The 57671-nt window shown below is 69.2% G+C and carries 43 protein-coding genes, 6 tRNA genes, 1 other RNA gene and 1 pseudogene (1 of these 51 running past the window's edge); 36 read left to right on the forward strand and 15 right to left on the reverse strand.

Annotated features, from left to right (window positions below; genetic code table 11):
* The 4 genes and pseudogenes from DAT35_RS33810 to DAT35_RS33825 all read left to right on the forward strand — a co-directional run.
* A pseudogene (locus tag DAT35_RS33810) lies at positions 1-1072 on the forward strand (hypothetical protein); the annotation flags it as partial.
* Positions 1069-2409 (forward strand): hypothetical protein, encoded by a 1341-nt coding sequence (locus tag DAT35_RS33815; RefSeq protein WP_108072973.1) that lies wholly within the window; start codon positions 1069-1071, stop codon positions 2407-2409. The pseudogene DAT35_RS33810 and the gene DAT35_RS33815, both read left to right, overlap by 4 nt.
* Positions 2410-2598: 189 nt before the next feature.
* Positions 2599-3306 carry an outer membrane beta-barrel protein gene (locus tag DAT35_RS33820; RefSeq protein WP_158502018.1) on the forward strand — a complete coding sequence of 236 codons (708 nt, stop codon included), beginning with the start codon at positions 2599-2601 and terminating at the stop codon, positions 3304-3306.
* Between the two features lie 110 nt (positions 3307-3416).
* Complete coding sequence (locus DAT35_RS33825; protein ID WP_108072978.1) at positions 3417-6611, forward strand: tetratricopeptide repeat protein; 3195 nt, start codon at positions 3417-3419, stop codon at positions 6609-6611.
* 17 nt (positions 6612-6628) lie between these two features.
* Here DAT35_RS33825 and DAT35_RS33830 read toward each other — a convergent pair whose 3' ends face one another.
* From DAT35_RS33830 to DAT35_RS33840, 3 genes are read right to left on the reverse strand one after another with little or no spacing between them, the layout of a single operon-like run.
* A complete protein-coding gene (locus DAT35_RS33830) occupies positions 6629-7573 on the reverse strand; it encodes a polysaccharide deacetylase family protein (protein WP_108072979.1) in 945 nt (314 codons plus the stop codon).
* Between the two features lie 10 nt (positions 7574-7583).
* Positions 7584-8294 carry a glycosyltransferase family 2 protein gene (locus DAT35_RS33835; protein ID WP_108072981.1) on the reverse strand — a complete coding sequence of 237 codons (711 nt, stop codon included), beginning with the start codon at positions 8292-8294 and terminating at the stop codon, positions 7584-7586.
* A 54-nt stretch (positions 8295-8348) separates the two neighbouring features.
* Positions 8349-9662, reverse strand: coding sequence for an NAD(P)/FAD-dependent oxidoreductase (locus DAT35_RS33840; RefSeq protein ID WP_108072983.1), 1314 nt, complete (start codon positions 9660-9662; stop codon positions 8349-8351).
* A 218-nt stretch (positions 9663-9880) separates the two neighbouring features.
* On the opposite strand from DAT35_RS33840, the gene DAT35_RS33845 reads away from it, so the two are divergent.
* From DAT35_RS33845 to ffs, 9 genes are all read left to right on the forward strand, one after another.
* Positions 9881-14194, forward strand: coding sequence for a tetratricopeptide repeat protein (locus DAT35_RS33845; protein ID WP_108072985.1), 4314 nt, complete (start codon positions 9881-9883; stop codon positions 14192-14194).
* Positions 14195-14285: 91 nt separating this feature from the next.
* Positions 14286-15566 carry a serine--tRNA ligase gene (gene serS, locus DAT35_RS33850; protein WP_108072987.1) on the forward strand — a complete coding sequence of 427 codons (1281 nt, stop codon included), beginning with the start codon at positions 14286-14288 and terminating at the stop codon, positions 15564-15566.
* Between the two features lie 111 nt (positions 15567-15677).
* A tRNA-Ser gene (locus DAT35_RS33855) sits at positions 15678-15764 on the forward strand.
* A gap of 42 nt (positions 15765-15806) precedes the next feature.
* A tRNA-Ser gene (locus DAT35_RS33860) sits at positions 15807-15896 on the forward strand.
* 85 nt (positions 15897-15981) lie between these two features.
* A tRNA-Arg gene (locus DAT35_RS33865) sits at positions 15982-16058 on the forward strand.
* 21 nt (positions 16059-16079) lie between these two features.
* Positions 16080-16547 (forward strand): tRNA adenosine(34) deaminase TadA, encoded by a 468-nt coding sequence (tadA, locus tag DAT35_RS33870; protein ID WP_108072989.1) that lies wholly within the window; start codon positions 16080-16082, stop codon positions 16545-16547.
* A 5-nt stretch (positions 16548-16552) separates the two neighbouring features.
* A tRNA-Ser gene (locus tag DAT35_RS33875) sits at positions 16553-16639 on the forward strand.
* Positions 16640-16652: 13 nt separating this feature from the next.
* Positions 16653-16739, forward strand: a tRNA-Ser gene (locus DAT35_RS33880).
* Positions 16740-16764: 25 nt separating this feature from the next.
* An RNA gene (ffs, locus tag DAT35_RS33885) (signal recognition particle sRNA small type) lies at positions 16765-16853 on the forward strand.
* A gap of 49 nt (positions 16854-16902) precedes the next feature.
* Here the strand turns inward: ffs and DAT35_RS33890 are convergent.
* Entirely contained in the window at positions 16903-18348 is a 1446-nt protein-coding gene (locus tag DAT35_RS33890; RefSeq protein WP_108072991.1) for a mannosyltransferase, read from the reverse strand.
* 239 nt (positions 18349-18587) lie between these two features.
* Between DAT35_RS33890 and dnaX the strand changes: the two genes are divergently transcribed.
* From dnaX to recR, 4 genes are all read left to right on the forward strand, one after another.
* Positions 18588-19805, forward strand: coding sequence for a DNA polymerase III subunit gamma/tau (gene dnaX / locus DAT35_RS33895; protein WP_108072993.1), 1218 nt, complete (start codon positions 18588-18590; stop codon positions 19803-19805).
* A gap of 214 nt (positions 19806-20019) precedes the next feature.
* Positions 20020-20838 carry a DNA polymerase III subunit gamma/tau gene (locus tag DAT35_RS33900; protein ID WP_108072995.1) on the forward strand — a complete coding sequence of 273 codons (819 nt, stop codon included), beginning with the start codon at positions 20020-20022 and terminating at the stop codon, positions 20836-20838.
* Positions 20839-20924: 86 nt separating this feature from the next.
* The gene (locus DAT35_RS33905; RefSeq protein ID WP_108072997.1) at positions 20925-21242 is read left to right on the forward strand and encodes a YbaB/EbfC family nucleoid-associated protein; all 318 of its coding nucleotides are present in this window, start codon (positions 20925-20927) and stop codon (positions 21240-21242) included.
* A 6-nt stretch (positions 21243-21248) separates the two neighbouring features.
* Entirely contained in the window at positions 21249-21842 is a 594-nt protein-coding gene (recR, locus tag DAT35_RS33910) for a recombination mediator RecR (RefSeq protein ID WP_108072999.1), read from the forward strand.
* Between the two features lie 9 nt (positions 21843-21851).
* Here recR and DAT35_RS33915 read toward each other — a convergent pair whose 3' ends face one another.
* From DAT35_RS33915 to DAT35_RS33925, 3 genes are read right to left on the reverse strand one after another with little or no spacing between them, the layout of a single operon-like run.
* On the reverse strand, positions 21852-23627 hold the full coding sequence (locus DAT35_RS33915) for a protein kinase (protein ID WP_108073001.1): 1776 nt from the start codon (positions 23625-23627) through the stop codon (positions 21852-21854).
* A gap of 7 nt (positions 23628-23634) precedes the next feature.
* Entirely contained in the window at positions 23635-25605 is a 1971-nt protein-coding gene (locus DAT35_RS33920; protein WP_108073003.1) for a FecR domain-containing protein, read from the reverse strand.
* Entirely contained in the window at positions 25602-27065 is a 1464-nt protein-coding gene (locus DAT35_RS33925; protein WP_233261883.1) for a collagen binding domain-containing protein, read from the reverse strand. The genes DAT35_RS33920 and DAT35_RS33925 overlap by 4 nt, the downstream gene beginning before the upstream one ends.
* Positions 27066-27458: 393 nt before the next feature.
* Here DAT35_RS33925 and mglB point away from each other — a divergent pair, with 393 nt between their 5' ends.
* The 4 genes from mglB to DAT35_RS33945 are packed head-to-tail and all read left to right on the forward strand — an operon-like array spanning position 27459 to position 31689.
* A complete protein-coding gene (gene mglB, locus DAT35_RS33930; protein WP_002626753.1) occupies positions 27459-27938 on the forward strand; it encodes a gliding-motility regulator GTPase-activating protein MglB in 480 nt (159 codons plus the stop codon).
* An 11-nt stretch (positions 27939-27949) separates the two neighbouring features.
* Complete coding sequence (mglA, locus tag DAT35_RS33935; protein WP_108073007.1) at positions 27950-28537, forward strand: gliding-motility regulator Ras-like GTPase MglA; 588 nt, start codon at positions 27950-27952, stop codon at positions 28535-28537.
* Positions 28538-28541: 4 nt separating this feature from the next.
* The gene (locus tag DAT35_RS33940) at positions 28542-29312 is read left to right on the forward strand and encodes a dihydrolipoamide acetyltransferase (protein ID WP_108073009.1); all 771 of its coding nucleotides are present in this window, start codon (positions 28542-28544) and stop codon (positions 29310-29312) included.
* A 10-nt stretch (positions 29313-29322) separates the two neighbouring features.
* Positions 29323-31689, forward strand: coding sequence for a tetratricopeptide repeat protein (locus tag DAT35_RS33945; protein ID WP_108073011.1), 2367 nt, complete (start codon positions 29323-29325; stop codon positions 31687-31689).
* On the opposite strand, the gene DAT35_RS33950 is transcribed toward DAT35_RS33945, so the two are convergent.
* Positions 31686-32354, reverse strand: coding sequence for an O-methyltransferase (locus tag DAT35_RS33950; RefSeq protein WP_233261884.1), 669 nt, complete (start codon positions 32352-32354; stop codon positions 31686-31688). The two genes, DAT35_RS33945 and DAT35_RS33950, sit on opposite strands and share 4 nt — an antisense overlap.
* A 283-nt stretch (positions 32355-32637) precedes the next feature.
* Here DAT35_RS33950 and DAT35_RS33955 point away from each other — a divergent pair, with 283 nt between their 5' ends.
* The 8 genes from DAT35_RS33955 (at position 32638) to DAT35_RS33990 (ending at position 42146) form a co-directional block, all read left to right on the forward strand.
* Positions 32638-35943: a tetratricopeptide repeat protein gene (locus DAT35_RS33955; protein WP_108073015.1), complete on the forward strand. Its 3306-nt coding sequence runs from the start codon at positions 32638-32640 to the stop codon at positions 35941-35943.
* The gene (locus DAT35_RS33960; RefSeq protein ID WP_108073017.1) at positions 35940-37361 is read left to right on the forward strand and encodes a lipopolysaccharide assembly protein LapB; all 1422 of its coding nucleotides are present in this window, start codon (positions 35940-35942) and stop codon (positions 37359-37361) included. Before DAT35_RS33955 ends, DAT35_RS33960 begins: the two co-directional genes overlap by 4 nt.
* Positions 37362-37369: 8 nt before the next feature.
* Positions 37370-37633 carry a hypothetical protein gene (locus DAT35_RS33965; protein ID WP_108073020.1) on the forward strand — a complete coding sequence of 88 codons (264 nt, stop codon included), beginning with the start codon at positions 37370-37372 and terminating at the stop codon, positions 37631-37633.
* Between the two features lie 26 nt (positions 37634-37659).
* A complete protein-coding gene (locus DAT35_RS33970; protein WP_108073024.1) occupies positions 37660-39015 on the forward strand; it encodes an AgmX/PglI C-terminal domain-containing protein in 1356 nt (451 codons plus the stop codon).
* A 39-nt stretch (positions 39016-39054) separates the two neighbouring features.
* Positions 39055-39504 carry a cyclic nucleotide-binding domain-containing protein gene (locus tag DAT35_RS33975; RefSeq protein ID WP_108073027.1) on the forward strand — a complete coding sequence of 150 codons (450 nt, stop codon included), beginning with the start codon at positions 39055-39057 and terminating at the stop codon, positions 39502-39504.
* 75 nt (positions 39505-39579) lie between these two features.
* Positions 39580-40143: a hypothetical protein gene (locus DAT35_RS33980; protein ID WP_108073031.1), complete on the forward strand. Its 564-nt coding sequence runs from the start codon at positions 39580-39582 to the stop codon at positions 40141-40143.
* A gap of 121 nt (positions 40144-40264) precedes the next feature.
* Positions 40265-41521, forward strand: coding sequence for a hypothetical protein (locus DAT35_RS33985; RefSeq protein ID WP_108073035.1), 1257 nt, complete (start codon positions 40265-40267; stop codon positions 41519-41521).
* A 13-nt stretch (positions 41522-41534) separates the two neighbouring features.
* A complete protein-coding gene (locus DAT35_RS33990; protein WP_108073039.1) occupies positions 41535-42146 on the forward strand; it encodes a polysaccharide biosynthesis/export family protein in 612 nt (203 codons plus the stop codon).
* Here the strand turns inward: DAT35_RS33990 and DAT35_RS33995 are convergent.
* The 6 genes from DAT35_RS33995 to DAT35_RS34020 all read right to left on the reverse strand — a co-directional run bounded on the left by DAT35_RS33995 (position 42143) and on the right by DAT35_RS34020 (position 48336).
* Positions 42143-42967, reverse strand: coding sequence for an inositol monophosphatase family protein (locus tag DAT35_RS33995; RefSeq protein ID WP_108073041.1), 825 nt, complete (start codon positions 42965-42967; stop codon positions 42143-42145). The two genes, DAT35_RS33990 and DAT35_RS33995, sit on opposite strands and share 4 nt — an antisense overlap.
* Positions 42968-42986: 19 nt before the next feature.
* Entirely contained in the window at positions 42987-43532 is a 546-nt protein-coding gene (locus DAT35_RS34000) for a TlpA disulfide reductase family protein (protein WP_108073044.1), read from the reverse strand.
* 3 nt (positions 43533-43535) lie between these two features.
* Positions 43536-45002 carry a UDP-N-acetylmuramate:L-alanyl-gamma-D-glutamyl-meso-diaminopimelate ligase gene (gene mpl, locus DAT35_RS34005; RefSeq protein ID WP_108073047.1) on the reverse strand — a complete coding sequence of 489 codons (1467 nt, stop codon included), beginning with the start codon at positions 45000-45002 and terminating at the stop codon, positions 43536-43538.
* A complete protein-coding gene (locus DAT35_RS34010) occupies positions 44995-46170 on the reverse strand; it encodes a serine hydrolase (RefSeq protein ID WP_108073050.1) in 1176 nt (391 codons plus the stop codon). The genes mpl and DAT35_RS34010 overlap by 8 nt, the downstream gene beginning before the upstream one ends.
* On the reverse strand, positions 46167-47078 hold the full coding sequence (locus DAT35_RS34015; protein WP_108073053.1) for an LD-carboxypeptidase: 912 nt from the start codon (positions 47076-47078) through the stop codon (positions 46167-46169). The genes DAT35_RS34010 and DAT35_RS34015 overlap by 4 nt, the downstream gene beginning before the upstream one ends.
* A gap of 118 nt (positions 47079-47196) precedes the next feature.
* Complete coding sequence (locus DAT35_RS34020) at positions 47197-48336, reverse strand: RsmB/NOP family class I SAM-dependent RNA methyltransferase (RefSeq protein WP_233261885.1); 1140 nt, start codon at positions 48334-48336, stop codon at positions 47197-47199.
* A gap of 198 nt (positions 48337-48534) precedes the next feature.
* On the opposite strand from DAT35_RS34020, the gene DAT35_RS34025 reads away from it, so the two are divergent.
* The 6 genes from DAT35_RS34025 to DAT35_RS34050 all read left to right on the forward strand — a co-directional run bounded on the left by DAT35_RS34025 (position 48535) and on the right by DAT35_RS34050 (position 55937).
* Positions 48535-48607: transfer RNA gene (locus DAT35_RS34025), tRNA-Asn, on the forward strand.
* Positions 48608-48734: 127 nt separating this feature from the next.
* Entirely contained in the window at positions 48735-49085 is a 351-nt protein-coding gene (locus tag DAT35_RS34030) for a hypothetical protein (protein ID WP_108073057.1), read from the forward strand.
* 374 nt (positions 49086-49459) lie between these two features.
* Positions 49460-50743, forward strand: a complete 1284-nt coding sequence (locus DAT35_RS34035) for a hypothetical protein (RefSeq protein WP_146210007.1) — start codon at positions 49460-49462, stop codon at positions 50741-50743.
* Positions 50740-52623, forward strand: coding sequence for a hypothetical protein (locus DAT35_RS34040; protein WP_108073061.1), 1884 nt, complete (start codon positions 50740-50742; stop codon positions 52621-52623). The genes DAT35_RS34035 and DAT35_RS34040 overlap by 4 nt, the downstream gene beginning before the upstream one ends.
* On the forward strand, positions 52620-55343 hold the full coding sequence (locus tag DAT35_RS34045; RefSeq protein ID WP_108073063.1) for a helicase-related protein: 2724 nt from the start codon (positions 52620-52622) through the stop codon (positions 55341-55343). The genes DAT35_RS34040 and DAT35_RS34045 overlap by 4 nt, the downstream gene beginning before the upstream one ends.
* Before the next feature lie 48 nt (positions 55344-55391).
* Positions 55392-55937: a hypothetical protein gene (locus tag DAT35_RS34050; RefSeq protein WP_108073064.1), complete on the forward strand. Its 546-nt coding sequence runs from the start codon at positions 55392-55394 to the stop codon at positions 55935-55937.
* A gap of 233 nt (positions 55938-56170) precedes the next feature.
* On the opposite strand, the gene DAT35_RS34055 is transcribed toward DAT35_RS34050, so the two are convergent.
* Positions 56171-56644, reverse strand: a complete 474-nt coding sequence (locus tag DAT35_RS34055; protein ID WP_108073066.1) for an SMI1/KNR4 family protein — start codon at positions 56642-56644, stop codon at positions 56171-56173.
* A 513-nt stretch (positions 56645-57157) separates the two neighbouring features.
* Between DAT35_RS34055 and DAT35_RS34065 the strand changes: the two genes are divergently transcribed.
* Positions 57158-57671 carry the 5' end (the start) of a hypothetical protein gene (locus DAT35_RS34065; RefSeq protein WP_146210008.1) on the forward strand. 1250 nt of this gene lie beyond the right edge of the window, so the window shows 514 of its 1764 coding nt (coding positions 1-514); it begins with the start codon at positions 57158-57160; its stop codon lies off the right edge, out of view.

A 57671-nucleotide genomic window follows, 5' to 3' on the forward strand; every position in this document is an offset into this window, starting at 1 on the left:
GGAGACGGCGCGGCAGTTCAATGGGGCGATGAGCCTGGAGGGCCTGCGGGAGTTGGTGCGGGAGGTTCGGGCGAGCCGGGAGGCAGGCCGCTTCGTCGCCGTGGGCGGGGCGGACGCCGCGTTGGCGTTGCATGAGACTGGGGGGGATGTGGCCAGGGCTCGGCCGCTCATGTCCAGGGCGAAGCCCGGGGCTACGGGCTCCCCGCCCGAGAAGGCTGGCGCAGGGGCCGGTGCCGGGGAGGCCGCACGCCCCTCCGCTACGAAGGCCGGTGCCGCGGAGCGCCAGGGCACCCTGGCCTCGCTCGTGGATAAGGAGATCGGCCGCACCCTGGATGTTGTGGAGGCGAAGCTCGCAGCCGCGGAGCTCGAGGCCACGGGCCCGCGCCTGCCCAAGGACGTGAGCGTGCTGGAGAAGCACCGCCCCTCCCTCGACGCCCCGCCGCCCGAGGCCAGGGGCAACCCTCGCTGGCGCGAGTACGTCGACTTCTACAACAGGCGCTTCATCGAGGTGGAGAAGGGCACGGCCGCCGAAGGCCCCCTCAAGTGGGAGCCCTATGAGCGAATGCGCGCGTGGTTTGCCCGGGGGATGGCCTTCGAGCGCGACATGGTGAATCTGCTAAAGGCTGACGCGGAGAAGCCTCGGGCCCAGCGCAAATTCCTCCGGGACTTCGACAAGCCCCGCATTGAAACGCAAGTGGGCGTGAGGAAGCCGGGTCCCGGTTTGCGCTACGCGGACGTGCTCGTGATTGAAGAGGGTGAGCTCGGCGGACGGCCCCGTCGCGTGGAGACGTTCAGCTTCAAGAGCCGCGACCTCTCGGGGCTGAAGTACGAAGCGTTGGAAGCGCAGATGATTGAGGACGCGAGCGAGGCCCTACAGAAATACGGCGAGAGGCTGGACATCCGCCGTGACTCCCTCCAACGTCTTTTCGGCGAGGCTGGCGAGGTGCAGGTTTCGAGGGTCCGCCTCATCTACGAGGGGGGTGACCTCAAGCCCACGAATCCAGACTTCTTGAAGAGCGCCGTGAGCGAAACCAAGGAAAAGGTTCCGGGAGTGGAGGTGCTGTTTCAATGAAGGTGCTGAGCGTGCATGATTTGAAGCCGGAGGACAGCCTCCTGCTAACCTTCGACGGTGCTTTCAGTCCACAAGCGGCACTGGAGCGCGAGATGGAGCCCTTTCTCCAAGCGCTCGAAGAGTACGCCGACGGGTGGATGCCGGATGTCGTCAACGGCAAGCGGCAACGCAAATACGCCCGCCCCGCCATCTGGAAGGCACTGGAGGAGCGGCTGGATGGGAACAGAACGGCCCTTGGGCTCTATCGAACGAAGTGGCCCGCGCTGGATAGTCGCCTCAGGTTATGGCTTCCACCGCGGCAACCCGAACTGGGCATCATCCTCCAGGTAAAGCCGCTCTCCTTCTTCGCGGAGGCGGAGCGCTGCCGCCGATTCGTGGAACTGGTGCGCGCCTGGGCCTCTCGGTACCCGGTTACCTATGCCATGGCCCACAGTACCGACGACAGAGCACTGGCGGGCGCTCCCAATTTCGGCCGTGATGATGAAGCCTTGTACAGAGATGGGTTCGACAAAATCTACGAGGTATTCTGGCTCAACGTCTTCGGCCCCAAGCTGGTGGAAACCGTGGGCCGCGAGCGCATGCTGTCCACGCCGGCTCACCGGGTGGAGGAGCTGCCCAACGGCTCCGTCCTCCTGGTGACGTGGCCCACCGTGGCGGATTTCGCCAGCAATGAGGCACGGCTCGCGCAGGCCCGCGCCCATGCCCACCTCCGGCCGGACCTCGACTTCGACACCGTGCTGCGCACCTTGCATGAGCGCAGCGCCATGCTCGCCCCCGTGGAGCCACACTTCCACCCGGACATGGCCTCGCTCCTCTCGCGTGTGGTGGACCGAGTCGCCAGTCACGAGCGACAGCGCAGAATCGCCTCTCTCAACGTGTGGCAGCCACCCGAGCCCGAGGAATGGCGTCCTGCCCACTCCGCGCTGCCTCCGGATGTGGACAACCCGGCTCGCACTCTCGCCTATTACAGCACCCTCGCCGAGCACCTCGTGGCGCTGCTGCACTCGGAGGTGCCCTCCGTTTTCGCTGCAACGCCAGAGTCGCTCACCGACGCCGACTTCTACTTCTGGCGCGAGGAATTCCCGACGAGCCGCCTGAGGGAAGCCATCGACGAGCACGCGGTGCCCGCCATTGGCGCGTACCTGGGCGAGGTGCTGGTGCGCAACCTGGGCGGCAAGTGGATTCCGCGCCAGCGGCTCGAGGAGACACAGGTGCTGGTGGGCAACCGCGTGTGGTTGCCGTTTGTCCGGGCCCGCCACTACATGCGCTCGCGACAGGCGCTGCTGGACTACTCCCTCACCCACCTCTTCCGCGTGGCTCAACGGCACCGGGGCTGAAAGCCTGGCGAGGGCGGACATGCAGCCCAGCCCCACCCCGGCCGCCTGAAGACTCCAGGGCAGGCAGGCGCCACGCTCCTCCCGCTAGCGCGGATGCGGCGTCCGGGCGCCAACCACCCTCCCGTCCTCGGGCCCCAATGGGTGCACCTCCCCCCGGTGCCTACCCTGGGGTCCAAGGAGGGGATGGTGATGCGATTCATTTGTGCGATGGCCGTCGGCCTGGGGGTGCTCGCGAGCGCCGGGCCCGCCCTGGCGGCCGAGCCGGAAACACGGACGTCCTTCGACGAATACATGGCCACGGGCGTGCCCCGTGTCGCGTTCAACGCGGGAGGAGGAGCAGCCATCCCCATCTCGGATGCGGGGGGCCGCTTCAAGGATGGCGGTGGCGCCCAGATGGGGGTGACGTACAAATTCACGAAGCAACTGGGCCTTCAGGCCGAGTACTCCTACACCCGCTACGGTATCCAGTCCGACGTGCTGGAATCCCAGGGCGTCCAGGGCGACCACATCCTGCAGTATGGGGACCTCAACGCCGTCTACGACGTGCTTCCCGCGCGACCCCTCAGCGTCTACGTCCTGGGCGGGCCCGGCGTCTATTTCCGGAGCGTGAAGATCTCCGAGTTCGTGGGCACGGGCTTCGCCCCGTACTGCGACCCGTGGCTGTTCTTCTGTTTCAACACCCCCGTCTCCGTCGAGCAGGTGATTGGCTCGCGGAGCAGGACGGACTTCGGACTGAACGCCGGAGTAGGCGTCAGCCTGAAGCTCTTCGGCGGTCCCATGAAGCTCTACCTGGAGGGCCGCTATCACTACGTCTTCGGCGGTAGCATCGACACGCCGAGCGGACCCCGCAAGGCCACCGGCCAGTACCTGCCCATCGTGCTCGGCTTCCGTCTCTGAGTCCAAGCGCGGCCCCGGCACGCACGGGGCCGCGCCTCGGTGCTAGAGTCCCCTCCTCCAAGGTAGGACTGTCCCGTCGGCGACGGCGCAGCATCAGGGGAGGCACGCACATGAAGGACGTGGAGCCGCGGGCGAAAGGAGACTCGGGCACCGGCGCCACGGAGGAGGAACACACCCTCGTGCGGAACCAGGCCTCCGTGCCGCCCGGGTCCGGCCCGGGCTTCGATCCCCTCGGGGACGCCGCCACCCAGGTCCGCAGCCTCGTCTCGCCCCTGCCCTCGCGCGACCCGCTCACCTCCGCGCCCCGCCTGTACGGGCCGGTGTCCACGGTGCCCGGGCAGATGCTGGTGGGCCGCTACACGGTGCTCAACCCGCTCGGCCGCGGTGGCATGGGCGAGGTCGTGGCCGCGTACGACTCGCGGCTGGACCGGCGCGTGGCCCTCAAGCTGCTGCGCCAGGAGTGGGACTCCAGCCAGTCGCAGCACGACATGGAGGCGCGCATGTTGCGCGAGGCCCAGGCCATGGCCCGCCTCTCGCACCCCAACGTGGTGGCCATCTATGACGTCGGCACGCTCGAGGGAGGCGCCATCTTCATCGCCATGGAGATGGTGGAGGGGCTGACGCTGCGGCGCTGGTGCGAGCAGGCCCCGCGCACCTGGCGGGAGATATTGACGGTGTTCCTGGCGGCCGGGCGCGGGTTGGCGGCCGCGCACGAGGCGGGGCTCGTCCACCGCGACTTCAAGCCCGAGAACGTCCTGGTGGGCAAGGACGGGCGGGTGCGGGTGACGGACTTCGGCCTGGCACGAGCGGAGTCCTCCTCCACCCCGCCCGGGCCCGCCACCACCCCCGTGCCGCTGCCGCCGGGCGCCCTGGACAGTCCCCTCACGTTGCAGGGCACGCTGCTGGGCACGCCCCGCTACATGGCCCCCGAGCTGCTGCGCGCCGGGTCCGCCGATGCGCGCAGCGACCTGTTCGCCTTCTGCGTGGCCCTCTACGAAGCGCTCTACCGGCAACACCCGTTCTCGGGTGCCACGCAGGCCGAGTCCGCCAAGGCGCAGCTCGAGGGACGGGTGAAGCCCCCTCCCGCCGACACGCAAGTGCCCGAGTGGCTGGCGCACACGCTGCTCGAGGGCCTGCGGGCGGACCCCGCGCAGCGTCCCGCCTCCATGGAGAAGCTGGTCGCGGCGCTGGCGGACGATCCCGAGGCGCGGCGCCGGGTGCGCAGGCGCGCGGGGGCCCTGACGGCACTGGTGGCGGGTCTGGCGGGATTGACCCTCTGGAGCTGGTTCCAGCTCCACCACCAGGAGCCGGGGTGCGCGCACCTGGAGCGCAGGCTCACCGGCACGTGGGACGAGGCAGTGAAGACCCAGATGAAGCAGGCCTTCCTGGGAACCAAGCTGCCGTACGCAGAGGACACCTTCACGCACGCCTCCAAGCTGCTCGACGGCTACGCGGAGACGTGGGTGCGGATGCGAACCGAGGCGTGCGAGGCCGCCCAGAACCAGGACTCCTCGCCCCAGGAGCCCACGGTGCTGCAGGTGTACTGCCTGGAGCGGCGGCGCGGCCAGATGCGAGCACTGACGGAGCTGTTCGCCCGCGGACCCGACCGGGACAACGTGTCGAAGGCGGTGCAGGCGGTGCAGTCACTGCCCCCCCTGGACGCCTGCGCGGATGCCAGGGCGCTGAAGGAGACGGTGCCCCTCCCGAAGGATCCGGCGGTGCGCGCCGAGGTGCAGGCCCTGCTGGCGGAGGTGGATCGGCTGGAGCCCTTGCGGGAAGCCGGCAAGTATCGCGAGGGGCTGTCGTCCGGAGAGAAGCTGCTGCCGCGGGTGGAGAAGGTGGGCCACGAACCCCTCCTGGCGCAGGCCCTGTACCAGGTCGCCTACCTGAAGGACTCGGTCGGCGACTACGCGGGCGCCGAGGCCATGGTGCGTCAGGCCATCCCCATGGCGGCGCGGAGCAAGGACCTGGTGCTGGTCGCCCGGACGTGGATGCTGCTGTTCCGGGAGGTGGGGTGGCGGCAGGCGCGCTACCCGGAGGCCATGGGCCTGCTGCTGACCCTGGAGTCCGCCGCGGAGCTCGCGGATGACGACGCGATTCGCGCGGATGCCCTCAATGACCAGGCCATCGCGTTCCAGGAGACGGGAAAGTACGCGGAGGCCCTCGCGCGGCACGAGCGCGCGCTGAAGCTCCGGCAGAAGGCCCTGGGCCTCGAGCACTGGAAGGTGTCGTCCTCGCTCAACAACATGGGGACCGTCTTCGGAGCGCTGGGGAAGAACCAGGAGGCTCGGGACGCGTATGAGCGCGCCCTGACCATCCGGCGCAAGTCGCTGGGACCCAACCATCCCCTCGTCGCCCTCTCCTACAGCAACCTGGGCACCGCGGCCTACGCGATGGGCAAGTACGACGAAGCCCGGGATCGGTTCGAGAACGCGCTGGCCATCCGCAAGAATGCCCTGGGGCTCGAGCATCCCGATGTCGCCAGCTCACGCACCAACCTGGGAACGGCTTTCGAGGCGCTGGGCCGAAGCGATGAGGCCCTGGCGCAGTACGAGCAGGCGCTGGCCATCCGGGAGAAGCTCCTGGAGCCCAACCATCCCGACATCGCCAGCACGCTCAACAACCTGGGCAGTACGCTCCGGGGACTGGGCCGGTACCCGGAGGCACGGGCGCGGCTCGAGCGCGCACTGGCGATCCAGGAGAAGGCGCTGGGGCCCGAGCATCCAGACGTGGCCAGCACACTCACCGACCTGGGCCATGTGCTCCGGGCCATGAAGAAGTACGAGGAGGCGCGCTCGCGGTACGTGCGCGCGCTGGCCATCCAGGAGAAGGAGCTGGGACCCGAGCACCCCGATATCGCCGTCTCGCTCAATGGCCTGGGCAACGTGCTCCGGGACCTGGGGAAGTACGAAGAGGCGCGGGAGCGGCACGAGCGGGCGTTGGCCCTGCGCGAGAAGGCCCTGGGGCCCACGCACCTCTTCGTGGCGGAGTCGCTCGACAGCCTGGGCCGGACGCTGGTGCGCTTGAAGCGATGGGACGAGGCCCGACACGACCTCGAGCGGGCGCTGGCGCTCTGGGAGAAGGAGTCGAAACCCGCGCCCCGGGGCTACGCCGAGGGGCTGCTGGGAATGGGAGAGCTGCTGCTGGCCCGGGGCCGCGCGGCCGAGGCCGTGCCTCAGCTCGAGCGGGCCCTGGAGTTGGCCCCGGAGGATCTGCGCGCCGAGGTGAGGCCCGTGCTGGAGAAAGCACGAGCGGCAAGCACCTCGAACGCAAGCGCCAGGACCGCCCTGGCGCCCGTGCCCTGAAGAAGGGCATCCCTCCCCTACACGGTGACGGAGAGGTGGGACGCCGCGTCCCTGAGCGTCACCACGTCATGGTCGGACTTCAGCCAGCCGAAGAGGAGCCTCAGCCGCTCCAGCTTGCGGGCCACGGGCACCCGCAGGTCCCTCTGCTGACGCACCAGCTCGGGGGGGATGCCATCCTCCGCGCCCAGCACGTCCAGCGCGTGCAGCTCGAGGTTGAAGAACGCCTCTCCCTTGAGCGCGCGGTACGCGGCCCGGATGGCCGGCAGTGGCAGCGTGGTGACGAAGGTGCCGATGAACGGGAAGCGCACCCCGGGAGTCACCGCCATGGGCAGCTCCAGCACGGCCCCCGCTCCCCGGCGGTAGGGTTGTGCCGGGTCCGGTCGGTACGGGGTGCGCGGCGCGAGCAGCACCCGGGGGGAGTCCAGCACCGCTCTCGAGGGACGTCCCACCAGGGCCAGCGCCCCCATGACCGTCGCCTTCGCCGTGTAGTACGGGGCCGCGGGGAACGCGGACGAGCCGTAGCGATAGCCACGCTCCACGGTCGCCGCGTACAGGGCCGCGTTGAGCGTGTAGCCCGGCGCGCGGAAGCCCACCGGGCGCACGCCCGTGGCCGCCTCGAGCACCTCGTCCGCGCGCCGCAGGTCCTCGCGGATGCTCTCGGGCGGGCGCCGCGTCAGCGCGTAGTCGTGCGAGAAGCTGTGACTCGCCACCTCCACGCCCGCCTCGTGTGCCGAGCGCAGCGCCGCCGCGGCCCGTGCGTCCGCCACCACGTCCTCGCCGATGGCGAAGAACGTTCCCGGCACGCCCACCGAGGACAGCAGCTCCCTGAGCCGGGGCACCGCCGTGGTGTAGACGAGCCCCCGCGCCCGCGCGTCCAGCAGCGACTCGGGCAGCCCGTGGATGCGGCAGTAGTGCGGCAGCGAGTCCAGGTCGACGGAGATGGATGCGAGCCGCCGCGCCACCCTCGCCTCCTCAGGTGCCCCGGATGCGGATGACGTAGACCAGCTTGCCCACGTTCTTGAGCACGTTGGGCACGCGCTTGAAGAGGTGGATGGAGGGCTGGCGCTTCTCGTGGAGCTTGATGGGGATTTCCACCACCCGCAGCCCCTCGCGCCAGGCGCGGATGACGAACTCGCTGGCGAACACGTCCATGTCCACCACGCACTTGGCCACCACCGGCAGCAGCGCCTCGCGCCGGAAGGCCTTCAGCCCGTGCGTGTCCGTGCCCTGGAAGCCCAGCGTCACCCGCAGTAGCTTGTTGTGCACCCGCGTGGCCGCGCGCCGCACGAGCGGCCGCTGATCACTCGCGCCCTTGGCCGCCTTCGAGCCCACCACCATGTCCGCCCCGCCCTTCTCCAGCACCGGCAGCGCGGCGTCGTAGAAGCTCAGGTCGCACAGGTCGATCTCGTCGCAGAAGACGTAGGTGCCGAGGGCCTTCTCGATGCCCGCCTTCAGCGCCGCGCCATAATTGGGCCGCTCCGAGTGGAACCAGCGCAGGCGCGGGTTCTTCGAGCACATCTCCTCGAGAATCTGCGGCGTGGAGTCACGCGAGCCATTCTCCGCGAAGATGATCTCGTAGTCCCACCCGCGCGCATCCAACCCCTGGGTGAGCTCCGCCGCGGCGGAGGCGACGATGGAGGCCTCGTTGTAGACGGGGATGACGATGGAGAGGTACGGGGCCATGGACGAACGTGCGACCTAGCATGCCCCCGCGGGCCCCGTCGACGGTCAATCACATCACCCGTTCAACCGGCGCGCGCACGCACGTCCGGCGAGGATGGCGTCCTCCATGGACGAGTACTCCCACTGTCCGTAGCGGCCCGCGGTGAGGATGCCCGCGTGCTCCAGGAAGCGGAGGATCTCCGTCTTGGCCGGCCCGTACGCATCGTCATAGAGGACGTAGGCGTGGGGAATCTCTCGGGCCCGGGCGAAGAGGAGGTCCTCCGCCGAGTGCACCATCTGCGAGCGCACCAGGTCCTCCACCGCATATGCCTCGGCCTGGGCCGTGGAGAGCTCGCCGTGGTGGCTGTACTCCACGTAGAAGGTGGCGGTGTCCGGAGGGGCCAGCGGTGCGTATACCGCCGAGGGCGAGCCGATGCGGTACGTCTTGAACTCGGGCTCGGGCAGATAGATCCAATGCCAGGGTTGCCGGTTCTTCCCGCGGGCGGCCACGCACACATACGTCACGGTGGTGGCGCGCAGACGGCCGGCGGCGGCCAGCACCTCGTCGGGCACCCCGGAAGCACCCCGGGCCACCAGCCGCACCAGCCCCGGCAGCGAGATGGACGACACGAGCTGCGAGTAGCCGAGCGTGCGCCCGTCCGACAGCGTCACCCGCCGGGCCTTCCAGTCGATGGCGGTGGGCTCGGTGTTGACGCTCAGCTCCCCACCTCGCAGGTGGGCCAGCATGGCGCGGGCGAGGCTCTCGATACCGCCCTCGCGCGGGTAGAGGAAGGAGGCGTTGTAGCCCAGCGCATCGCTCCCCACCCCCAGGGCCCCGTCCACCACCTCCTTCAGCGTCGGCCGAGGCACGAAGCGCCCCACCCAGGCGGCGGACAGCTCGGACGGGTCCACCGTCCACAGCTTCTTGTTGTAGGGGAGCATGAAGTTCTTCGCGAACCCCTCCCCCATGTAGCGCAGGATGAACTCGGTGAAGTTGCGAGGCTCGCGCTCGCGCAGTTCCCGGCCCTTCTCCCCGTAGATGGCCTCCACGTACCCGAGCAGGTTCTCCGCCACCACCTCGGGCGGCAGCCCGTGCGTGTTCACCTGGTAGGGAAAGCGCGTGAAGACGCCCCGCGAGTAGATGCCCGCCTTGCGCTGGATGGAGACCATCTGGCCCGGCAGCCAGCGGGTGTTCACCAGTTCCCGGATCTCCGGGTCTCTCAGGTGGAGCCAGTGGCCGGTGGGGTCGAAGTAGCACCCGTCGATGACCTCGGTCTTGATGAGACCGCCCACCCGCTCGGACTTCTCGATGAGGCGCCAGGGGCGCTGGAGGAAGTGAGCGGCGGAGAGCCCGGCGAGGCCCGCGCCAAGAATGACGATGGGTTCCATGGGAGACCCGGGTCTACCACCTCTGGCGCTACGTCTGGCAACAGGAGCGTTGCCGCCGTCCACCAGGAAGCGTTTCCCCGCCCGCCTGCCCTGCCGCCGGGGTGGTGTCCACTACGGGCGTCGCGTTCTTTGCCGCCTGGAAAATGCCTCTGATAACCTGCGCCGGCCGCGGGTCAGTGCGGCCGTTCGCGTCCGATGGCCCCCGCTGAAGGAAACCCATGAAAGTCTCCTGCCCGTCTTGCCAGACGAACTACAACATCGATGACAAGCGGATTCCCCCGGGGGGCGCGAAGCTCAAGTGCGCACGGTGCCAGAACACCTTCCCCATCAAGCCTGGCGATGCGGTGAGCGCGCCCGCTCCCGCCGCCGTGCCGCTGCCGGGCGCCGTCGCGTCGCAGGCCGCGACCGTCGCCGTGCCGCTGCCCGGCGCTACCGCGCCCCGGGCGGATCCGTACGCGGCCTACGATGACTTCCAGCGGCCCGCGGAGTCCGAGACCACGCGCGTCGTCAGCATGCCCGTGCCGACCGCGGCCTTCCGCGACGGCCCTACGGCCACCTCGGAGGCCATTCCGCTGCCCGGCGCCGCGCCCACCGCGGGCTACCCGTCGGATGACTTCGGGGGGTCCGCGTACGATGGAGGAGTGGCCCCGACGGGAGAGGCCATCCCGCTGCCCGGAGCGAGCGACCCGTACGCGGGCAGTGCCTACCCGGAGAGCGCCGGGGGCTCCGCTGGCTATACGGACACCGCGGGCGACTTCGACTACGCCGCGAATCCGTACGCCGCCCCCCAGGCGGACGCCGTCGCCCTGCCGCCTCCTGCCGCGAGCGACCCGTACGCCGCGGATCCCTATGCGGCGGACCCGTACGCCTCGGACCCGTACGCCGCCGCGCCGCAGGCGGATGCCATCGCCCTGCCGCCTCCTCCCTCCGCCGAGGAGCCGTATCCCTACGCCGACGCGCCGCAGGCGGGTGCCATCGCCCTGCCGCCTCCTCCCGCGGACAACCCGTACGCCTCGGACTCCGGCTTCGGGGACGATGTCGCGTTCGGCTCGCAGCCGCAGCACACGGCCGAGGTGGATACCTTCGGCCTGCCTCCCGAGCCCGCCGCGGACCCGTACGCCGTCGCCCCCGGAGCCGAGGATCCCTTCGGCCTGCCCCCCGCGCCGGCCGAGGATCCGTTCGCCGCTTCGCCCGGGTCGGACGATCCCTTCGCCCTGCCGCCGCCTCCCGCCGCGCCCGAAGCCGACCCGTTCGGCCTGCCCCCCGAGCCCGCCGCGGATCCCTACGCCGCCGCGCCCGAGGCCGATGATCCCTTCGCCCTGCCGCCTCCGCCGGCCGGTGGCTCGGGGTTCGATTTCTCCGAGCCTCCGCCCGCCGCGCCCTCCACGGTGGATGTCGGCCTCGACTTCTCCGAGCCGCCGCCCGCCGCGCCGCCCTCCCCGGGTGGCTTCGACGACGTGGACTTCGGCAGCCCCGCGCCCGCCGGGGCCACGGCGTCCATCCCCGACGCGCTCGAGTTCGATCCTTCCGCTCCTATCCAGGCCGGGGGCGATGACCTCGAGGCGGACCTCTCCGCGCCACTGCCGCCGCCGCCCGGTGCGGGCACGGCCGACGGCCTGGAGATGCTGAGCTTCATCGACGACGCGGCCAAGAACAACGGGGCCAACAACAAGCCCAAGTCCAACGCCCGCCGCTTCCACGTGCGCCGCCGCTCGGGCAAGGTCTTCGGCCCGTTCGAGGAGGGCGTCGTCGTCAAGATGCTCGAGGACGGCCAGCTGCTGGGCAACGAGGACGTCTCCACCGACGGAGACTCCTGGACGCCCATCGGCACGGTGCCCACCTTCGCCGCGGCCATCCAGAAGCTGATGGAGGGGCCGGGCACGCCCGCCGTTCCCGCCGCCGCGCCGCCCATCCCCTCCGCCGAGCCCGGCTCCAAGGCCGGCCAGCCCGCCAACACCGCCGCCAACATGGAGCGGTTGAACCAGCTCTACGGCGGCCGCATGGCCCAGGTCTCCGTGGTGGACACCACCTCGCGCCTGGAGCTCGTCCTCGCCCAGGTCAAGAAGCGCCTGCCGCTGGTCATCGCCGCCTCGGCGGCGCTGCTGGTGCTCATCGTGGGCTTCAGCTTCGGCGCCACGCGCTATGGCATCTTCGGGATGAAGAAGTTCTGGCCCGCCCAGGTCAAGCCCGGCTCCCAGCCCTACGCGGACGTGGAGGCCGCGCGCAAGGCGCTGCTCCAGGACTCCTTCCAGGGCTACAAGCAGGCCCGCACGCTGGCGGACAAGGTGCTCGCGGCGGATGAGTACCCCGAGGTGCGCGCCATCTTCTGCCAGGCCGTCTTCTACCTCCAGCGCCGCTACTCGACCGCCGATGGCGCCGACCTGGGCCGCTGCCGCTCCGAAGAGGAGGCGGCGAGCCTGGAGCTGCTGGGCGAGAAGAACGTCGAGTACGTCAAGTACCTCGCGGGCAACGCCCTCACCTCGCGCGACCCGGACACGGCCATCCGGCTGCTGCAGGACGCCTGGAGCCGCGAGTCCAACCAGGGTGACATCGAGCTGGCGCTCCTGCTCTCCGAGGCCCAGACCCTCAAGAAGGACAGCGCGCAGGCCATCGACACGCTCAACCGGGTGCTGCAGAAGCAGCCCGAGCTGGCCAAGGCGCACCACGCCCTGGGCAACATCTACCAGGGCAGCGGCAAGGCGGACGAGGCCGCCAAGGCCTACGAGGCCGCGCTCAAGGCGGATGCCACCCACATCAGCTCCGCAGTGGAGCTGGCCGCGGTGGAGCTGCTGCTGCGCAAGGACGCACAGAAGGGCCTCGAGGCCGCCGAGCGCGCGCTCGACGAGAAGCTCCAGCCGCAGATGGGCTGGGCGGATCTGTCGCGCGCCCGCACCCTCAAGGGCATCGCCCTCTTCCAGCTCGGCAAGCTCCAGGACGCCGAGAAGGAGCTGCGGGCCGCGCTGGAGAAGGACCCCAACTCGGTCCTCGTCAAGAGCTACCTGGCGCGCGTGCTGAACGGCCTGCGTCAGTTCAAGGACGCCCTGCCCTTCTACGAGGCGGTGACCAAGGCCGACCCGAAGAACGGCGACGCCACGGACGGCTACATCACCACGCTGGTGATGCTCGGCATGATGGAGGAGGCGCAACGGCAGGTGGAGGACGCCGCCAAGCGTTTCCCGAACAACGCCCGCATCGAGTACCACTACGGCCGCCTCGAGGAGACGCACGACAGCAACACCGCCGCGGAGCAGCACTACGCGAGCGCCATCAAGGCCGACGCCCAGTTCATCGACGCCCAGATCGCCCTCGGCCGCCTCCACCTGCGCCTGCGCCACACCGACCAGGCCCGGGAACAGTTCGAGGCAGCCGCGGCCAAGGCCCCTGACACCGCCCAGGTCCTGGCCGGTCAGGGCGAGCTCGCGCTCGCCTCGGATGACACCGCCCGGGCCCAGGAGTCCTTCGAGCGCGCCGTCGGATTGGACCCCACGCTCAGCCATGCCCACTTCGGGCTGTCCCAGCTGGCGCTGCTTGCCGGCGATCTGGAGAAGGCCCTGAAGGAGGCCGACACCGCGCTGGAGCTGGAGCCGTACACGCTCAAGGGCGCCCGTCTGCATCGCGGCACGGTGCTGTGGCGCCAGGGCAAGCTGGACGAGGCCATCACCGAGCTGCAGCAGGCCAAGAAGCAGGAGCCGCGCGCGGCGGGCATCCCCATCGCCCTGGGCGCCGTCTTCCTCGACAAGGCCCAGGCCTCCCGCGAGGCCAAGAAGGACACCGAGGCCACCAACAGTCTCAAGGAGGCCGAGGTCAACCTGATGCTGGCGCTCAAGAGCGAGCCCTCCAACCCCGAGGCCAACTTCTACATGGCCCAGGCCAAGGCGGCCCAGGCCAAGGCGAAGGGCAAGGACGGCCAGGGCGAATACACCCAGGCCATCGAGAGCATGAGGACCGCGGTGGAGCGTGCCCCCGCTTCCAAGCGCGCCAGCTACCACTATGCCTTCGGTCAGCTCTACCGGGATGCCAAGCTGCTGCCCGAGGCCATCGAGCAGTGGCAGGAGGCCGTGAAGCTCGAGCCGAAGATGGCCACGGCCCATGTGGCCCTGGGGCAGGCCCACCAGGAGCGCAACGAGATCGACGAGGCCATCACGGCCTTCCAGGCGGCGCTCAAGGTGGATCCCAAGAACACGCAGGCGATGGCGGCCATCGGTGACGCCCACTTCACCGCCACGCGCTGGCGCGAGGCCGTCCGCGCCTATGAGCAGGCCCTCAAGGCGGACCCCAACCTCACCGCCGTCTACTACAAGCTGGGCCGCGCCTGGAGCGAGCAGAACCAGTACGCCAAGGCCATCGAGTGGTTCCAGAAGGCCACCGTCGCCACGCCCGACAACGCCGATGCCTGGCACGACCTGGGCTACGCCTACAAGGAGAAGGGCAAGAAGAAGGAGGCCGTCAAGGCCTTCCAGGAGTACCTCACGCGCCGGCCCGAGGCGGAGAATCGCAAGGAGATCGAGGACGAGATCAGCTTCCTCGAGTAGGCACTTGCCCCCACCCGGGCGTCCGTTTCCGAGCGCCCGGGTGCGACATGCCTTGCCCGGCTCGCGCGGGGTGACTAGAACCCGCCCCGCCATGTTGGATCTCAAGCACGTCGCGCAGAACTTCGATGCGGTGGTCGCCCGGCTGCAGTCCCGGGGCGGCAGCCTGGACCTCGGCCCCTTCAAGAGCCTCGTGTCGGAACGGCGCGATCTCTACGTGGCGATGGAGTCGCTCGCCGCGCGCCGCAACTCGGCCAACGAGGAGATGAAGCGCAAGGCCAAGGAGGACCCCGCGGCGCTCGAGTCGCTGCGCGGGGAGATGCGCACCGTCTCGCAGACCATCAAGGAGAAGGAGGCGCGCCTCAAGGAGGTGGAGGAGGAGCTCAACCGCATCCTGCTCCTCATCCCCAACGTCCCCCACGAGTCCGTGCCCGTGGGCGCCAGCGCCGACGACAACGTCCAGGTGCGCACCTGGGGTGAGAAGCCCAACCTGCCCTTCACGCCCAAGCAGCACTTCGAGCTCGGCGAGAAGCTGGGGATGCTGGACTTCGAGCGCGCCGCGAAGGTGTCCGGCTCGCGCTTCACCTTCTACAAGGGAGCGCTCGCTCGGCTGGAACGCGCCCTGGTGACCTTCATGATCGACGTGCACTCCCAGAAGGGGTACGTCGAGCTGCTGCCCCCCTACCTGGTGCTCCGCGAGGCGATGGTGGGCACCGGCCAGCTGCCCAAGTTCGAGGACGACGCCTTCAAGACGTTGGGCGAGCCCGAGCGCTTCCTCATCCCCACGGCCGAGGTGCCCGTCACCAACTACCACGCGGATGAAATCCTCGAGGGCGACACGCTGCCGCGCCACTACTGTGCCTTCAGCCCGAGCTTCCGGGCCGAGGCGGGCGCGGCGGGCCGTGACACCCGCGGCCTCATCCGTCAGCACCAGTTCCACAAGGTGGAGCTGGTGAAGTTCGCCACCCCGGACAATAGCCTCGACGAGCTGGAGAAGATGACGGATGACGCCTGCGACATCCTCCGGCGCCTGGGCCTGCACCACCGGGTGATGCTGCTGTGCACCGGAGACATGGGCTTCGCCTCCCGGAAGACCTACGACATCGAGGTCTGGCTGCCCGGCCAGGGGGCATACCGGGAGATCTCCTCCTGCTCGGACTGCGGCGACTTCCAGGCCCGGCGGGCGAAGATTCGCTTCCGGGCCCAGAAGGGGGACAAGCCCCAGCTCCTCCACACGCTCAACGGCAGTGGCCTGGCCGTGGGACGGACGACCATCGCCATCCTGGAGAACTACCAGCGCGAGGACGGAAGCGTTGTTGTGCCCGAGGCGTTGGTGCCCTACATGGGAGGCCTCAAGGAACTCCGGCCGATGTAGTCAGCGGCACGCAGTCAGCTTCCGGGGCCCCACAACGTTGTTGCAATGGGCCCCGGATGTTGTAGAAGGGCGGCCCACGCAGTTCGGTGGTCCGCGCGGCTTCAAGCAGTTGGAGGAGTGGCCGAGCGGCTGAAGGCAGCGGTCTTGAAAACCGCAGGTGGCGAAAGCCTCCCGTAGGTTCGAATCCTACCTCCTCCGTTTTGTTCTTGTTGTTCGCGGTTCTTTGACAGTAAAGGCAGTGGAGAGATGGCCGAGAGGCTGAAGGCACAGGTTTGCTAAACCTGCATACTCGAAAGGGTATCGAGGGTTCGAATCCCTCTCTCTCCGCCACTCATCTTGGTTGTGGAAGCGCGAAAGAAAGTAGTTGTGGTAGAGAGGCAGTGGTTGTAGTAGAGCGGTGCAAAGGAAACGGCAAGCTCCCTTAGCTCAGCTGGATAGAGCGTCGGACTACGAATCCGAAGGCCGGAGGTTCGAATCCTCCAGGGAGCGCCAACCTTTCACCCGTCTCTCCTCATGAGTCTGGACGAAGCTTTCATGCAGCAGGCGCTCGCGCTCGCGCGGGAAGCCGCTGGACTCGGAGAAGTTCCTGTCGGTGCGGTAGCCGTCCACGATGGCAAAGTCATCGGAGCCGGTTTCAATCGACGGGAAATCGACCGGAACCCTCTCGCCCACGCGGAGATCTTCGCGCTGGACGCAGCATCCAAGGCGCTGGGAGCGTGGCGGCTCACGGGTGTCACCCTGTACGTGACGCTGGAGCCGTGCGCGATGTGCGCTGGAGCATTGGTCCAGTCCCGGGTGACCCGACTCGTCTTCGGAACAACGGATCCGAAAGCGGGAGCTGTCGGTTCGCTCTACAACCTCGCCGAAGAGCCCCGGCACAATCACCGGCTCCAGGTCACGAGTGGTGTGTTGGCGGACGAGAGCCGCCAGATGTTGAAGGATTTCTTCGAGCGACTGCGCGAGAAGAAACGCGACAAGTGAATATTGGAGAGCTGGCCGAGTGGTCGAAGGCACCTGACTCGAAATCAGGCATACCGGGAACGGTATCGTAGGTTCGAATCCTACGCTCTCCGCAGAGTGTCTCATGGAGAGGTGGCCGAGCGGTTGAAGGCGCACGCCTGGAACGCGTGTATATCTGAAAGGGTATCGTGGGTTCGAATCCCACCCTCTCCGTAGTTGTTTTCAGTATTGAAGAGCTTGTGGTCGGGACAACGTGGGGACGTGAACCCCGCCAGGTCCGGAAGGAAGCAACGGTAGCGCACCTCCGCGTGTGTCCCGGCCGTTCTTGTGAAGGAGCCGAATCCTGAAGAAGGATTCGGCTCCTTCTTTTTTGCGCTCAATCGCGAGCGAGCACGGTCTCCCGGCCGATCTGCCGCACCACCCGGAAGCCTGCCGCCCGGAGCTCGTCGAGCGCCCGGCCCTCGAAGGTCACGGCGCGGTTGATGCGCGCGTCTCGCATGGCCCCCTGGAAGTTGGCGTCCTGGGGCCAGTCACAGGTGGCCCAGGGGATGTTCTTGCCGATGTAGAAGTAGCCTCCGGCACCCCACAGGCCCTCGTTGACGATGAGCAGCCCGTGAGCGTTGTCATCCCGGGTGGCCTCGACGATGGCGCGGAACTGGTCGTCCCGCAGGTCCACCGGAGGGTAGTAGTGCCCGGTCAGCAGCGTGGAGGCCAGAACCAGAGCCCCCAACCCCACTCGCAGGGGGGGATGCGCGCGACCCAGGATGAAGGCGGTCATCACCGGAGCCGCGGCCAGGACCAGGAGCACCAGCCCCGGGTAGAGGAAGCGCTCCTCCTTGTGGGCGGTGGCGGTGATGACGAGGAGGTAGGCACCCCCACAGAAGAGCGGCAACGAGATGGAGAGCCGCCGGCGCAGGGAGCTCAACCCCAGCGGACACGCCGCCCAGACCCAGACGGGCAGTCCGGTGAGGAAGGGCCATTGGTAGAAGCTCGGGGGTGCGGCTCCGAAGTGCTTCGCGGCCTGCCCGGAGAGGATGTTGAAGTCCACGTAGGCGATGAAGGAGTGGAAGGGTCTGCCCCACGTCGCCCAATCGAGCGCCCCCAGGCCCAGCGCGACTCCCAGACCCCCGAGGCAGGCGAAGGCGAGCACCCGCCACCGCCGCATTGCCACCAACCAGACGAGCGCCGCCAGCACCATCACCGCCGAGCCGTAGCGCGCCACCACCGCCAGTCCCAGCGCCAGCCCTCCCACCAGGCCCGCGCGCTCCAGACGCTCGGTACGATCCAGCGCCTCCATGGCCACCACCAGGAAGGCGGCGGAGAGGGACTCGCTCAACGTCCGCCCCGCGAAGATGAGCACCGGCCCGTAGAGGCCCACGGTCAGCGCCGAGAGAAGGCCCCCCACCGGCCCGGCACGCCGCTCGGCGAAGCGGTACACGGCCCACAACATCCACCCGTGCAGTGCCGCCTGGGGTACGGCGAGCAACGCCCGGTACGCCACCGGATGAGCGAGACCCAGCACGTCCGCCAGCCGCAGCACCCACGCGGCCAGTCCGGGCAGGGCCCAGTTGCGCAGGCCCGCGCGCCACTCCCAGGCCAGCACTCCATAGCCATGAGCACGAAACCAGGCCGGCTCGAGCAGTTGGTACACCTCGTCCGGGTGAATGCGCCCGAGTTGAGTCACCGCGATGAGTGCGGGCAGCAACCCCACCCCGCCCAGCAGCAGGACGTACGGCCATCGCCGGCTCACCGCGGCGGGTGGTGCCTCGGAGCCAGAGGCGAAGATGGGCGGAGGAACGGGAATGGGCGCGGGAGCGGTCATCGGAAGTCGGAAGGGACTCGCGACTCTCTCTGTCCTCTTATGGAAGCGCAAGGCGTGGGGCACCTGTTCGCCCGCCCGAGATCCGGTCAGCATCTACCTGCGGCCCCAACACGCGGAGTAAAGCACCCGACCCCGGGAGTCCCGTTCCTGGACTCTCAGGGGCTGACTCCAAAAGTAGAGCGACCGGTGCATGGAACTGGTGCGCCCGCGCGTTCTACATGGTTAGATTCCGGACCCCCATGAGCTACCTCGTCCTCGCCCGTAAATGGCGCCCGCAGACCTTCGACGACATGACCGGCCAGGAGCACGTGGTCCGGACGGTCGCCAACGCCATCAAGATGAACCGGGTGGCACACGCCTACCTGTTCTGCGGCCCTCGAGGCGTGGGCAAGACGACCGCCGCCCGCCTGCTCGCCAAGGCGCTCAACTGCGAGAAGGGGCCCACCTCCAGCCCCTGCGGCGTCTGCCAGGCCTGTACGGAGATCGCCGCGGGTACGTCCGTGGACGTGGCGGAGATCGACGGTGCCTCCAACAACGGCGTGGAGAACGTCCGGGAGATCCGTGAGAACGCCAAGTACCTGCCGCAGCGGGACCGGCACAAGATCTACATCATCGACGAGGTCCACATGCTCTCGGGAGCGGCGTTCAACGCGCTCCTGAAGACGCTGGAGGAGCCGCCCGGACACGTGAAGTTCATCTTCGCGACCACCGAGGCGCACAAGCTCCCGGACACCATCCTCTCGCGCTGCCAGCGCCACAACTTCCGGCGGATCTCCGCCAAGGTGATGCTCGAGCGGCTCAAGTACATCTGCGAGCAGGAGAAGGTGGCCATCTCGGAGACCGCGCTCTCCATGGTGGTGCGCCAGTCCGAGGGCGGCATGCGCGACGCGCTCAGCCTCCTGGATCAGATCTTCTCCGCCTGCGGCTCCGAGCCCACCGACGAGGCCGTGGCCGACGCACTGGGCGCCATCGATCGCACGCTGGTACAGGACTTCGCCGAGGCGCTGGTGCGCAAGGACGCGAAGCGTGTGCTGGAACGCGTGGAGGAGGTCTTCAACCGCGGCACGGATCTCAAGCGGCTGACGGAAGAGCTGGCCCTGCAGCTGCGCCATCTCTTCGTGGCCAAGACACTGGGCGAAGCCCCCCCGGAACTCGCCGAGTCCGAGCGCAATGCCCTCACCGCCCTGGCGAAGGACGCGGACTCCGCTCAAATCTCGCGACTCTTCGACATCGTCCACGGGTGCGTGTGGGACGTGTCGCGTGCCGCTCAGCCCCGGCTCGCGCTGGAGATGGCGTTGCTCAAGGCCATCCAGCTCTCGCCCGTCGGCACCATCCCGGAGCTCCTCGCCCGGGTGGACCGCCTCGCCGCCGGACTCGGCGGCTCCGACGACGCTCGCAAGGTAGCTGCTGGAGTGCCCGGAGGTCGCTCCAGCCCCGCCAACTTTCGCTCCCACTGAGCGTCCCCCAGAACCCGCCCGCCCCCCTGCGGCGCCTCGCGCGCCCGAGCCCGCCGTCTCTCCCGCGGCGGCTCCGGCCCCGTCACGCCCATGGGATGCCCGGAGCCCTGGTCCGGCGGCCCCCTCCCCGGCTCCTGCTCCGCGTGCCCCGGCCCCCGCACCGTCAGCCGCGCCCGCTCGGCCCAACGCGGCCCCGGCCTCGGCTCCGTGGGGCATGTCCCAGGGAGGCCCCGCCCCCACCCCGCGCCCGCCCGAAGCTCCCGCTCCCGCGCAGCCCGTGGTGCGCGTGACGAACGTGCGCCTGCCCGCGCAGCCTCCGGAGCCCCCTCCTCCCGTCGACGACGAGCGCTACTTCCCCGAGGAGGGTCCCGCGGACGGCTGTGCCTCGGGCGAATGTCTGCCCGACGCGCCGCCCGTCCCTCTCGCCGAGCCGGAGCCGGAGCCGGACTCCGTTCGGCCCTTCGACGTCCACCACGCCTCGGGCGCCGCTGCATCCATGGCCTCCATGGCCCCCTCGGGCCGTGACAACCCCCGGCGGTCCCTCCAGGACCGGTGGCGCGCGACGGTGGATACCGTGCGCGGGGCCTCGGGACGGCATGCCAAGTCGCTCGCCTGTGGCCGCCTGCTGTGGATCCGCGAGGGAGAGGTGGCGCTCGCCTACCCTCCGAGCCAGGGCTTCCACAAGACCACGGTGTCTGGCGGCACCGGGCGCACCATCGTCGAGAAGGCCCTCTCCGAGCACTTCGGCCGTCCCACGAAGCTCGTGGTGCAGGACTGTGCCGAGGGCGACAAGGCAGCGGATGGCGCCAGGCCCGCCGACGCCATGGGCACGGGCCTCATCAGCATCGCCGAACAGGACGCCCAGGAGCGTGCCGCGTACGAGAAGAGCACCGAGGGCCGGGTCCGCTCCCACCCCGCGCTCCGCTCCACCCTCAAGTTCCTGGGGGGCGAGATCGAACACATCCAGGTCTACGACCAGCCCGCGCGCCCGGTGGCCGCTCCGGCGAACGACACTCCCGACGAGAGCCCCTGACAACGGGCTCGCCCGACGCTAGGGTGCGCGCTTCGACTCAGCCGAGCGGTCTGCGATGCCCGCTCGCACGTCCTACGAGGAAGCACATGCCCGGCATCGACCTGAACTACTTCATCCGTCAGGCCAACAAGCTCACGGAGAAGATCGAGCAGCGCAAGAAGGAGCTGGCCGAGGAGACCATCGAGGCCAAGGCCGGCGACGGCCGGGTCACCGTGGTCGCCAACTGCGTCCAGGAGATCAAGAGCATCAAGATCGACAAGTCGCTCGTGGACCCCAACGACCTGGGCATGCTCGAGGACCTGGTCACCGCCGCCGTCAACGCTGCCCTGGCGAGCAGCCGCGAGAAGATGCAGCGCGAGCTCGGCAAGATCTCCGGCGGCGTGAAGATCCCCGGCATTACTTGAGATCGAATGACTCCTGATCCTCTCAACCGCCTGGTCGCCCAGCTCGCGAAGCTCCCCGGCATCGGGGAGAAGACCGCGCAGCGGCTCGCGTTCCACATCCTTCGCTCGCCCGGCGAGTACGCCCAGGAGCTGTCGCAGGCCATCCGCGAGGTGAAGGAGAAGGTGCACCTGTGTACCCGGTGCTTCTCCCTCACCGACGCGGAGCTGTGTGGCTTCTGCCGCGACACCCGGCGGGACGAGCGAGTCCTGTGCGTGGTGGAGACCTTCGCGGACCTGATGGCGCTCGAGCGCACCCGGGAGTTCAAGGGGCGCTACCACGTGCTGCACGGGGTGCTGTCGCCGCTGGATGGCGTGGGCCCGGAGCAGCTGCGCATCAAGGAGCTGCTCACCCGTCTGGGAGATGGCCATGTCGAGGAGATCATCCTCGCCACCAACCCGGACGTGGAGGGCGAGGCCACCGCGCTCTACCTCACCCGGCTGCTCAAGCCGATGGGCATCCGCGTGAGCCGTATCGCGCAGGGCCTGCCCATGGGCGGAGACCTCGAGTACGCCGACCAGGCCACGCTGGCCAAGGCGCTCAGCGCCCGGCGCGAGCTGTGAGCCCCGAGGCTACCGTGTGACGCGGTAGCCGAAGGGCAGCACCACCGTCACTTCCTTGTCCCGGTGCGCGGGGAAGCGCAGGCGCTCCACCTGCTTCTCCAGGCACTTGCCCACGGGCCGCGCCGCCAGTGGCCCCTGGGTGGCCGCGTCCGCCTTGCCCGAGGAGTAGATGGTGAAGCGCACCTGCACATCGCCCTCGTCCGCGGGCAGGTCACGCTTGTACTGCTCGAAGCACGTCATGATGCGCGCCCGGTTGCGCGACACCACGCGCTGGATGTCCGCGGCCTCCAGCGACACGCGCGTCTTCGCCGTGCGCGCCGACCCCTTCACCTGGGACGGTGGCTCGGGTTGGACTTCGGGCTCGGTGGCCCCTCGCACGGGAGCGGGTGCCACCTGCGCGGGCGGCGGAGTCCCGGCGACAGCGGCCGAAGCCACGGTGCCTCCTGGTGACGCGGGCGCGGGCTCCGCAGGCACGGCAGCTGGCGGAGGCTGAGCAGTCTGGGTCACGGCGGAAGGCGCGGGCGGCGCCACCGGCTCGGAGGGAGCCGTCCCGACCTTGCGTCCCATCACGAAGGCCCCACCCGCCAGCAGCAGGCAGCCCGCCACGATACCAACGACGAGTCCCTTCCGGCTCGAGGGCTGGACCGACGGGATGCCCGCCCCGGATGACGCGGGAACGACACTCATCCGAGGTTCGGACCGGGCGGTAGACGAGGCCACGGAGGGGATCGATGAGGCTCCAGAGAGTGACGCCGAAGAGGGGGGCCCGACCGGACCCAGCGACGCGAGCGTGGGGATGCGCGTCTTCTCCGTATAGCGCTGCTCGCCGAAGCTGGCGCGCAGGTACGCGGCGAGCTGGGCGCCCGTCGGAGCATGGGGCTCCCGCGACAGGATGTGCTCCAGATCGTCCGCGAACTCCGCGGCGGAGGCATGGCGCTGCGAGGGCTCGAAGGCCATCGCCTTGAGCACCACCTCCTCCAGTTCGGGAGACAGGTCGGCGCGCAGCGCCCGGGGTGGCTGGTAGTCCGCCGCCATCAGCGCGTTGAGCACCGCCAGGTCGTTGTCCCGAGCGAAGGGCCGCACATGGGTGAGCGCCTCGTAGAGGCACACGCCCAGCGAGAACACATCCGCGCGCTGGTCCACCTCGGCGCCCCGGGCCTGCTCCGGCGCCATGTACATGTACTTGCCCTTCACCACCCCCGTGCGCGTCTGCGTGAGGCGCGACTCGGCCTTGGCGATGCCGAAGTCCAGCACCTTCACCTGCCCCTCGTACGTCACGTACAGGTTGGAGGGCGAGATGTCGCGGTGGACGATGTTCATCGGCCGGCCCGACTCGTCGGTGAACGTGTGGGCGTAGTGCAGGCCGCGCGCGGCGTCGGCGAGCACGCGCAGCACCAACGGCACGGGCACGTACTCGCCCCGGAAGCTCGCCGTGCGCACCGTGGTGGAGAAGTCCTCCCCCGGGAGGTACTCCATGCAGATGTAGTAGCAGTCCTCGGTGAAGCCCAGGTCGTGGATCTGCACCACGTTGGGGTGCACCAGCCGCGCCGCCAGCCGAGCCTCGTCGCGGAACATCTCCACGAAGTCCGGCAGGCCCGACAGGTGGGCCAGCATCCGCTTGATGACGACGTTGCGCTCGAAGCCGTCCGCCCCGAGCCGCTTGGCGAGGAAGATCTCCGCCATGCCCCCCTCGGCCAGCTTGCGCACCAGCACGTACTGGCCATAGGGCCGCAGTTGCGCCTCGGTGCTCCCTCCAGGCTCCGTCCGGGATGGGGGGGTCGTCATGCGGGCCTCACTTCAGGGTACGCACCGTATGCACATCCGGTGCTCCGGGGCGTGACATCTTGAACACGACGCGGGGCGGCCGTCCCTCCGAGGCCACCCAGGTATCGAACCGGTGCTTCGAGTCGAGCGGCAGGGCTCGCCCGTTCACGAAGAGCTTCGCGCCCACGGGAGCCACTCCGGCCACGCGCACGCGAGGCCCTGCGCGCTGACCCTCGCGGGGAGCGCGGATGACGAGCGTGGGCACCGAGTTGTCGAAGACGAGTTCCAGCTTGTTCATCCGCCCGCCGCGCAACGGCCGGCCATTGGACCCCACCGGGGTGATGGACCAGAGGAAGCTGCCCTCGCCGAGGATGCCCGCCTCGAGCGGTACCTGGGGCAGGGAGGCGGAGCGCTCCGCCACCGGCTGGCCGAGCGCGCCGCTCCGGTACAGCGCGACCTTGTAGGACGCCGCGCCCGGCTCCGCCTGGCAGGTGAAGGTGACGGCCGGGGGCTTGTCCTGGAAGAAGATGGTCGTCTTCTCGGGCCCCTCCGGAACGCGGTTGCGCAGCCGATCCAGCTCGCCCTTCGTGGAGCGCTCCGGCCCGAAGGACGCGCTGCCATGAGCCACCTCCGGGCCCTCCGGCCGCCGCACCCGCCAGTACAGCGAGCCCTTCGCGGGAGCCATCACGTTGACGAAGCCGCGCCGGGCCACGCCCGCCAGCACCGGACTCTCGAAGTCGGCGGTCGAGGCCACCTCCACCCGCACCTCGCCCGCTTCCTCCCACGTGAGCGCCACTTCCGACGGTCGCTTGTGGAACACCTGCTGGCGCTCGGCGGAGGACAGCGCGAGCGGCGCCTGCTCCACCTGCTCGATCCGCGCGGAGGCCTCGCCCTTCACGGTGGCGTGCTCGCCCGCGCGCAGGGACTCGCGGGTCGAGCCACGCACCAGCGTCACGTCACCCGCTCGCGAGTCCACGGTGAAACCATCTCCGGTGCGCCGCACGTCGAGCCGCGCCGCCCCGTTGCTCTCCAGCGAGAGCCCCGGCAGCACCACCCGGCTGGTGCGGTCCGAAGCCAGCATCAGCCCCAGCTCGCCCTCGAGCAGGTTCAATCGCGCCTCGTCCGTCGAGCCGCGCCGCTCCACCCCGTCCACCACCAGCTCGCCTCCCGCGCCCAGCGCGAGCGTGGACCCTGAGCCCTCCAGCGTCAGCAGCGCCGTGCCCTGACGTACGCGCACGCTGTCTCCGGACTTCAGGGCCTCGCCATCGCGATCCACCCCGCGCCACCGGGCGGCGCCCTTCTGGCGCCACTCCACGCGGCCCTTCCCGGCGTGCACCGTCACCTCGACGGTGGCCAGCTCCAGCACGCGCGTCGTCACACCCTCGGGCTTCACCGAGAGCGACTGCCCCTGCGTGGCCCGCACCGACTGCCCGTTCTTCGCCACCACCTCCACGGTGCCAAGAAGCACCTCCACGTGGCCCTCGTCCCGGCCCACGTCCACCTTCACCGCGCTCTCGTCCGCTCCCACGCGGGTGAGACCGAAGGGGGTGAGCACGGTGAGCTTCACCCGGGGGCCCGACGGCTCTCGCGGGCCATCCGCAGGCACTCGCGACAACACGAAGCCGCGCGACACCGCCACCACCACGCCACTGGCATCCTCGTCGAGCAGGAAGCGCGCCTCCGGGCCCACCTCCACCGTGCGCCCGTCGGCGAAGCGCACCGTGGCGCCTCCGTCCGCGCCCGTCTCCACCGCGTCACCGCGCAGCATCGGGCCTGGCACCGCGGGCGACAGCTTCCCTCCGCGCTCGAGCCGCACCTCGCCCGTCGCCGACGCCAGCCGCGCGAGCTCCACCGCACGGGCCTCCTCCACCGGCACCACCGCCGGCTTCTCCACCGCCGCGCTGGGAGGAGTCGCGGAAGGCGACGTCCCTTCTTCGCCGCAGGCCGTGGCCAGCAGCAGACACAGCGCGGACACGATGCGAGGGCGGAGGGAGCTCACCGGGTCTGGGGAAAGAGATCGACGTTGAAGATGGCCTGCTCGCCGTCGTGCACGGTGACGACCTTGGTCTGGGACAGGTGCCCGGGCGCCGAGAAAACGAGCCGATACCTACCTTGCTTGAGCTGTACCTGGAAAGACCCCTTCGGGTCCGTACGGCGGCGGAGCCTCGCCTCGGGGATGACGAGCCATGCTCTCAGTGGCTTGCCCTTCCGGACGCTGCGGACCTGACCGGACAGGGTGGCGGGCGCTGACTGCTTCGCCAGCACGAGCGGAACGGGCAGCTCCGTCTCCGTCCTGTCGGCGATGACCACGGCCTCCTGCACGGCGCGGAAGCCCTCGGCCAATATTTTCACCTCCAGTGGACCCGGGGTGAGCCCCTCCACGCGAACCTGACCCGCCGCATCCGTGAGGACCTTGCTCGAGCCCACGAAGACGGCCGCGCCCGGCAGGGGTGCTCCGCTGCTCGAATCCACCACGCGCACGAGCAGGGTGCCCACATGAGGCTCCTGGCGCGCCCGCACCACCAGCTCCGAGAGCCCACCGGCCGTCACCGTGGCGCGAGCCTCCGCGGGCAGGTAGCCCCCCACGCTCACCCGCGCGAGCACCTCTCCCGGTGGCAGCACCACGCCCGCCACGCGCCCATCGGAACCAACCACGCGAGGGGCCTGCGCCACACCACCCGCCGTCAGCACCACCCGCGCATCGGGCAGGGCCTGGCCGGAGTCCGCGTCCACCACGGACAGGAAGAGCTCGCCCGTCTCCGGGCTCGGACGCGCGGCGCCCTCCCCACCCCCGCCCAGGGAGAGCTCGAAGGCCACCCCGGCGCGGCTGATGACCTGCCGTGACGTCAATCCCTCCGCGGTCGTCACGGCGTCGCGCACATACTGGTAATCCAGCACCAGGGCTCCGCCCCACCCGCCCCGCCGCATCACCGGGACGAGCAGCGCGCCACCGGCCGCGAAGCCACTCGACGAGGAGCCAATCGCCACGGGCACCTCTCCGCGCACCTCCGCGCGCAGACGCCAGGGCAGAGGCACGAGGACACGCGCACCCACCAGCGCGGCATGACGCGCCGTGGGCACGAGCTGCACCTGCCCCGAGCCGGAGAAGACCGGCAGCTGCGCGAAGCCATAGCCGGCGCTGAGCTCGGCGCGCACCGGCCCCAGGAAGACGCGCGCCGCCGGTCCCACCGAGGCCCGCAGCAAACCGCCGCCAGTGACGAGCTGCGCGTCCTTCGAGAGACTCAAGCCCTCGCGCTGCACACCGGCCCACGCCCCCAGCCAGCCCTCGCCGAACACGGTGGCCCCCAGCGCCACGTCATTGGGCGTCATGCCCCCATACGTCACCGCGGGCCCGGACTCCTGGGCGCCCTCGCGCAGCGCCAGCCCGTAGCGCAACCGCAACGACGCCCGCTCGGCGTCCCCGGCCACACCGCCAGCCGAGGCGTTGATCGGCACCACGAGGGTGAGCGCAAGTAGGAGGACGAAAAAGGGAAGCGGGCGAGCCGGCACGGCCGAAGTATAGTGAATAGCCGACAGGCCCCTCTGAAACTGGAAGCGCCCGAAATTCCGTGGTCCCATGGCTGGGATGATGCCCCGACGCACGACCGAACCCCCACCTCCGCCCCACGAGAGCAGGCAACCTCTGTGGGCACGTGCCTGCACGCCAGCCCCGGGAGCACGGGCTTCCGCGGAAGGCGGTGGCTTCTTGCCGGGTTGGAAGGGCTTTGCTAAAGCTCCCCCGGTCGGGAGCGCCGCACCTAACCTCCGAAATTCATTCCGGAAACCTACGGGGAACCCTCGGGGGCCGCGGAAGTACAAGGTCGAGCGAGACGCTTAGGAGCGTAAACGCCCATGGGCACGCAATTGGTGATGTACGAAGAGGAGTTCACCAAGATCAACGCTGTTTGCGACCGGCTGACCAAGGACGCGAACGCGAAGGTGGTGTTCCTCGTCGACAAGAACGGCCAGCTCATCTCTTCCGCGGGACAGACGCAGAACATCGACACCACCTCGCTGGCCTCGCTGACGGCCGGTAACGTGGCGGCGATGGGCGGCCTCGCGAAGTTGATTGGCGAGAACGAGTTCCCCCATCAGTTCCATGAAGGGGCCAAGGACTCGCTCTACATGACCATCGTCGGGAGCCGGGTCGTCCTGGTCGTCATCTTCGACAACCGGACCAGCCTCGGCCTGGTGCGCTTGCGCATCAAGAAGGCCAGTGACGAGTTGACCAAGATCTTCGAGAGCCTGGTGAAGAAGACGGATGGTCCCGGAGTCGGCTCGCCGTTCGCCGAGATTTCCGACGACGATATCGACAACCTCTTCAGCGAGTAACCCGGGAAGCCATGTCCTTCATCAACTACTCGTCTCGCGAAATCAACTGCAAGATCGTCTACTACGGTCCCGGGTTGTGCGGGAAGACGACGAACCTGCAGTACATCTACAACAAGACCGCCGCGGAGACGAAGGGCAAGCTCATCTCGCTCTCCACGGAGACGGACCGCACGCTCTTCTTCGACTTCCTGCCCCTGTCGCTCGGTGAGATCCGCGGCTTCAAGACGCGCTTCCACCTGTACACGGTGCCGGGTCAGGTCTTCTACGACGCCAGCCGCAAGCTCATCCTCAAGGGTGTGGACGGCGTGGTGTTCGTGGCCGACAGCCAGGTGGAGCGCATGGAGGCCAACATGGAGTCGTTGGAGAACCTCCGCGTCAACCTGGCCGAGCAGGGCTACGACCTGAACAAGCTCCCGTACGTCATTCAGTACAACAAGCGGGACCTGCCCAACGCGGTGACGGTGGAGGAGATGCACAAGGCGCTCAACCAGCGCAACATCCCCGAGTACCAGGCGGTGGCCCCCACCGGCGTGGGCGTGTTCGACACGCTCAAGGCCGTGGCGAAGCTGGTGTTGACGGAGCTCAAGAAGGGCGGCTGAGGCCATGGCGCCCACCCTCCGCGTGCTGGCGCTGGTCGGCACGGCCCTCTGGGCCCCTGCGTCCTTCGCGCAGACGGGCCCTGGTGCCGCTTCCACACCCGCGCCCACGGCCTCCCCGGCGCCTGCCTCGTCCAAGCCCGCCGCGCCCGCTGCCTCGGGCACTCCGGCGCAGACGGCCGACGAGGCCTTCAACACCCGGGTGAGGACGCTCGAGGAGCAGGTCGTCGACCTCAAGGAGAAGGTGTTCCGCTCCAAGGCGCGCCTGCAGCTCCTGCAGGAGACGGTGCTCGGAGGAGACCTGTCCACCGGAGCGCGCGCGGTGCTCTTCCACCGCAACGAGATGGGAGACTCCTTCGTGCTGGAGTCGGTGGCCTACGCGCTGGATGGCGCGCCCATCTTCACGCGCACGGATGAGAACGGAGACCTGGCCAAGCGCCCGGAGCTGGAGATCTTCAACGGCCGCATCGTGCCGGGCCAGCACCAGGTCGCCGTGCGGCTCGTCTACCGCGGCCATGGCTACGGGGTGTTCAGCTACCTCGAGGGCTACCGCTTCAAGGTGCAATCCAGTTACACCTTCAACGCGGAACCGGGAAAGGTGACGACGGTGCGCGTGGTGGGCTTCGAGAAGGGAGGGCTGACCACGGACCTGCAGGACAGGCCGGCGGTGCGCTACGACATCGAGTCGGCACGCGACACGGGAAAGCCCAAGCCCGCGCCCGCCTCGGATGCCGCCGCGCCACCTCCCGCGGCCACGGCCCCCACCGAAACGAAGTAGAGGGCCGGTCTTGAGCGCGTCCCGCCTCCCTGCCCTGCTGCTCGCGGCGGCCACCCTCGTGGCTCCCGGGTCCTCGCGTGCCGCGGACGCCGCACCCGCTCCCCGTTCCTCCACCCAGGAGCTGACCACGCGCCTGGAGCAGGTGTCCGGCCAGATCAAGGTCGCCGAGGAGAATCTCCGCTTCGTCGAGACGCAGTTCACCGAGCGCCCCGAGCCCGGTGACGCCGAGACGCAGCTGCGGCGCTTCTCCGACGGAGAGATTCAATACCTGCTGGAGGACTGGCCCGCCGCCTCGGTGCTCTTCTACGACCTGGTGGGCGACCCAAAGTTCCGCGCCCACGAGCGCTACCCGGACGCGCTCTTCTACCTGGCGGACTCGCTCTACCAGCAGAAGAACTACGTCGGCGCGCGCATCTACCTGCGCGACCTGCTCACGCTCTCCGACACGAGCCACTACCGGGACGCGCTCGCGCGCTACCTGGAGGTCGCCGGCCGGCTCAACCAGTTCGCGGGGCTCGACGAGTACATCGAGCGGGCCCGGAGCCTGTCGGGCGGCAAGCTCCCGCCGGAGCTAGAGTACGTCTACGCCAAGTGGATCTTCAAGCGGACGGACCTGCCGGACGCGGAGCGGCGTGAGCGGGCCCGCGCCACCTTCCAGTCCCTGGCCGCCACGGAAGGCGGGCGCTTCCAGAAGCAGAGCGCGTACTTCCTCGGCGTGCTGGCCGTGCAGGAGGGGGATTATGCGGGCGCCGTGGAGCGCTTCCGCCCCCTGACCGCTGGGACACCGCAGGAGCCGGAGCTCAAACGGTTGCAGGAGCTGGCCCACCTCTCGCTCGGGCGGATGCTCTACGAGCTGGGACGCTACGACGAGGCGCTCGACCACTACGCGGAGATTCCCCGCGACAGCGAGTCCTTCGTGGACTCGCTCTATGAGATGGCCTGGGTGCAGGTGAAGAAGGGCGACTTCGAGAAGGCGAAGAACGCCACGGACATCCTCCTGCTGGTGGCTCCCGAGTCCCCCCTCGCCCCCGATGCGCGCCTGCTCCAGGGCAACCTGCAGCTCAAGCTCCACCACTACGACGAGGCCACCGCCACGTACGAGGAGGTCATCGGCACCTACAAGCCGGTGCGAGATCAGGTGGACGCGCTGCTGAAGGCGAACCAGGACCCCATCGCGTACTTCGACGATCTGCTGGCGCGCAACGACCGCACCCTGGATGTCACCACGCTGCTGCCGCCCGTGGCGCTCAAGTTCGCCACCACGCAGCAGGAAGTGGCGGACGCGGTGCGGATGCAGAAGGACATCGACAGCAGCCAGCAGGGCGTGGAGGAGTCGAAGGCCATCGCCACGCGCATCCTCCAGGCCCTGGACGAGCGGGGCCTCGAGGTGTTCCCCGAGCTCCAGGAGGGCTACCTCCGGGCGGACGCCGTGGACAGCGCGCTCGTGAAGGCGGAGCAGGGGCTGGTGCAGGTGGAGGCCGAGGTGCTGCGCGACAGGCTCACCCCCGAGGAGCGCACCACGCTGGAAGGCGTGCGCCACGAGCGCGAGCGCATGGGCGCACGCGTGGCCAGCCTCCCCACCAACCAGCAGGAGCTGGAGGCGCGGCGGCAGCGGATGCAGGACCGCGTGGATGAGCTGGACCGGGAGGCATTCCAGCTGGGCTTCGAGCTGCAGAGCATGAACGCCATCGCCACGGCGGTACGCAAGTGGCTGGAGGACACGCGCGAGGAGCGCCAGAGCAATCCCGAGGCGGAGAAGGAGTTCCTCGCCCAGCTGCACACCGAGGAGCAGGCGGTGGGCGGGCTCCAGGCCGAGATCCAGCAACTGCGCTCGCGGCTGTCCGACGAGCGGAGCTCCGCCAATGCTTTCGTCTCGGGGGAGGACGTGCTCCGCAAGCAGTACCGCGAGCTCCTCCTGCGTGAGCACTCGCTGATGCTCGCCGCCGAGCAGCGGCTGTCCGGAGACGACGCGTCGCTGGTGGCGCGGACCCACGAGACCCGCCTGAACGCCGATGCACTGCGCGCCCGGGTGGAGATGGCCCGCCAGGTGCTGCGCGCCCAGGTGGAGCGGCGTGGCAAGCTCATCCGCGACAAGGTGCTCGCCGAGCAGCGGCTCCTCCAGAACTACAACCAGGAGGTGGTCAGCGTGAGCGGTGACGCACGCCATCTGGTGGGCCGCATCGCCTTCGAGAACATCCAGAAGGTGCGCAAGCAGTTCTATGACCTCGTCCTCAAGGCGGACGTGGGACTGGTGGACGTGGCCTTCACCCGCAAGCAGGACAAGACGACGGACATCCAGAAGTTCTCCGCGCAGAAGGACCACGAGCTGCGCTCCCTCGAGAAGGACTTCCAGGAAGTCCTCAAGGACGAGAACTAGGCCGCCTCACGCCCCCGCACGCGGATCGAGTACGCCAAGCCATCCTCGAACGGCACCACCATCGAGCGGAAGCCGTTCGCCGGCTCCTCGAGGTAGGTCATGTACTCGACATAGTCCGCCTTGAAGGTCACCACGTTGTTGGCAACGGCGACTCCGCCCTCGCGCATCTTCGGCGCCATGAGCTTGAGCATCTCGAGCGCGAGCATCGGGAACCCGTCATTCAGGAACAGGTCCACGGGACCCTCCACATCCCGGAGGGTGTCGAGGGCATTTCCCTCGCGAATCTCCACGTACTCGGAGAGCCCCGCCTCTTCCACGTGCGCGCGCGCCCGCCGGGCCTTCTCCGGGACGAGCTCGGTTCCGATGACCTTGCCTCCCCCGTTCTCCCGGACGACCGCCGCGAGCCAGATCGTCGAGATGCCGAAGGACGTTCCGAACTCGACGATGCTGCGCGCGCCCATGCTCCGCGCCGTCAGGTGAAGGAAGGCGGCCTGGTTCCGCGAGAGCGGAAGATATTTGTCCGCGTAGAACGTACGGATCTGCTCCTCGGTGAAGCCCATCCGTCCTCCCAGCAGGAGCTTCGGGAGCTTTGGGAGGTAATGAAGGAGGAGACCCCTGGCCTGACGGTCCGCTTCGGTGTGGAGCCGCTGGAGCACGGAGCGCACGCGCGCATCCGGGAGGACGGAAAACAGGTCATGAACCGCCAACGCGAACCTCACTTTTTCGCCTGCGCGCCTGCACGGCGCGGCTCGGTTTTTACACCACTCCGACGGGAACCATGTGGACGCTGGCTTCGATAAGCGGGGCTCACCGGGAATTCACTCCCAGGGAAACCCCCTATGGGGAGTCCGCCAGGGCGTCCGCCCAGGTGCGCCGCTCGTCTGATTGCTCCCCATGCAACGCTCCCTGGGAGGTCTCCTCGTCATTCGCTTAGGATGCGGCCACCCGATGCGCCGTCCCCTGTTTCTCACCCTCCTGACCCTGGCCACCGCACGGGCCGCCGCGCAGGACGCGGCACGTCCCGAGCCCGCCGCGGCCAGTGCCCCCGCGCAGCAGCCGGCGCGCTCGCGCTTCGCGGGTCTGGGTCGTACGCCCGAGCAGGAGAAGCTGCTGGAGGAACTGAGCGAGGCCGTCCAGCGCTACGAGGAGGAGTCTCGCGAGTACAAGCGCGAGGTGCAGCGCCTCATCGAGAAGAAGTACCAGGAGCGGCGCGACCGGCTGTCCGAGGCATACGAGAAGGCCATCTCCCACCTGGAGGAAGAGGAGCGCCAGGAGCGCCTGGCGGCCATCGCGCGCTTCGAGGAGTTCCTCCGGCGCTACCCCGATGAGCCCCGCTACACGCCGGACGTGATGTTCCGCCTGGCGGAGCTGTACTACGAGCGCTCCAGCGACGTGCACCTCGCCGCCATGCGCGAGCACGAGGAGAAGCTGCGCTCCCTCCCCGAGAGCGCCGAGCCCCCTCCCGAGCCGCAGCCAGACTTCAACCCGTCCATCACGCTCTACCGGCAGCTGCTCGCCCGATTCCCCAGCTACCGCCTCAACGACGGCGCCTGGTACCTGCTCGGCTACTGCCTGGAGAAACAGAACGCCTTCGAGGACGGCCGCGCCGCCTATCAGCAGCTCATCGCCCACTACCCCGCCAGCCGCTTCACCACCGAGGCTTGGGTGCGCATCGGCGAGTACTACTTCGACGCCTACAACGATCCGCAAGCGCTCCCCAGGGCCGCCGAGGCCTACGAAGCCGCCATCCGCGACACCTCGCACCCGCTCTACGACAAGGCCCTCTACAAGCTGGGGTGGACGTACTACCGCATGGACCGCTTCGACGAGGCGGTCGATCGCTTCATCGCGCTGGTGGACTTCTACGAGGCCCAGCGCGCCGCCAAGGGCGACGAGGCCAGCGGCGGCGACCTGCGCGCCGAGGCGCTCCAGTACACCGCCATCTCCTTCACGGACGAGAACTGGGGCGGCCTCGACAAGGCCCGCGCGTACTTCGCGAAGATCGGCCCCCGGCCCTACGAGGCCGAGGTGTACCGGCGCATGGGCGACGTCTACTTCGACCAGACCAACCAGGAGGCGGCCATCGCGGCCTGGCGGCTGGTGCTCGACAAGGAGCCGCTCGCTCCGGACGCCCCTCAGCTCCAGCAGAAGATCGTCCAGGCCTACGAGCGCGACCGCAAGCTCACCGAGTCCTCCGCCGAGGCCCAGAAGCTCTCCGAGCTCTACTCGCCCGGCTCGCAGTGGTACCAGAAGTACCAGCGCGACCCGGACGTGCTCGCCACCGCCAACGACCTGACCGAGAAGAGCCTCTACGCCAGCGCCATCTACCACCACCAGCAGGCGCTCGTGTTCAAGCAGGAGGGCAAGGTCGACCAGGCCAAGGCGAGCTTCGAGACGGCCGCCACCGCTTACGGCAAGTACCTGGAGCGCTTCCCGCGCAGCAAGAACGCCTACGAGCTCGAGTTCTACGCCGCCGAGTGTCTCTACAACTCGCTGCAGTTCACCGAGGCCGCGAAGCACTACGAGGCCGTGCGCGACTCGACCCTGGGCAACAAGTACTCCGCCGAGTCGGCATTCAGCGCGGTGCTCGCCTGGCAGAAGCAGCTCGAGGTAGACATCAAGGCCGGCAAGCAGCCCGCATCCACCCCGCTGCGCTCCAGCGAGCGCCCCGAGGGCCAGCCCGTCAAGCCCACCCCGCTTACCCCCGTGGAGGCCAAGCTGGTGGCCGCCTCGGATGCGCACACGGCGAAGTTCCCCAAGAGCGAGCGCACCCCCGGCATCGCCTACAAGGCCGCGGAGCTGTACTACGCCCATGACGACTTCCCCGAGGCGCGCCGCCGCTTCGAGGCGCTCGTGAAGGCCTACCCCCAGCACGAGGTGGCCCGCTTCTCCACCAACCTCATCGTCGAGTCCTTCCTCGTCGACCAGGACTGGAAGAGCGTCGAGGAGGTCAGCGGCAAGCTCGCCGACAACAAGGACGTCATCGACCCCAAGAGCGACCTGCACAAGGACCTGGTCCGCTTCAAGCTCGCCGGCCGCTTCAAGCTCGCCGATCAGCTCCTCGCCGAGGGCAAGTACGAGGAGGCCGCCGCCAAGTACATCGAGCTCGTCAACGAGGCTCCCCGCCACGAGTTCGCCGACAAGGCCCTCAACAACGCCGCCGTCGCCTACGAGAAGACGCAGCGCTTCGACTCGGCCCTCAAGCTCTACGAGCGCATCTTCCGCGAGTACCCCTCCTCGCCCCTGGCCGACGCCGCCCTCTTCCGCGTGGCGGTGAACGCGCAGAACTCGTACGACTTCGACAAGGCCGTGGAGAGCTACCAGAAGCTGGTGAAGGACTACCCCGCCTCCAAGGACCGCGAGGCCGCGCTCTTCAACGCCGCCAACCTGCTCGAGGGCCAGCAGCGCTACGCCGAGGCCGCCGCCGCCTTCCAGCGCTACGCCGAGCTCTTCCCCAACGCCGAGGACGCCCCGCGCAACCAGTTCCGCGCCGCCCTCATCCTGGAGAAGCGCGAGGACTGGAAGGGGGAAATCCGCGCGCTCGAGTCCTTCGTGCGCAAGTTCTCCTCCCAGTCCGCCCAGGCGGAGCTCGTGGTGGAGGCGAAGCGCCGCATCGGCGACGCCTGGGGCAAGCAGAAGAACGAGAAGGAGGCCCTGCGTGCCTACGCCGCCGCCGCCGACGAGTTCGACCGCCGCAAGCTCCAGCCCGACGCCGCGCCCCGCGCCGCCGATGCCGCCGCCTACAGCCGCTTCCAGCTCGCCGACGCGGAGTTCCGCAAGTTCGACGCGCTGAAGATCGGCGGCAAGGGCAAGGCGCTCGAGCGCAGCTTCACCGCCAAGCGCACCGCCGTGAAGTCCGTCAACGACGCCTTCGCCCGCGTCTTCCCCTACAAGCGCCTCGAGTGGACGCTCGCCGCGCTCTACCGCCGCGGCTACGCCCTGGAGCGCTTCGCCAATACCATCATCGAGACCCCCGTCCCGCCGGAAGTGAAGCGGCTCGGCGAGGAGGCCGTGGTCGCCTACCAGGACCTGCTCTCCCAGCAGACCGCCACGCTCGAGGACGCCGCCGTCGAGAGCTACGCCGCCACCCTCCAGAACGCTCGCGAGAACCACATCTCCAACGAGTGGACCAAGAAGACGCTCGAGTCGCTCCACCGCTTCCGGCCCAAGGAGTACCCGGTGCTCAAGGAGCCCAAGGACGCCATCGCCTCGGACGCGCTCTACCCCGAGGGACTCCTGGGAGGTGGCAGATGAGCCTGCGCCGACTGCTCGTTCCGGGCCTGCTGCTGCTCGCCTCGGCCTGCGCCACCACGCCCAAGCCGGGCGCCGACGCCAAAACGAGCGCGGCCTCCGCCTCCGCCACGCCGGACAAGGACCCGGGCGCTTCCGCCGACCCGAAGAAGCCGGCCGCCAGCACGGCCACCGCGAAGAGTGACAAGGACCCGGGCCAGAAGACCGCCCCCACTCCGCCTCCCGCGGATGCCCGAGCTGTGGCCCAGCGCGGTGAGCTGACGGCCGCGGAGTCCTCGTACAGAACCCAGGTCGAGCGCCGCCCGAAGGATGACCAGGCCTGGACGAACCTCGGCATCATCCAGGAGCGCCTGGGAAAGAACGACGAGGCCGAGCGCTCCTACCGGCAGGCCCTGGAGCTGAAGCCAGAGCAGCAGGCCGCCTGGGACAACCTCACCCGCCTCCAGTGCCGCACCGGCCGCGCCGCCCAGGCCGAGTCCTCGCTGCGCGAACAGCTCCAGGCGAAGCCGGACGCCATCCCCCCGCGCACAGCGCTCGTGCAGGCCCTGCTGTGCCAGAAGAAGCTCGACGCGGCCGCCACCGAGGCCAAGCGCGTCCTCAAGGCCGAGGAGCGCAACGTGCGGGCCATGCAGCTGCTCGCCCAGGTGTACCACCGCGAGCGCAAGTACGAGCTGGCCAGGATGGTGCTCGAGAACGCCCGCACCATCGCCCCCGACGAGGCCGCCACCCACAACGCCCTCGGGCTGGTGCAGCTCGCGCTCGGCTCGAAGCCCGCCGCCCTCGAGTCCTTCAAGAAGGCCTCGGAGCTGAAACCGGAGCTCGCCGAGGCACGCAACAACCTCGGCGCCCTCCTCAACGAGGCCCAGGACTACGCCGCCGCCATCCGCGAGCTCGAGGCCGCCGTCCAGGCCGCCCCCGACTTCGTCTCCGCCCGGCTCAACCTCGGCAATGCCTACCGCGGCCAGGGTGACTTCACCCGCGCCCTCGCCGAGTACCAGCAGGTGCTCCGCCTGGCCCCCGACCTGCCGGACACCTACTTCAACCTCGCCATCCTCCACCTGGATGCCGAGCCGCAGGACATGGACGCCATCGCCCGGCTCCAGGCCTGCCTCTCCTTCTTCGACCAGTACCGCGCCAAGGGCGGCCGCGACGAGCGGGTGGACGACTACGTCAAGGACGCCAAGAAGGGCATCGAGAAGGAGGAGCGCCGGCGCGAGCGCGAGAAGCGCGAGCAGCTGCGCAAGGCCAAGGCCGAGGAGGACAAGAAGAAGTCCGAGGAAGAGCCGAAGAAGGCCGAGGAGCCGAAGAAGACCGCCGAGACTCCCGCTTCCGACAAGTCCCCCACACCCGCCGCCAAGAAGACCGCGACCCCTGCCCGCAAGGCCTCGGGCTCGGCTAGAGTGGCCGAGGACAAGAAGTGAGCCCGCCCATGCGCCCTGCCCTCGCCCTCCTCCTCCTGCTCGCCGCAGCGCCCGCGTCCGCCCAGGACAGCGCCACGCCCAAGGCCTCCCAGGAGAAGGAGCCCAAGAAGAAGAAGGTCATCCGCCTGGACGCCATCACCGTCGAGGGCCGCATCCAGAAACCCCAGGCCTTCTACATCCTCCAGCGCTCCAACCTGAACTTCGACGAGCTCAACAAGGCCGAGAGCTTCGCTCCCAAGGTCGTCAAGAGCGTGGAGAAGGAACCTTTCTAGGCTAGGAAGGGTCCCAGAGAAGACACATGGCTTCCCCTCAGCAGAGCCGGATCCTCCGCGTCGGCCTCATCCAGGATGGACGCATCCTCGAGGAGCGCCACCTGCGCCAGCCCGGCGACTTCACCGTCGGGCAGGATCCGAAGAACTCCCTCGTGCTGCCGCTGCCGGACCTGCCAGCCAGCTTCCGCGTCTTCGAGTACCGGGCCAACCAGTACAACCTCGTCTTCACCGAGGACATGCAGGGCCGGGTGAACCTCGGCTCCTCGGACGTGGACTTCCACACGCTGCGCGGCCAGGGCATGGCCATGGAGCGCGAGGACCACTACGTCCTGCCCCTCCAGGAGAGCGCCCGCGGGCTGGTGGAGCTCGACGCGGATCTCCGCCTCTTCTTCCAGTTCATCACGCCCCCTCCCGACTCGGAGAAGCTCCGGCTGCCTCCGGACCTCCAGGGCGGCACCTGGCGGACCATGGACCGGATGTTCTTCGGCATCCTGGCCGCCTCCCTGTTCCTCCACTTCTCCGGCGCGGCCGTCATCATCGCCTCCGAGCCTCCCAAGGAGCCCGAGCTGGCGCTGGACCAGCTGGATGACCGCTTCGTCCGGGTGCTCATGCCGCCCAAGGAGGAGCCCAAGAAGCCCGCCGCCGACACGGCCCAGGCCGCCGCGCCCACCGAGGAGAAGAAGCCCAAGGAGAGCGACCCGGCCGACAAGCCCGCGGAGGCGTCCTCCAAGCCCGCCACCGCGGAGGAGGCCGCCGCCCGGCGCGCCGAGGTGGCCAAGAAGGTGAGCAACAAGGGCCTGTTGAAGATTCTCGGTTCCTCGGGTGGAGGCGGCGGGGGCGCGTTCGCGGACGTGCTCGGCGGCAGCACCGGCGCCGGAGACATCGCGCAGGCTCTGGCCGGCGCGGGCGGCGTGGGGGTCGCCACCGAGGCCTCGGTGGGCGCCAACGGCCCGCGCGGCGGCGGCACCGGCAATGTGGCCGGAATCGGAGACCTCGGCACCAGCGGCGCCGGCAAGGTGGACCTGGGCTCCAAGAAGGAAGTGGAAGTCGCTGGCCGCGTCACCAGCGCCACCCCCGAGGTGGAGAGCTCGGACGTGGACCGGGACGCGCTCGCCCGCTACGTCAAGGCCCGCCTCAAGGCCATCCAGAACTGTTACGAGAAGGAGCTCAAGCGCAACCCCGGCCTCAAGGGCAAGGTGATGGTGCGATTCAGCATCAAGCCTTCCGGGCGTACCGGGGAAATCGAAATCGAGGAAAACACCCTGGGCAACGACGCGGTGGCCAGTTGCATCCGCACCGTCATCCGCGGCTGGGTGTTCCCCTTCAAACCAGATGACGAAGTGCCGGTGGCCTACCCGTTCGTGTTCGCGCCCGCGGGGTAGACTGGGGCCAGCACTTCGAATCCCGGGGGGTCGGGAGCCATGGAGAAGCTGGCCGTCATTTCGTCATCGCCGCTCTTCGAGATGCTCTCCAGCACGGAGCTGGCGCACCTCGCCGAGCTGGCCGAGCAACGGCGCTATGCCGCCGGGGACGTCGTCTTCGAGGAGGGCGAGCTGGGCGACTGTCTCTACGTCATCGTGCGCGGAGAGGTGGAGGTGGTGCGCGGCGACAGCGGCGGGGTGCCCCGGCCCCTCACCGTGCTCACCGCCCCGGACTTCTTCGGGGAGATGAGCCTCATCGACAAGGAGTACCGCTCCGCCACGGTGCGGGCGCGCACGGAGGCGGTGCTCCTGCGGCTCACCACCCAACACCTGGCCTCCTTCCGCCAGACGCACCGCGATGGCTTCACCTTCGTCGTCATCAACATCGCGCGCATCCTGTCGGCACGGGTACGCGAGGCCAATGCCCGGCTCACGGCCAGGCAGGCCTGAGCACTCCCCGCGTTGACACCCCTGGCCCGGCTCTCTAGCGTCGGGCCCATTCGCCGCAGCCCTGGAGCAGAGGTCATGCGCAACATCGGAATGCTGGCGGTCGTCCTCGCGAGTGGGCTCGCGCTCGCCCAGTCCGCCCCCCGTACCGCCCCGGCCGCCGCCCCCTCGCCCTTCCAGCAGGAGAAGGCCAGCGAGGTGCCGGATGCGGCCAAGCTCGAGCGCAGCACCAAGTCCCTCACCGGCATGCGCGAGGTGCTCCGCGACGTGCTGGGCAAATTGGAAGAGGCCCGGCGCGCCAAGGACGTGGTGAAGCTCAACTGCGTCAACGAGAAGCTCACGCAGATCAAGGGCCTGCTGCGCATCTCCGAGCAGGCGGACGTGGCGCTCCAGGAGGCCGTGGCCCGGCGGGAGAACACCGCCAGTGAACACGAGTACACCAAGGTGATGATCGCCCAGCAAAAGGTCTCCCAGCTGCGCACCGAGGCGGAGAAGTGCATCGGGCAGCTCGCCTTCCAGGCGGACGAGAACATGTCCGTGGAGGTGGAGGAGCCCAAGGACCTTCCCGGGGGAGATCCCACCCGTCCCCGGCCCATCGAGGACATCGTCATGCGTCCGCCGCCGGCCAGCCCCCTTCAATGATTCCAGCCTGATTGCCCTCCAATGCCCCAGTCGGCCGTGGCCACCGAGGCCCGGTCAAAGTCATTTCGAGCACCATCGAAGTGCGTGGTAAGACCGCCGGGCTCGGGGATTTGACCGTTTCATGACGCAGCCTGCCAACAAGTGGAAGGTCTGGTGCCTGCTGCTAGTGCTGGTGGCGTCATGGCCCGCGTTCGGGCAGGCCCCGGGCGGCTTCCGCGGCGGCAACGGTCTCAAGGTGGGTGACGGCAGGCTGCACCTCACCTTCGACTTCGAGACACGCTACGACAGCGCCGCCGGTTACTTTCCCCCCGCGGGCAACACCGACCCCACCGTGGTGTCGGACAAGCTCTCCGGGGAGGCCCTGATGCACATCCGGCCCGGGCTGAGGCTGGAGATCCCCGGCTCCACGCTGGCCCTGGACCTCAAGGGCTACGCCGATTACGTCCATTACACCGGCCTGTTCACCCCCGGCTCGACCAACACCTCCCACCTGGAGGCGATGGCGGACCTCAACGTCGCCTACAACCGGGAGGCGCCGATCGGGGTGGAGCTGGGAGACCACTTCCAGCGCTCGGATCAGACGCGCAACGCGGCGGTCGGCGCGGGTGTGCTGTCGCTCTACAACGAGCTGCGGCTGAGCGTGCCGGTGCGGCCCGGCGGCGGCGCCTTCGAGGTGACCCCCCAGTTGGCCTGGGGCACGGAGCTCTTCAAGGCCTCGGGCGCCCTGCCTCCCGTGGGTTGCGGCGGCCCCACGTGTGACCCCGCCCAGGTGAGCAGCTTCGACTACAACGACCTGCGGGCGGGCGTGAATGCCCGCTGGCGCTTCCTGCCGAAGACGGCGGTGCTCGCGGACGCCCAGTTCAACGTGCGCAGCTACGTCCACGGAGGGACTCCCGGCGCCATGCTCCTGCACGCCAAGGCGGGCCTGGCGGGTCTGGTGACGCCGAAGATCGCCGTGACGGCCACGGCGGGCTGGGGCCAGGACTTCGGCTCGGCGGGGGGTGGCTCGCTCATCGCCCAGCTCGAGGCCAGCTACCTGATGAGCCAGACGGCCACCTTGAAGGCCGGCTATGCGCGCACCCTCGAGCCCGTGGCGTCGCTCGGCCTGTTCCGCGATGACCGCGGGTACGTGGAGGCACAGGCCCTGCTCGGAGGCAAGCTCACCGTCCGGGGAGCCTCCTCGTTCGACTACCTGAGCTTCCAGGGGACACGGCGCGACACGCTCTTCAAGCTGGACGTGGGCCCCCAGTACCAGTTCGAGCGGTGGCTCCTGCTCGGGGCCGGCTACCTGTTGGGGATCCGGACATCCTCGGAGAGCGGCACCGGAATCAACTACTCCCGTCACGAAGGGTATGTTCGAGTGACCGTGACGTATTGAGACGGCCCCCGTGATGCGCTCCTTCCTCCTCCTCGTGCTGCTCGGCGCTCTGACCGCGTGCCGCACCACCACGCCCTCCCAGGCGCTCGACGCCTCCGAGCTCCCTCCGCCCTCGGCCTCCACGGCCACCGATACCACCGGCCGCACGCTCGGCCCGGGAGACCTGGTGGATGTGCGCGTCTTCCAGGAGCCCGACCACTCGGGCGTCTGGGCCGTGTCCACGGAAGGCACCATCGACTACCCGCTGTGCGGCAAGGTCCACCTCGCCGGCCGCACCTCCGGCACCGCCGCGGACGTGCTGCGCGGCTGCCTCACCCGCTACCTGAAGCACCCCGAGGTGTCCGTCGTCATCCGCGAGTACAACTCGAAGAAGATCTTCGTCTTCGGCGAGGTGCAGAAACCGGGCACGTTCTCCTACGAGGAGGGGATGACCATCATCGAAGCGGTGACGCTCGCCGGTGGCCTCACCAAGCTGGCCTCGCCCAATGGCACCCAGGTGGCGCGGCAGGGGGAGGGACAGCAACTGAAGATCCGCGTCCCGGTGAAGGACATCCGCGACGGCGCGGAGAAGAACTTCCCCCTCCAGCCGGGCGACATCGTCTTCGTGCCGGAGAGCCTCTTCTAGGCGCGCGGCGCCGGGGGCACCCAGCCGATGTCGGCGAGGAAGCCCCGGGACTCGGAGATGAGCTGCGAGGCCAGCCCCGGCGCGCAGGCGAGCACGTCCCCGATTCCCACCTGGAACGGCGCTCCGTCGATGCGCACCATCGTCCCGCCCGCCTCCTGCACCAGCAGCGAGCCCGCCGCCACGTCCCACGGCTTGAGGCCGAACTCGAAGAAGCCGTCGAAGCGGCCCGCCGCCACATAGGCCAGGTCCAGCGCCGCGCTGCCCGTGCGGCGCATGCCCTGCGCCCGGACGATGAAGCGCTTCAACAGGCCCACAGGACCCTCGGGCCGCTCGTGCACGTCGTAGGGGAAGCCCGTGCACAGCAGCGAGTGCCCCAGCTCCGTGGTGCCGGAGACTCGCATCGGACGGCCATTGAGCGTGGCCCCCTCCCCTCGCGCGGCGGAGAAGAGCTCGTCCATCATCGGAGCGTAGATGGCTCCGGCGAGCACCCCGTCCGGCCCCTCCACGCCCACGCTCACGCAGAAGTGCGGCACCCGGTGCGCGTAGTTGGTGGTGCCATCCAGCGGATCCACGATCCACCTCAGCCCCGAGCCCTTCGAGGCCCCGCTCTCCTCGGCAAGAATCGCGTGGCCCGGGTAGTGCTGGCGGATGAAGCCGAGCACCGCCGCCTCGGCCGCCCGGTCCGCGTCGGTGACCAGGTCGATGCCGCCCTTGTATTCGATGGTGCGCTCGCCCTGGAAACGCTCGGCGAGCACCCGGCCGGCGAGCCGGGCTCCCTCCTCGGCGATACGGCGCAGGGTGGCGGGCGACTCGTCGGACATGGCGGCTCCTCCCTTCCTCCTACTTCGCGGTCTCTGCGAGCAGTTCCTCGATCTCCGCCTGGTACTTGGAGAGGAACTCCTCGGCGAACCCCTCGTGCACGTAGCGCACCTTGCCCTGGCGGTCGATCAACACCATCGTGGGCATGCCGCGCACCCGCAGCACCTTCTCCGCCACCACGGCGTTGGTGTCCACGAGCACGGGCAGCGTCACCTTCGTCTCCTCGAGGAACGGCGGAATGGCGCGTGCGTCCTCGTCCACGTTGAGCGCGTACACCTTCAGGCCGCGCGAGGCGTAGTGCTTCGCGAAGTCCTGGTACATGGGGAGCGCGTCGCGGCAGGGCTCGCACCAGGTGGCCCACACGTCGAGCAGCACCACGCTGCCCCGGTCACTGGCGATGTCGTGGGGCTCGCCCCCCGGGTAGCGCTTGACGGTGAACTGCAGCGGGGCGGGCTCGGCTCCCAGGGCGTCCGAGCTGGAGGCCAGCGAGGGGGCCGTGAGCGAGGGCATGCTCTGCGCGCAGCCGGACAGGGCGAGCGCGGCCAGGGCGAGGTGGAAGGAGCGCATGGCCTATTTCTCCCCCATCCGGGCCCGCAGCGCGACGAGCAATTTGTCGATGAATCCACCGAAGGCGCCATTGCTCATCACGAGCAGCACGTCCCCGGGCTGGGACTCGCGAGCAACCCGCTCCACGAGCGTGGGCACGTCCGAGGCATGGTCCGCGGCGATGCCCTGCTTCTTCAATTCCTCGGTGACGCGGGGCACGTCCAGTTCCTCGCCGGTGGGCACCTTGTCGTGACGCTCGGGCACCTTGAGGCTGGCTCTCGCGGCCCCGGTGAAGGCGTGGGCGTAGTCCTCCTGGTGGATGTTGCGGCGGCTGGTGTTCGAGCGCGGCTCGAAGATGGCCCACAGCCGGCGCTCCGGGTAGCGGTGACGGATGGCGGCGATCGTCTCCCGCACCGCCGTGGGGTGGTGCGCGAAGTCATCCACCAGCAGGATTCCGCCAATCTCCGCCCGGACCTCCTGGCGGCGCTTCACGCCCCGGAAGGTGGCCAGGCCCTTCGCAATCTCCTCGAAGGACAGGCCCAGCCCCCGCGCCGCCGCGATGACGCTCAGCGCGTTCTCCACGTTGTGCAGGCCCGAGAGCGGCAGCACCGCGGTGCCCAGCACCGTGCCGCGCTCGACCACCTCGAAGCGGGCTCCCTCGGGACCGAAGCGCACGTTGCGCGGGGTGTAGTCCGCCTGCGCGCCCTCCTTCGCCACGTACGTCACCACCTGGCCCTGGCACGCCTGCGCCAGCTTCACCGCATTGGGGTACGCGGCGCACACCACCAGCCGTCCATCCCTCGGAATCAGCCGGACGAACTTGTCGAAGGTGGACTCGTAGTGCGGCAGGTCCCTGAAGATGTCCGCGTGGTCGAACTCCACGCTCGTGAGGATGGCCGTCTTCGGACGGTAGTGGAGGAACTTGGAGCCCTTGTCCCAGTAGGCCGTGTCGTACTCGTCGCCCTCGACGACGAAGTGCGGCCCCTTCCCCACCCGGTAGTTGCCCGAGTAGTTCTGCGTGACTCCGCCCACGAGGAAGGACGGATCCTTCCCCGCCTCCACCAGCACGTGGGCCATCAGCGAGGACGTCGTCGTCTTGCCGTGGGTGCCCGCCACCACCACCGAGTGCGCCCGATCCAGGAAGAGCGAGCCCAGCGCCGCCGGGAAGCTCATCTGCCGGATGCCACGCTCGCGCACGGCGGTGGCCTCGGGGTTCACCCGGCGGATGACGTTGCCGATGATGACCAGGTCCGGCTTCGCCACATCGAGGTTCTCCGGCCGGTAGGGCGTGAGCGCCTGGATGCCCCACTCGCGGAGCATGTCGCTCATGGGCGGGTAGACGTTCTCGTCGCTGCCGGTGACGTCGTAGCCCGCGGCCTTGAGCATGCCCGCGAACGAGCCCATGCCGGTGCCGGCCACGCCGACGAGGTGGATGCGGCGCACCGCGCCGGGGGTGATGGTTTCGAGGACGTTGCCGTTGTCGTCAGCCATGTGCTTTCGGGGTGAGGTCGCTGAGGCCGAGGGCCTGCACGACGAGGTCGTGGAAGACGGGGCGGAAATCGCGGATGCGCAGCTCCTTGCGGCCGTGCGCCACGCGGTTGGTGACGAGCGCCACCACGAGCGAGCGGCGCAGATCCACCCAGAGGCTCGTGCCGGTGAAGCCCAGGTGGCCCACCGCGCCCGGAGGCGTGTCGCCAATGTAGTGGCCCGCGCTCGACAGGCCCTCGGAGGGCGAGTCGAAGCCCATGGAGCGGGTGCTGCCCTCCAGGAGCGGATCCGTGGCCAGCGCGCGGTACCAGAGCGGCCCGGGCGCGAGGGACGCGTCCCCCGCGCACCCGGCGAGGATGGCCTGGCCGAAGCGGGCCACGTCCACCGCGGTGCCGAAGAGGCCCGCATGGCCGCTCACGCCATCCATCACCCAGGCGTTGTCGTCATCCACCTCGCCGGGCACCGAGGGACGCGAGGGAAGCTCGCCCCACAGGGTCTCCTGGCCGGGAGCGGGCTCGCGGGGACGGGTGGCTCCCGTGCGTGCCACGAGGCCATCGGTGGGGAAATCCGTGAGGCGGTGGAAGCGCGCGGAGAGGCCGAGCGGCCCGGCGACATGGCGCGAGAAGAGGACATCCAGGGGCGCGCCTCCCGAACGGGCGAGGATCTCCCCCAGGAGGATGAAGCCCACGTCGCTGTAGGCGGCGCGGGTGCGCAACGGCGCCGCGAGCGGCGTGCGCGCGGCGGCCTGGATGACCTCGTCGCGGACGCGGGCGCGGGTGGCCGCGGGACACGCGGGGTCGAGGAGCTCGGGAGTGGACGTGAGCGCCTCGGCGAAGAAGGGCACGAAGGGCGGCAGGCCCGAGCGGTGATAGAGCAGGTCCGCCACCGTGGCGCCGGCGTCCCCCACGGGCGAGCCCGGGAAGAAGCGGGCCACGGGAGTCTCGGGACCGACCTTGCCCTCGGTCCAGAAGCGCAGGAAGAGTGCGGTGGTGCTAAGCACCTTGGTGACGGAGGCCAGGTCGAAGCGCGTGTCACCCGTGACGTTGCCCGCCACGCCGCCGAACACCTGGGCGCCCCGGTGCATCACCACGGCCTGCGCGGCCGGGAAGATGCCGAGCGTGACGGCCTCGTCGAGGACATCCTGGAGTTCCGCGATGGGATGGCTGCTCATGCCTGCACCGCTCCTTCGAGGAAGGTGAGGCGGGCGACGCCCGCATCCAACCGCACCCGGGTGCCGAGGGCGACAGGGTAGTTGGGGATGTCGTGGCCGATGGGGAAGCCGGCGGCGCAGGGGAGCCCCGTCTCCTCGGCGAGCGAGCGGAGGACATCCGCGCTGCTGTAGGGAGCGTCCTTCTGCTCGCAGTCGGTGAAGTCGCCGAGCACGATGCCGCGCACCTTGTCGAAGACGCCCGCGAGCTGCAGGTGCGTCCACATCCGGTCGAGCCGATACGGGCGCTCGCCCACGTCCTCGAGCAGCAGGATGGCCCCGTCGAGCGGCGGCATGTACGGAGTGCCCAGCAGCCGGGAGAAGACGGAGAGGTTCCCCCCGAGCAGCGGCCCCTCGGCGACCCCGGACACATAGGTGGCCTTGCCCTCGAGGGGCGGAGGAGGCTCGGGGGACTCGAGCAGCCGGAAGAGATACTCCTGGACCTCGGGAGGCTGCTTGCCCAGGTGGGTGACGACGGGCCCGTGGATGGTGACGCGGCCGAGCCCCTGGAGGGGCAGGTGCAGGGCGGTGAGGTCGGAGAAGCCAACGAATGCCGAGGGCGCCATGTCCGCCAGGGGGAGCGACGGCAGGAGGCGCATGACGCCGTAGCCGCCCCGGGCGCAGAAGATGGCGCGGGCCTGGCGGTCGGTGAGGGCCCGGGACAGCTCCCCGGCCCGACGCGAATCGGGGCCGGCGAGGTAGCGCCAGGCCTCATAGAGATCGGGCTGATAGATGGGCGAGTAACGCTGCCCGATGACGCCGAGACCCACCTCGAAGGTGGGAGGGTCGAAGGGACCGGCGGGGGCGACGATGTGAACGGTGTCGCGAGGACGCAGCGGGAGGGGCTTGAGCCAACGCACGGGCGCCTTCATAGCACCGGGTGCGCAGGAGTCTTCGAGCTTCGAACACCCCCTGTCCGAGTGACAACCTCCCCACTCCGAGGGGGAGAGGGCCAGGGTGAGGGTGTCTGCCTCCTTGGGTTCCAACCCCCTACCCGACCACCCGCTCGAGCACAGCGGCGAAGAACCCATCGGTCCCGTGCAGGTGCGGAGCACAGAACAGGAACCCCTCCCGGACGCACGAGGGGTCCAACCACCCGGCCCCGGGAGGCACGAGCCGGAACCCGGGGACCTCGCGAAGGAACCCGAGGACCACTTCCTCGTTCTCCGCACGATTCACCGTACAGGTCGCGTAGACCAGCCGACCCCCGGGACGAACGAGACGGCCCGCACGCTCGAGGATGTCGCGCTGGACCCGAGGCAGCGCGGACAGGGACGCGGGGTCGAGGCGGAACCGCAGGTCGGGCCCCCGTCGCAGGGAGCCCAGCTCCGAGCACGGGGCATCCACGAGCACCCGGTCGGCGAGCACTCCCTCTGGAGGCGCGCGAAGCACCTGGACAATCGAGACCCCCGCCCGCGAGCACCGCTGCAGGAGCCGGTCGAGCCGCTCGGCATCCGGGTCATACGCGAGGAGCCGGCCCCGGTTCTCCATGGCGGCGCCGAGTTGGAGCGTCTTGCCTCCGGCGCCGGAGCACAGATCGAGCACGGTCTCACCGGGCCGCGCCTCGACGAGCAGGCCGAGGAGCTGACTGCCCTCATCCTGGACCTCGAAGAGGCCCTCGCGGAGAGAGTCGAGCCCATACAGGTTGGGCCTGGGACCCACGATGTGGAGCGCGAGGGGGCTGAGCGCCCCGGGCCGGGTCTCGACCCCCTCCGAGCGCAGCCGTTCCCCGAGGGCCTCACGCGTGGTGCGCAACCGATTGACCCGGAGCGTGATGGGGCCGGGGACATTGAGATGGGCGCAGAAGTCCTCGGCGGCGGGGCCGAACTCACGGATGAAGTGCTCCGCGAGCCAGTCGGGCAGCGACCACCGGAGGGCGAGCGATGGAGGCTCCTCGGAGACGAGGGCCAGGGGGGCCTGGACCCCGGAGAGCCGGACCGCCTCGCCGGCCGGGAGACCCGCGAGCCGGTGCAGGAAGGCGTAGAGGAACGCGGGGACGGGGGATTCCGGGTCACCGAGCAGGAAACCGAGCCGGCGGCGCCACAGACCGACGTTGAAGACGGCCTCGGCGAGGGCCTGACGCTGGTCGCGGGAGAGGCTCCGGTGGGCCCGGAGGGTCCGATCGAGCACCCTTTCCGCGGGCTGACCCGAGAGAACGAGGGAGAGGGCCTGGGCGGCAACGGGGGCGAGCCCATGGAGCGCCGACCAGGGAACCGAGCGAAGTCGTGAGAGCGGGTCAAAACAGGATGTTGACAGGAGAGACTCCGTTCTTTAGAAAGCACCTCGTTGTCGCGGCGGCCCACAAGGGCCAGCGCGCAGCGGACATATTCCCCGATAGCTCAGCCGGTAGAGCGGGTGACTGTTAATCACTAGGTCCGTGGTTCGAGTCCACGTCGGGGAGCAAGATTCACCAGTAATTTCAGGGCCTTGGACGAAAGTTCAAGGCCCTTTTCATTTGCCCTCCCCTGCCCGTGGGCAAAATACGGGCAACCCCTCCGGACGTTCTCCCCAATGGAGGGCGCGGGCGCATGGGTGAGAGCACGGGCAAGAGCCAGGACTACGCGAAGACGTGGGAGGGTGGGTTCATCCGCCACGACTCTAGGGGTCGCAAGGTCTACGTCATCCGCCGGATGATCAACGGGCGAAGCTACAAGGTCAGCACGCGGGCGACCACGCTCCGAGCGGCCATGGAGCAGCTCAAGCGGTTCGAGGCCGACCCAGAGCACTACAACCCGGCGGGCCCGCCCTACGAGGAAGCCGTACCGGGGAGAGGACGAGGGGATCGCGAGCGTGCTTGTGTATCCACGAAATCGGCTCTCCCGCACCTTGGTGCCAATGACGCGGCGGCCCTCTTCGCCGCTGAGGCCGCACAGGCGTAGAAGGTGAGACCTCACCTCCCATGTATCTGTCGCGTTCCCATCCTCCGGGGGCGCGACAGATGAGCCAAGGTCGCGTAGCTGCAAACGAAGTGGCTGCCGGGCCCCCCAGAAGCCCTCCGCCCGTCCACGGTCGAGGGCTTCGCCTGTTCTGGCCACGGCGCATCCTACAGGTTGAGCGGGGAGAGCAGCCTCGCCCACGCGGAGCGCCGGATCGCCGCTTCTGAGGAAAAGCGGCTATTCGATGCGGCGCCCACGCGACGACGGCCGGCGCGGCGGGGCCGCATGGCTTCGATGGCGTAGGTTGTTGATTTCGCGGCGGTCCTCCGACGATATGGTGACGTGTCCTTCGCTCTCTGGCGTTCGGCACAATGCCCATGAGCGACGCCGCCACGTACTGGTTCTCTCCCGCGCCGAGCGAGGTCACGTCCTCGCGGCTCTCGCTCGACTTCGATCTACGCGCGGCCGACCTGTTCTTCCGCGAGCTCGTGGTGCCGGAGCTCGGGCGGATCTGGTTCGTGCGGCAGCTCTCGTGGCCCCTGGCGGCACTGGCGCTTCACGAGGAGCTTGCGAGCCACGGTTCGAACGCGCCGAAGCCCACCGCCATCTGCCACGGCATCGAGGCGCTCGCCTGCAAGCTCGAGTACCTCGTCGATCCCCAGGCCCCGTCTCCGCGCATCCTCGGACGGCGCGCGTTCGGTCGTGACGCCGAGCGGGAGGTGTGGTCGTTCCATCGGCTTCGCCAGGCGTCGAACTACGTGCGGAACACGCATCGCCAGGCCGCGACGCGCGCGGTTCGCGTCGACGGCGGGCTCGGCTTCGCGCGCGGCGCGCGCTTCGATCTCCTCGAGCTGGAGCCGGTCGGCCGCGCACTCGCCAACGCTTTCCTCGACCAGCGTGTCGGCAAGGGCGGGACGAGCCTCCGCAAGTGGCTGCTCGGGTGGCTCGAGGGCGACCGGGAACTCTCCGGCTGGCCCAAGACCATGCTGCTAGCGCTCTCCCCAGAACACGCCACCGACGACGAGCGCGCGCTGGTCCGTTCACGACTCCTCGGAACGTCGACGCCAGCCAGCGAGAAGCGGCAACGGCTGGCGCGCGCGGTCGGGCGCGCGGCCGACATGCCGGACATCGAGGGCGCCGTCGTCGTTCGGCTGCGCGAGGACGGGCATCGCGATCAGGCCAACCAGGTCATCGCCGCACGCGCTTTCGGCGCCGTGCTCGACCGAGCCCGCGACGCGGTCGCGAGCCTGACCCGCGCGGTGGAGCCCGGACGCGGCGGTGTGAAGCTCGCGACCCTGGTGACCGACTCGGGCATCAAGCGGGCCTTCAAGGATCTGCGCTCGGCCACGAAGAGCTACGTGGAGAAGGCGAACACGGCCAGCGTGAACGAGCCGACGAGCCGCACCTTTGCCGACGCGGTCGTCGCCGCTGATGACAGCGAGGCCATCAGGCTGATGGTTCGTCGCGCTGGTGAGGTGCTCGGACTTGCCGATGGCTCCGTCATCCGAGGACCGCTCTTCCGTGTCGTCGACGCCACCGACGAGGCGAGCGATCTCGAGGACGGCGCAGCGAGCATCGAGCCGGATCGCACTGGCAGGACCTTCCGCATCGCGAACCTGCACGCGCTGCTGCGTGACGTCGACCAGCGAGGTGCGCGATGAGCGCCGAGACGCTGCTCGACATCTTCGTGCCGCCTGAGGGCATGGTCGGGCACAGCGCCGCCCTCGTCGCCATGACCGGCGCCGAGGACTTCCTCGAGGACGCCGTCCAGCGCTTCACGGGGCTCCGGCCGCAACAGCGCGCCGAGCTGGGGAAGGTGCTCGTGTACCTGATGCTCGACGGGCACTCGTCGTCTTCGCGGCAGGAGGTCTTCCCACCAGGGCGCATCCCCGGCCTTCACGAGTTCCAACCTCGCTCGGTCGATCGCGGCTCGCTCCTGCACGCGAAGGTCGCGCTGCTCGCGTTCGCACCGAGCCGCACTGGCGCTCCGGTCCACCTTCGCCTCGCGGTGCTCACGGCCAACTTCACGTACACCTCCGCGCGGCAGCAGCTCGAGCTGGTCTGGGTCGTCGACGTGCCGCTCGACGGCACCGCGCGCCCCGAGGACCGCGCAGACGTCGCAGCGGCGGGCGCGTTCGTGGAGACGCTCCTGGCTCGACGCTTCCACCGCGACGAGCAGAGCCTCGCGCCGAGGGACCGCAAGCTGACGGCGCGGCTTGACGTCCTTCTTTGGGCAGCTTCGTCCCTCGCGACGAATCGAAAACCCCGCTTCATTCACTCCCTCGACCGCCCGCTCTACGACCAGATCCGAGAGCGTTTCCGCAGCGCGATCGACAAGCCAAGGAACTTCCTGCTCTGCGGCTCCGGCTTCTACGAGGAGCCGTCCGGCAAGGCGCGCAAGCCCGCCGTCTTTGGCAAGCTGGAGGACCTCGGAGTGTTCACGCCGAAACCCTACCGCGTGGCGCTCGTGGAGCCTGGCAAAGCTGGCGCGGTCGCTGACTGGGCGAGGACGGGTGAAACCGAAGGCTGGGAGGTGGTTCGCCCCTTCGACGCCCTCGATCACAATCGGCACCTTCACGCGAAGTTCGTGTACGTGGGCTACCTCCGCGACGGCTACGCAAGCAACGGCTGGCTCTACCTCGGCTCCGGCAACCTCTCTCGCAGGGGCATCCTCACCCACGGCGGCACGCCCGAGGGGAACGTAGAGACCGGCGTCGTTTTCGAGGTCGCTGAACGCTTCGCACCAGAAGACCTCGAGCGCTGGCTGTTCTGGGCGCAGGACCATGCCGAGGCGGTCGACGAAGACGATTGGGCCGTTGGCCAGGTCGGTGATGCGCCCGACGCGCAGCCCATCTTGGAAGCGCCGCCGATCCTCTCCGCAACCATCGAGACGACGCCGGCTCGCCGTCTGCGCCTCCTCTGGCGCGAGGACACCGTCGGAGCGCGTGTGAGCATCTCGTGGACTGGGCGCGACTGGTTCGACGTGCAGCGAGCGGACGAGGTCCTGCTGAAGGACGACGAGAACCCGACTGCTCTCCATGTGCGTGACGAGAGCGACCGCAAGTGGGTCGTGCCCATCGTGGATGCGGCCGGTCGGGTCGGCTGGCAACCGCCGCGCTTCGACACGTACGCCGACGCGCTCGCGGCGCTCCTCGACTTCCCGATCCGCCCCGCCGAGGCCACCGACGACGATGATGGCGAAGAGAGTGATGACCGCGACACCAATGGCACGGGCACCGGGGAGGCAATCGAGCAGGAGAAGAGCTACGCGCTGCATGCCGCCGCCGAGCTCGTCGAGAAGGTGGCCGCGCTGCAGTCCGCGCTGCCCGAGTCGATGCTCGACGACTGGCTCGATCACCTCGACCGGATGTTCCGCGCGTCGTTCCCCGAAGCGCTCATCACGACCTGGCGCACGCACCGCCTCGACGTCTTCGTGCACCTCCGGGAGCCGGAGCTGCGCTCGCCGCACCTGACCGACAAGCAGCGAGCTAGGTACTTCGAGGTACTCGACGGCGCGGCCCGCTCGTGGGGGCTGCGATGAGCTTCTCGTGGGCGCGCGCGGCCACCGCGCTTCGGAGGCTCGTCACGGAGGACGCGGCCAAGTCGCGTGAGGAGCAACATCTCGACGACGGCCAGCGGGCCTCACTCACGTGGATGGCCGAGCGCCTGCCGCAGAGTGGGGTCGTGCTCGCCGACGAGGTCGGCACCGGCAAGACGCGCATCGCGTGCGCCGTGGTTCACGCAGTCCTTGAAGCGTGCGGGCGCGCGGCCGTCGTCGTCCCGCACGGGCTCATGCACCAGTGGATCGCGGAGTCGCGGAAGCTTCGCGCGAGCAGCCCGGCACCGAAGGATCTCACGACCTTTACGGAGTTCCTGCGCGAGGTGTCGCCCAACGAGGCGTCGTGGAAGGACTTCAGCCCGCGCCCCGACGAGTCTGAGTGGTGGCTCATCTCCCACGGGTTCCGCGCGCCGCTGGTCCGTAGCAACTCCAACTGGTGGCGAGCGGCGTTGCCCGCGTTCGTCGAACTGTATCTGGCGTCCCGAGCCGAGCGAGAAGATGCACGCACACGCATCGGCAAGCTCCATCGGATGATCGAGAACGCGCGGGCGTCGTGGTGGGGCTGGAACGGGATGGCTCGCATCGCGAGCGAGGTCGCGCCGCGCGTTCGCGGACGTCGTGACCTGCGTAAGCGCATCGAGGCACTGCCTCCGCTCAGCATTGCTAGCCAGAACAACGACGCGCTCCTCGCGCAGTTCGGCAACAGCGGCGACGGCCGCCCGCTGACCGAGGAACTGCTGGGCCTCTGGCTCGGCGAGTTCGACCTCCTCGTCATCGACGAAGCACACAAGAGCCGGGGCGAAGTGGATGTCGAGGACACCGCGCTCGGCGCCGCGTCCGGCACGGTGCTCGCGCGTCTGGTCGACGCGGTGTTGAAGCAGCCCGAGAACGGTCGGCGGCTCTGCCTCACGGCGACGCCGATGGAGCTCGAGCTGTCGCAGTGGCTCGACCTCCTCGGACGCGCCCGCAGCGGCCTCGACCACGAGCGCGGGCGCCAAGTAGTGAAGCGCCTCCACGACGCGGCATCCCGCGCCGCCGTGGCGCCCGACGAAGGGAGCCGTCTCGACGAGCTGTGTGCCGCCGCGAGGGACTTCACCAAGACGCTGGCTCCGCACGTGACGCGGCGTCGGCGTGACGAGGACCCGCTCGTCACGAGCTTCCGCACGGGCGCCGCGCTGCCCGAGGGACTGCCACATCCACATCGACGACTCCAGCGCGTGCAGATCGGGTGGACCGAGACGGTGGGCCAGAGCTCGCCCTGGCTCGACGTGCTCTTCGCCGCCGAGTGCATGAGCCAGAGCGCTCGGGGGCTGACGCTCAAGGACACCGCGGACTGGCCGCGCGCGGTGCGTGACGCTTACACGAAGCTATCGGCGGGGCACGTCAGCATCGACCTGTCCGAGACGAGCGAGCCGCTCCGAGTCCCCGAGCCCGGTGTCGTCGACGACCATACGCGAGGCAAGATCGCGCGTGCCACCTACTGGTATCGACGGCTGCGCGACGGCCGCAAGCGCGTGCTCGAGGGGCTGCCGCCCGTGAACGGCGCCGAGCTCGATCCCGACGCCGAGCATCCTCGCATCCTTGCTGCCGTGAAGGAGATCGAGGGGTGGACGCTGAAGCGCGAGAAGGTGCTGGTGTTCGGCGTCTTCCTACGTCCGCTTCGACTCCTGCGCGACGTACTCAACGTTCGCCACGCGCTGCGCGCTGCCGACGCGGGCAGGCCGATCGCGCACGCTGTTCACACCGACGCGTCGCTGCTCGGGATCGCGCTTCGCCAGCTCGAGCGCCTGCGCGCGGAGGGCGCGCTCTCCGGCCGCCTTTCGACGGGCAACGGCGCGGAGATGCGCCGCGCGCTCGCCGACAGCCACAAAGCCTACGAGCGACTGCGGGACAAGGTGCGCAGGCGTGCGAAGAAGCCGGTCGTCGCGTGGCGGATCGACCCGTCGCTGCTCGGCGGCGCGCCGGTCGATCGCGAGCTCGAGGGCGCGCTCGAAGACCACCTCGTGTCGTTCGTCCTCGACGACTTCCTCGCGACGACCTCGGAGTCCGACGAGGTCACCGATGAGCGCTTCGATGTGCTGACCGCCGAGTTCGTTGAAGAGCGCCTCCGTCCGCTGCTTGGCGAGCTGGGCGACGAGGACGCCAACGAGGAGCAGGCCGTGCTCCGGCAGGAGGCGCTGCGGGCGCTCCTCGAGGACGACGACGGTCGCCAGAGCTTCCACGCGCGACTGCTCCAGGGCGCCACGCGCTGGGAGACGCGGCGCTACCTCCAGGCCGCGTTCAACCGGCCCGGCGCCTCGCCGTGGGTCCTCATCGCGCAGAGCCAGGTCGGACGTGAGGGGCTCAACCTCCACGAGTCCTGCCGCGTGGTCGTGCAGTTCCACGCCGAATGGAACCCCGCCGTCCTCGAGCAGCAGATCGGGCGCGTCGATCGGAAGGGTAGCCTCTGGGAGCAGCGCGCGCAGAAGTGGCTCGCTGAGGGAGCCCAGGGCGAGCCGCCGTTCGTCGAGGTTCGGCAGCTCATCTTCGAGGGGACCTACGACGCGTTCCAGTGGGACCGCGTCATGCGCCGGCAGCACGTCTTCGACGCCAGTCTCTTCGGCTCACTCCTGCCGGCTGACGCGTGGGATCGCGTGCCCGAGGGCCGGCTGGAGGAGCTACTGGCTGCAGCGCCATCGTTCCGCCCGCCGCGCCTCAAGTAGCCGAGTCGGTGCTTCCCGAGCGACGTGAACGCGTGCGATAGGTCGAATATGGGCGGCGAGAACACGCTCGGCGAGATAATCGACCTCAACGCGACGCGACTGGTTGTCATCCACGACGAGTGGGTCGGGTACAACCCGCACTCGCCGATCGCCACGTTGTACGAGCTTCGACGCGGAGCACGTGGTGGGCTCTCGGACGAGGGCCGGCGCTTGAGCAGTCTGGCGGGTGAGCGCGTCGTCGACGTCACGATCACCGCCGGTGCCGCCAAGAAGTTCCTGGGCGCCATCGCGAGCGCCGATGTGGTCGAGGGCACGTACCAGCCGCGCCAAGAGTGGACCGACGACTATCCCCACATCGAGCTCGCCCTGCACGTTGGCGTCGGCGAGATCGAACGGAGAGGCTGCATCGCGCTCCTCTTCACGGAGTCGCAGGGAGAGTTCTACGCACCGTGGGGAGCGTGCATCGACAGGCGGATGTGGACCGTCCCGGGCGAGGAGATCGGGCGCGCCCTCGCAGCGCTCAAGGTCCCGCTGAAGCGGGCGACGCTCGACCGGATGATGCAGGAGTTCGAGCGGCAGGCAGCGCAGCGATGAGCCCCGTGGTGGACTCGAACCGGGCACGCGACAAACGGCCCCCGCATTCGTCGCGGGACAGTGCGAATCAGAGAGAGTGTCCCGGCTCACCGCGCGCAACCTGCCAGATTCGCAACTGTTCGCATGCTTGGGTCGGTGCAAGCTGAGAGAACCCGTCCCGCCGAGAGCGCTGCGAACGGGTTGGTGAACGGCTCCGAACGCGGAGCTGAAAAAGGGCGTCACAGGAAGGGATTTCACTCCCCCAGCCAGTAGAGGCCGCGCCGGGTGCGCAGCACCTGCTCCAGGAACTCCGAGAACGAGCTGGCGACCTGCTTGCAATAGGCCGGGTCCGGCCATGCCTCGTGGTCGCCGTCGAAAAGAGGGTAGCGACCATTCTCCTGGCGGCTCATGTCCACCAGCACGTAGTTGCCATCCTGCACGTCACAGAGGGCGTACACCGAGGCCGGACCCCACTTGTCATCATCCTCGCCGTAGAGAGCCACTCGTGCCCGGACGATCTCGGACAAGGGAAGCATCTGGTATGGCGAATTCGGCAGCCGCTTGATCAGCTCCGCCCCATTGCAGTGCAGATAGAAGGTCCGGAGGTCCGGATCCAGCTTCCAGCCCACCCGCTGCTCGAACGCTTCGAGCTCCTCGGGCGTGGCGGGCGGATAGGGGAAGTGGTCGCGGGAAACCTCTTCCAGCAGGCGGCTCATGGGCGTGGCCATCGTCAGTTGTCCGTGTAGGGCAGATCGGGACCCACTGTATTCCAGGGTGCTGGCCGCCGTAGCAGGCGGGATATGCCCTGTCGTACAGGTCGTGGACGCTGGGCTTGGCGGGGAAGATGTTGTTGGGGTCCACCGGAGCGCCTCCATGCTGGAGATCCCGGACGTGATGGCCGGGCCACGACTTGGCGCCATCCCCGGGCCACTCTCCGAATTTCTTGCTCCAGTCCTCTCGGAAGGACTCTCGAAACCTGTCGTCGTCTTCATCCGCCCACCCGGAACCGTCAGCCACGGCAGTTCCTTCTTTACAGCGGGCTTGGCCCCCGGTGACGGCATGGGTTTGGTCCCGAGGGAACCGCTCGATTCGTTGATGGAGCCGCACCCGGCGAGGAGCATCAGCAGTACCGCTGTCCAGCCTGGCTTCATGAGAATCCTCCTTGATGATGGTCCCCCCCGCCCAGGTACCAAAGGATTCGTGACGGCGATAGAAGGTGCCCCATGGGCGAATGGGGACAGGTGACGTTCTTCCGGACTGACGACCTCGATGCGCTCGAGCGTGCCATTGGCGACCTCTGCCTGGCGGAAGGGCTCGTGGCAGCCCCCTACGTGCGACGCAAGCGCGAGCGATGGGACAAGATGCAGTACGGGACCGGCGCAACCTCCGACCGGTGGTCCATCGCGATCGGGGCCGGCCGACTCGGCTGGTCCGTCATCAAGACCGCCCCGCTCGAGCTGCTCGCGGAGCCGGGGTCGTCGGGCGAGCATCGGCTCGGCATCATCGCGCGTGTGCTCCGGTGCGAGGCCCTGCACGTGTCGCTTTATGACGGCACGGCGATGGTGATAGCGCAGGCTGCGCCGACGGGCGAGGTCGTGCTGTCGGGATACTCGATGGACGGCCTGAGCTTCCACGGTGTCGAAATCGACGAGGAGCGCATCAAGCCCAGGATTGAGAGCGGGGAGGTGCCGCGCTCCGTACACGAGGCGCTCGAGCGCTACCTCTCCGACGGCTTCGATGAGCTGCTCGAACAAC

This window comes from Vitiosangium sp. GDMCC 1.1324 (assembly GCF_003044305.1).
Classification (GTDB): domain Bacteria; phylum Myxococcota; class Myxococcia; order Myxococcales; family Myxococcaceae; genus Archangium.

What these genes read in the sequence shown, in the direction of transcription:
- DAT35_RS33900 (WP_108072995.1), top strand. Translation starts at nt 20,020, where the DNA reads ATGTCCCAGGGAGGCCCCGCCCCCACCCCGCGCCCGCCCGAAGCTCCC.
- DAT35_RS33890 (WP_108072991.1), bottom strand. Translation starts at nt 18,348, where the DNA reads ATGACCGCTCCCGCGCCCATTCCCGTTCCTCCGCCCATCTTCGCCTCT.
- DAT35_RS33985 (WP_108073035.1), top strand. Translation starts at nt 40,265, where the DNA reads ATGACGCAGCCTGCCAACAAGTGGAAGGTCTGGTGCCTGCTGCTAGTG.
- DAT35_RS33960 (WP_108073017.1), top strand. Translation starts at nt 35,940, where the DNA reads ATGAGCCTGCGCCGACTGCTCGTTCCGGGCCTGCTGCTGCTCGCCTCG.
- DAT35_RS33835 (WP_108072981.1), bottom strand. Translation starts at nt 8,294, where the DNA reads ATGGCCCCGTACCTCTCCATCGTCATCCCCGTCTACAACGAGGCCTCC.
- DAT35_RS33995 (WP_108073041.1), bottom strand. Translation starts at nt 42,967, where the DNA reads ATGTCCGACGAGTCGCCCGCCACCCTGCGCCGTATCGCCGAGGAGGGA.
- DAT35_RS33820 (WP_158502018.1), top strand. Translation starts at nt 2,599, where the DNA reads ATGCGATTCATTTGTGCGATGGCCGTCGGCCTGGGGGTGCTCGCGAGC.
- mglB (WP_002626753.1), top strand. Translation starts at nt 27,459, where the DNA reads ATGGGCACGCAATTGGTGATGTACGAAGAGGAGTTCACCAAGATCAAC.
- DAT35_RS33965 (WP_108073020.1), top strand. Translation starts at nt 37,370, where the DNA reads ATGCGCCCTGCCCTCGCCCTCCTCCTCCTGCTCGCCGCAGCGCCCGCG.
- DAT35_RS34050 (WP_108073064.1), top strand. Translation starts at nt 55,392, where the DNA reads ATGGGCGGCGAGAACACGCTCGGCGAGATAATCGACCTCAACGCGACG.
- tadA (WP_108072989.1), top strand. Translation starts at nt 16,080, where the DNA reads ATGAGTCTGGACGAAGCTTTCATGCAGCAGGCGCTCGCGCTCGCGCGG.
- DAT35_RS33970 (WP_108073024.1), top strand. Translation starts at nt 37,660, where the DNA reads ATGGCTTCCCCTCAGCAGAGCCGGATCCTCCGCGTCGGCCTCATCCAG.
- DAT35_RS33975 (WP_108073027.1), top strand. Translation starts at nt 39,055, where the DNA reads ATGGAGAAGCTGGCCGTCATTTCGTCATCGCCGCTCTTCGAGATGCTC.
- recR (WP_108072999.1), top strand. Translation starts at nt 21,249, where the DNA reads ATGACTCCTGATCCTCTCAACCGCCTGGTCGCCCAGCTCGCGAAGCTC.
- mglA (WP_108073007.1), top strand. Translation starts at nt 27,950, where the DNA reads ATGTCCTTCATCAACTACTCGTCTCGCGAAATCAACTGCAAGATCGTC.
- DAT35_RS33955 (WP_108073015.1), top strand. Translation starts at nt 32,638, where the DNA reads ATGCGCCGTCCCCTGTTTCTCACCCTCCTGACCCTGGCCACCGCACGG.
- mpl (WP_108073047.1), bottom strand. Translation starts at nt 45,002, where the DNA reads ATGGCTGACGACAACGGCAACGTCCTCGAAACCATCACCCCCGGCGCG.
- dnaX (WP_108072993.1), top strand. Translation starts at nt 18,588, where the DNA reads ATGAGCTACCTCGTCCTCGCCCGTAAATGGCGCCCGCAGACCTTCGAC.
- DAT35_RS34045 (WP_108073063.1), top strand. Translation starts at nt 52,620, where the DNA reads ATGAGCTTCTCGTGGGCGCGCGCGGCCACCGCGCTTCGGAGGCTCGTC.
- DAT35_RS33990 (WP_108073039.1), top strand. Translation starts at nt 41,535, where the DNA reads ATGCGCTCCTTCCTCCTCCTCGTGCTGCTCGGCGCTCTGACCGCGTGC.
- DAT35_RS34055 (WP_108073066.1), bottom strand. Translation starts at nt 56,644, where the DNA reads ATGGCCACGCCCATGAGCCGCCTGCTGGAAGAGGTTTCCCGCGACCAC.
- DAT35_RS34000 (WP_108073044.1), bottom strand. Translation starts at nt 43,532, where the DNA reads ATGCGCTCCTTCCACCTCGCCCTGGCCGCGCTCGCCCTGTCCGGCTGC.
- DAT35_RS34035 (WP_146210007.1), top strand. Translation starts at nt 49,460, where the DNA reads ATGAGCGACGCCGCCACGTACTGGTTCTCTCCCGCGCCGAGCGAGGTC.
- DAT35_RS33840 (WP_108072983.1), bottom strand. Translation starts at nt 9,662, where the DNA reads ATGGAACCCATCGTCATTCTTGGCGCGGGCCTCGCCGGGCTCTCCGCC.
- DAT35_RS34040 (WP_108073061.1), top strand. Translation starts at nt 50,740, where the DNA reads ATGAGCGCCGAGACGCTGCTCGACATCTTCGTGCCGCCTGAGGGCATG.
- DAT35_RS33905 (WP_108072997.1), top strand. Translation starts at nt 20,925, where the DNA reads ATGCCCGGCATCGACCTGAACTACTTCATCCGTCAGGCCAACAAGCTC.
- DAT35_RS33815 (WP_108072973.1), top strand. Translation starts at nt 1,069, where the DNA reads ATGAAGGTGCTGAGCGTGCATGATTTGAAGCCGGAGGACAGCCTCCTG.
- DAT35_RS33980 (WP_108073031.1), top strand. Translation starts at nt 39,580, where the DNA reads ATGCGCAACATCGGAATGCTGGCGGTCGTCCTCGCGAGTGGGCTCGCG.
- DAT35_RS33825 (WP_108072978.1), top strand. Translation starts at nt 3,417, where the DNA reads ATGAAGGACGTGGAGCCGCGGGCGAAAGGAGACTCGGGCACCGGCGCC.
- DAT35_RS33940 (WP_108073009.1), top strand. Translation starts at nt 28,542, where the DNA reads ATGGCGCCCACCCTCCGCGTGCTGGCGCTGGTCGGCACGGCCCTCTGG.
- DAT35_RS34030 (WP_108073057.1), top strand. Translation starts at nt 48,735, where the DNA reads ATGGGTGAGAGCACGGGCAAGAGCCAGGACTACGCGAAGACGTGGGAG.
- serS (WP_108072987.1), top strand. Translation starts at nt 14,286, where the DNA reads ATGTTGGATCTCAAGCACGTCGCGCAGAACTTCGATGCGGTGGTCGCC.
- DAT35_RS33915 (WP_108073001.1), bottom strand. Translation starts at nt 23,627, where the DNA reads ATGACGACCCCCCCATCCCGGACGGAGCCTGGAGGGAGCACCGAGGCG.
- DAT35_RS34010 (WP_108073050.1), bottom strand. Translation starts at nt 46,170, where the DNA reads ATGAGCAGCCATCCCATCGCGGAACTCCAGGATGTCCTCGACGAGGCC.
- DAT35_RS33845 (WP_108072985.1), top strand. Translation starts at nt 9,881, where the DNA reads ATGAAAGTCTCCTGCCCGTCTTGCCAGACGAACTACAACATCGATGAC.
- DAT35_RS34015 (WP_108073053.1), bottom strand. Translation starts at nt 47,078, where the DNA reads ATGAAGGCGCCCGTGCGTTGGCTCAAGCCCCTCCCGCTGCGTCCTCGC.